Source organism: Inquilinus sp. YAF38 (genome assembly GCF_052113205.1).
Taxonomy (GTDB): Bacteria; Pseudomonadota; Alphaproteobacteria; order DSM-16000; family Inquilinaceae; genus Inquilinus.
The window spans coordinates 53,631-111,301 of record NZ_JBFRCU010000002.1 but is presented as its reverse complement, the minus strand read 5'-3'; the positions used below and the strand labels follow the sequence as shown (position 1 = coordinate 111,301).

The window sequence follows — 57,671 nt, the reverse complement described above, 5'->3', positions numbered from 1 at the left end:
GCGCCGGACGAGATCATTGCCATCGTCGGCACCGCCTGCCTCTATCCCGGTGGTTGCGACGATCCGGACACGTTCTGGGAGTTCCTGCGGCGCGGCGGGTCCGCCGTGCGGGAGGTCCCGGCCACCCGGTGGGCGCCCGATTTCTACGACCCAGACCCGGACCGGCCCGGCAAGACGGCCTCGCGGTGGGGCGGGTTCCTGCCCGATCCCTTCCCCGGCGCCTTCGATGCGGCGTTCTTCGACATCTCGCCCAAAGAGGCTGCGGCCCTGGACCCGCAGCAGCGGCTGCTGCTCGAAGTCGGCTGGCGGGCGCTGGAGGATGCGGGCGTCGCGCTCGACCCCGACCGCGGCAAGCCGTTCGGCGTGTTCATCGGCATCAGCACGACGGACTATCATGGCGCGAGGCTGTGGCAGCCCGGCAACACCGCGATCGACCCCTTCACTGCGACGGGCGCGTCTTTCGCGGCCGCGGCGGGCCGGCTCTCCTATGCGTTCGGCTTCGACGGCCCGAGCCTCGCCGTCGACACCGCCTGCTCGTCCTCGCTCGTCGCCTTGCACCTGGCGTGCCAGGCGATCCGGCAGGGGGAGTGCGAGGCGGCGCTGGTCGCCGGCGTCAACGCGCTGCTGACGCCCAACCTCTTCATCTGCCTGACCAAGATGGGCCTGCTCTCGCCCGATGGCCGCTGCAAGGCGTTCGACGCCGCGGGCAACGGCTACGTCCGGGCGGAAGGCTGCGGCGCCGTCGTCCTGAAGTCCCTCGGCCAGGCGCGCCGCGACGGCGACCGGATCCTGGCGCTTTGCCGCGGTTCCGCGGTCAACCAGGATGGCCGCAGCAATGGCCTCACCGCGCCCAGCCGCAAGGCGCAGGAGCGCGTGATCGGCCAGGCGCTCGCACGGGCCGGCGTGTCCGGCGACAGCATTGCCTATGTCGAGGCGCACGGCACCGGCACGCCGCTCGGCGACATGATCGAGCTGAGTGCGCTCGCCGGCACCTACGCCGCCGGCCGCGACCCGGACTCCCCGCTGCTGGTCGGATCGGTCAAGACCAATATCGGGCATCTCGAAGCCGGTGCCGGCATGGCCGGCCTGATCAAGACGGTGATGTGCCTGCGCCACGGCGAGATCCCCGCCCATCTGCACCTGCAAACGCCGACCCCGCATCACCCCTGGGACGAGGTGGCGCTCACCGTCCCGACGGCACTGACGCCGTGGCCGGGAATGGCCGGGCCGCGTCGGGCCGGGATCAGCTCCTTCGGGTTCAGCGGCACGAACGCCCATGTCATCCTGGAGGAACCGCCGGCACCCGAGGCGCGGGAGATGCGACGGTCGGACGCCGTGCTGCTGCCGCTGTCGGCCCGTAGCCCGGCGGCGCTCGAGGAATTGGCCGCCGACCTGGCCGGCTGGCTCGAAGCCGCTCCCCGCAACCTCGCCGATGTCGGCTTCACCCTCGGCGCCGGCCGCACGGCCTTTGCCCACCGCCTGGCCGTGGTCGGCAGCACCGCGGCGGAACTGGCCGCGGCTCTGCGCGGCACCGCTCCCAGTCCGGCCGACGGAGATTCCTGGCGCCGGCGGCTGGGTGAGCTGGCGGCGCTTTGGACCGCGGGCGAGGAGGTCGACTGGGCGCGGCTCTACCGGTCTTTGGGGGCCGGCAAGATCGCACTGCCCGGCCATCCGTTCCGGCGCCAGCACTATTGGATCGACCCGGTGGTCGGCGCCCCGCCCGCTGCCGGCGCCCCGGCCGCCGCTCCGCCGCAGCCGCCGGCATCCCGGCCGGCGATGTATGACGGGCCGGACGGGATGCGGCGGCGGATCGACGATATCGCCCGCAGGGTCCTGAGCGACCAGCCGCTGGCATCGCTCGATCCCGAGCTCCCGCTGGTCGAGCAGGGTTTCACGTCGCTCATGGGGCTCGAGCTACGGCGGGAGCTGGAGGCGGAGCTGGCCACGCCGGTGCCGGCGACGTTCCTCTACAACTATCCGACCATCATCCGCATGGCGGAGTTCTTCCTGGCGGACCGGTCGTTTCCTGCCACGGTTGCCACCGCCGCTCCGCCGCCGGCGGACGGGGACTACGATTTTCTCGATGAACTTTCCGTTGAAGATCTGGCCACCTTGATCGAACGCGAGGTCGATTTGCCATGAACGATATCCAGACGCCTGCGAACCCCGCGGAAGCCCTCAAGAAGACCTTCATCGCGCTGAAACGAAGCCAGGCCCGGGTGCAGGAACTGGAGGCCCGGCAGGGCCAGCCCGTGGCGATCGTGGGCATGGCCTGCCGGCTGCCGGGCGGTGCCAATGATCCCGAGGCGCTGTGGGCGCTGCTGCGTCGGGGCGAGCACACCTGCACGCCGGTGCCGCCGGAGCGCTGGGCGACCGATCGCTTCTACGATCCGGCGGCGGATGCGCCGGGCCGCACCCATGCCGGCCGCGCCAACTTCATCGACCTGCCGGTCGACGGCTTCGACGCACCGTTCTTCGGCATCTCCGCCAAGGAGGCAACCAGCCTCGACCCGCAGCAGCGGCTGCTGCTGGAGGTGAGCTGGGAGGCCATGGAGGATGCCGGCCTCGACCCGGCGGGGTTGCGCGGCAGCCGGACCGGCGTTTATGCCGGGATCTCCAGCGACGACTATGCGCAGGCGCATCGCCATTCGGGCCGGCTCGACCTGATCGACGGCTACGCGCTGACCGGCACCTGCTTCGCCCCGGCGGCGGGCCGGCTGTCCTACACCTTCGGCTTCGAAGGACCAAGCATGGCGGTCGACACCGCCTGCTCTTCGTCGCTGGTGGCGGTCCATCTCGCCTGCCAGAGCCTGCGCAGCGGCGAAACCGACCTGGCCCTGGCGGCCGGCGTCAACCTCATCCTGTCGCCGGTGTTCCACATCGCCTCCTCGAAGCTCGGCACGATTTCGCCCGACGGGCTGTGCAAGACCTTCGATGCTTCGGCCAACGGCTATGGCCGCGGCGAGGGCTGCGGCGTGGTGGTGCTGAAGCGCCTGGCCGACGCCCAGGCGCAGGGCGACCGGATCCTGGCCGTGATCCGCGCCTCGGCCGTGAACCAGGATGGCAAGAGCAACGGCCTGACCGCGCCCAACGGGCTGGCTCAGGAGAAGGTGATCCGGCAGGCGCTCGCCAGCGCCCAGCTGACCCCGGCCGACATCGGCTATGTCGAGGTGCACGGCACCGGCACAGCGCTCGGCGATCCGATCGAGGTCGAGGCGATCGGCCGTGTCATGCAGAACAATCGCCCGGCCGAGGATCCCGTCATCCTCAGCACGGTAAAGGCGAATATCGGTCATCTCGAAGCGGCGGCCGGCATCGCCGGCCTGATCAAGGCGGTGCAATGCCTGCGGCACGGCGAGATCCCGCCGCATCTGCATCTGAACAACCCCAGCCCGCACATTCCCTGGGGGCAATATCCCTTCAAGGTCGCGACCGAGCTCACCGCCTGGCCCGCTGCTAGCAAGCCGCGCCGGGCCGGCATCAGCTCGTTCGGCTTCAGCGGCACCAACGCCCATGTCATCCTCGAGGAGGCGCCGGCCGGCCCGAACGCCGCCACGGAAGCGGCCGGCAGCCAGTTGCTGCCGCTCTCAGCCCGCACCCCGGAGGCGCTGCGCGAGGCGGCCCAGCGCTGGGCCGACTGGCTCGAGGCGCCGGACCAGCCGCTCGCCGACGCCTGCTTCACCGCCGGCGCCGGGCGTAGCCATTTCGCCCATCGCCTGGCGGTGACCGGGACCGGCGCCGACGACCTCGCCGCCGCGCTCCGCAGCCATCTCGCCGGCACCGCGAGGCGCCAAGTGGCCGTCGCCACCGCGCCCGGCAACAGGCCCAAGGTCGCCTTCCTCTTCACCGGCCAGGGCTCGCAGCGTATCGGCATGGGCCGGGCGCTGCACCAGAGCCAGCCGGTGTTCCGCCGGGTCATCGATGAGTGCGATGCGGCGCTGCGCGACCCGCTCGGCCGCTCGCTGGTCGAGCTCCTCTACGGCGGCGTGGCGACCGAGGAGGAGCTGAAGCAGACCGGCTTGGCTCAGCCGGCGATCTTCGCGGTGGAACTCGCCCTCTGCCGGCTGTGGCAGTCCTGGGGCGTCGAGCCCGACATCGTCTGTGGCCACAGCATCGGCGAATATGCGGCCGCCCATGTCGCCGGCATCCTCAGCCTGGCCGACGCGCTGGCCCTGGTCGCCGAACGTGGCCGGCTGATGCAGCTGCTGCCGCTAGGCGGCGCCATGGCCGCGGTCTTCGCCGACGAAGCCACCGTGGCGGCCGTGCTGAAGACGGCGGGCGGGGACGTCTCGATCGCGGCGATCAACACGCCTCGCGAGGTGGTCATCTCCGGCCCTGCGGCGGCGGTGGCGGAGGCCCTCCGGCGGTTCGAGGCGGCCGGGACGACGGCGCAGCCGCTCCGCGTCTCGCACGCTTTCCACTCGACCCTGATGCGGCCGRTGGTGCCTGCCTTCGCCAGCGCCGCCGCGACGAGATCCTATGAGGCGCCGCGGCTGCAGGTCGTCTCGACGGTGACCGGCCGCAAGATCGAGGCGGGCGATTTCACCACCGACCGCTACTGGGCCGGCCAGATCGAGGCGCCGGTCCGGTTCGCCGCGGCCGCCGAGACGCTGGCGGCCGAGGGCGTCACGGTGTTCCTCGAGGTCGGGCCGACCCCGATCCTCACCGGCCTGGCCCGCCAGACCCTGGCGGCCGAGGGCCATCACTTCCTTGGATCGCTGAAGCCGGGAGACGATGACCGGCGCCAGCTTCTGCAGAGCCTGGCGGTGCTGTATGCCGAGGGCGCGGATATCGATTGGGCGGCCGTCGCCATCGGCAGTGAGGCCCGCAAGGTCGCGGTGCCGGGCTATCCGTTCCAGCGTCGGAGCTACTATCTCCCGCCGATCGTCGATGCCGCTGCGGGCGACGCCGCCGCTCCGGCACGCAACGCCCATCCCTATCTCGGCCAGCGCATCCGCTCGGCGGTGCTGCCGGCCGGTACGGAGCTGCACCAGGCGATCTTCACCGCCGAGCAGCCGAAGTTCCTGAAGGACCATCAGATCTTCGGCGAGATCATCTCGCCGGCGGCCGCGCATCTGTCGATGGCCTTCGCCGCCGCCGGGGCGGGGAGGGCGCTGGAGGACGTCGCCTTCACCGCTCCCCTGGTGATCCAGCCGGGCCAGCCCCGCACGGTCCAGTTCATCGCCGACGGCGGGCCCCAGCCGGCCTACCGGCTGGTAAGCCAGGCGGCGGATGATCCCGCCGATCCCTGGGTCACCCACAGCACCGGCCGGATCGCAGCGTCGGCGGCCGAGCCGCCGGCGCGGGCCGACCTTGCGGCCCTGCGCGATCGCTGCCCCGACAGCATGGCGGCGGCCGAGTTCTATGCGCTGATCGAGACCTTCGGCTACCGCACCGGGCCGACATTCCAATGCGTCCGCGAGATCCGCAAGGGCGAGAACGAATCCGTCTGCCGGGTCGAGGCGCCGTATCCGATCGACGAGGGTGCGATCCATCCCGGCCTGATCGACTCGCTGCTGCAGACCGTGCTCCCCGCCTGCGAGACATCGGCGGCCCGGATGCTGACCGGCGAGAGCGTGCTGATCCCGCTGCACATGGCGACGGTCCGGATTCTCGGTCCGCTGACCCAGCCGCTGCACTGCCACACCCGCGTGACCGTGACGCGTGATCTGGTGAAGAGCGAGATCACGGCCTATGACGGCGACGGTGCGCCCCTGCTGGAGATCACCGGTTTCCTGCTGAAGCAGACGAACCGCGATACGCTCTATCAGGGCCTTCGCGCGGACGACCGCGGCGTGATCCACCTGCAGGACTGGCGGCCGGTGGTGCTCGCCGACCAGCCGGCGCCGCAGGACGGGCTCGGCTGGGTCGTGGTCGGCGGCCCGGACGGCTGGGGCGAGGCCTTGGCGGCGCAGCTGCGCCGGCAAGGGGCGGATTGCCTGGAGCTGATCCCCGGCAAGGCGCCGGAGCGCATCGGCGACGGCCGCCATGCCTTCGATCCCGGCGCTCCGGACGGGCTGCTGGGTGTTCTCCTGCCCTGGCTCGGAGGGCATGGCTCCCGCGGCATCAATCTGCTCTTCGCCCATCGCGGCGTGGGCGAGGGGCCCGGCGCGGAATGTCACGATGCCTGCGGCCTGCTCCTGCCCATCGTTCAGGCGATCGGCGCGGCCGAGGGGGGCGAGCGTCTCCGGCTCTGGCTCCTGACCAGCCAGGCGCAATCGGTGGCGCGCGAGGATCACGGCGCGGCGTCGCCGTCGGATGCGGCGCTCTGGGGCTTCGGCCGGGCGATCTCGCGCGAGATGCCGGAGATCTGGGGCGGCCTGATCGACCTCGAAGCCGGGCCGTCGCCCGCCGGGGTCACGGCCGTGCTGGCCTTGGTCCAGGCCCCGGCCGGCGAGGACCAGCTGGCGCTGCGCCGCGGCAATCAGGCCTTCGCCGCCCGGATCGTCAGTGTGCCGACCGGCGCTGCCGGCGGGGACGGGGCGCGCCGGCTGCCGCAGACCGGTGACGACGAAGCCTATTTCCTCGACAAGGGACCGCGTCAGACGCTCGACGACCTGGTCTTCCGGACCCGGCGGCGGCGACCGCCCGCGGCCGGTGAGGTCGAGGTCGCTATTCTCGCCGCTGGGCTCAATTTCCGCGACGTGCTGAACGCGCTGGGCCAGTACCCGGGAGAGGCCGGGCTGCTGGGCTTCGAGGCCGCGGGCACGGTCGCCGCCCTCGGCGAGGGTATCGACGACCTTGTCGTCGGCGACATCGTGATCGTCATGGCCGCGCCCGGCTGCATCGCCAGCCATGTGACGGTCGCCCGCCACCTGGTGGTGCGCAAGCCCCGGTCCCTCAGCCTGGTCGAGGCGGTGACCCTGCCGGCCACCTTCCTTACCGCGCATTACGCCCTGAATCACCTGGGCGGGATGCGGCGGGGCGACCGCGTGCTGATCCACGCCGCGGCCGGCGGCGTTGGGCTTGCCGCGGTGCAGCTCGCCCTGCTGGCCGGGGCGGAGGTCTTCGCCACGGTCGGCTCGGCCGAGAAGCGCCGGCATCTCGAAGCGATGGGCGTCACCCATGTGATGAATTCCCGCACCACCGATTTCGCGGCCGAGATCCGCGACCTGACCGGCGGCCGCGGGGTCGACATGGTGCTGAACTCGCTGTCCGGCGATTTCATCCCGGCCAGCTTCTCGGTGCTGGCACCCCATGGCCGCTTCCTGGAGATGGGCAAGATCGGCATCTGGGATCAGGCCAAGGTGAAGGCCCAGGATCCCAGCTGGCTCTACCGGCCCTTCGATCTGGCCGCGGTGGTGGTGGAAGATCCGGCGCTGGTCACCGGCATGTTCGACGACCTGCTGCAGGTGTTCGAGGAGGGCCGGCTGCGGCCGCTGCCGAGCACGATCTTCCCGCTGGCCGAGGCCGAGGAGGCATTCCGCTTCATGGCCCAGGCCAGGCATATCGGCAAGATCGTGCTGAGCCGGGAGGAGGAGTACCGTCGCGAGGTGATCGAGGCGCATGGGCTGGTGCGGCCGGACGCCGCCTATCTCGTCACCGGCGGTCTCGGCGCGCTGGGCCTGCGGGTCGCCGGCTGGCTGGTGGCCGAGGGCGCCCGGCATGTCGTCCTGACCGGCCGTCGGGGACCCGACGAGGCAGCGCAGCGGGCGCTGGCGGAGCTCAAGGCCCAGGGCGCGACGGTCACGGTGGTGGCGGCCGACGTGGCGTTGGCGGCGGATGTCGATCGCATCCTGGCCACCATCTCGGCGGATCTCCCGCCGTTGCGCGGCGTCGTCCATGCCGCCGGGGTGCTCGACGACGGCATGATCGCCGATCTCGACCGGGCGAAGTTCGACCGGGTCTTCGCACCCAAGGTCGCGGGAGCCTGGAATCTGCATCAGGCGACCCTCGATCTCGATCTGGACTTCTTCGTGCTGTTCTCCTCGGTGGCCGCGGTCATCGGCAATCTTGGCCAGGCCAACTACGCCGCGGCCAACGCGTTCCTGGATGGCCTGGCCCTGCACCGCCGCCGCAGCGGGCTGGCTGCGACCAGCATCAACTGGGGGCCCTGGGCCGAGGCGGGCATGGCGGCGGAGCTCGACACCGACCGGTTCGCGGCGCAGGGCATCCGGGCCCTGGCCCCGGCGCAGGGCCTGCGGGTGCTGAAGCATGTGCTGAAGGAAAACCTGGTGCAGCCGATCGTGGCCGACATCGATTGGGCGGCGTACGGCGCGCATCACGGCCTCGACGGCAAGGCCGGGCTGTTCGCCGCCCTGGTCGCCCAGGCCGATCGGCCGGCGGCGGGCGCGGCGCCCGCGGTCGCGGTCCGCGCCATCGTCGACGAACTGGGCGCGGCGCTGCCGATCGAGCGCGAGGGGCTGCTGCTCGCCTATCTCAAGGATCTGGCCCGCCAGACCCTGGGCTATGGCGATGCGGAGCCGATCGGGCCGGACCAGCCCCTGGTCGAGCAGGGGTTCGACAGCCTGATGTCCGTCGACATGCGCAACCGCCTGAACAAGAGCCTCGGCTGTGCGCTGCCGGCCTCGCTGCTGTTCGACTATCCGACTCTGGAGAAGATCTCCCGCTACCTGCTCAAGGATGTGGTGAAGCTCGAGGCCGAGGCAGCGCCCGTCCCGGCTTCGGCGACCTCGGCGGCCGCGCTGATGGATGAGCTCGACCGACTGATCGGGTAGCTGGAAAGGGGCGGCCCTCAGGCGAGGGCCGCCTCCAGGATCTGGTCGAACGCCCAGTGCAGGCCGGAGGCCCGGAAGCTCAGCCGGTTGCCGGCCCCGGTGTTGGTCAGCAGGGCCGCGCTGACCCCGCTGTCGCGGTGGTGCTGCATCAGCGAGACGTAGCCGGGGATGCTGCCCTGGTGGCCCAGGGTCTGCCGGCCGGCATAGGCCGACAGGAACAGCCCGGCCCCAGATTCCCGCATCCGGGTGCCGGGGAACCCGGCCGGCCAGCGGTCATCCGCCATCTGCGCCAGCCATTCGGCCTCGAACAGGCGGCCGCCGAACAGACCGTCCAGGAACAGCGCCATGTCCCGCGGCGTCGACACCATGTCGCCGGCGGCATAGGCGCCGGAGAACGGGAAGACGTCGGTGGAATCCTGCAGCTCGTCCGAATAGGGCAGGATTCCGTCCATGGCCCACATCTCGCCGCCCTGCTCCAGCGACAGGGCAGCGCCCGCAGCCGGCGGCGGGCGATGGTAATAGCCTCGCGCCAGCCGCTCCTCCGGATACGCCTCGCCGGCGGCGCAGAAGCTGTCGGACAGGCCCAGCGGCTGCAGCACCTGGCGGCGGATCTGGCTGGCCAGGCTGTCGCCGGTCGCGGCCTCGATCACCATGCCGGCCAGGACATAGCCGGTGTTGCTGTAGCTCGCGACCCGGTGCGGCTCGTCCTGCGGCCGTGCCCGGAACGCCAGGTCGATGATCGCCTGCGGCGTCCATTGGAGACCGGGGGTCATCGGCATGTCGAACTCGAACTCGGGCAGGCCGCTGCGGTGGTTGATCAGGTCGCGCACGCGGATCCGGTCGCCCTTCGGCAGGTCCGGAAACCAGCGCGCCGCCGGATCGTCCAGCCGCACCGTGCCCGCCCGGGCCAGCCGCATCAGCGTGGCGGCGACGAAGGTCTTGGTGCAGCTGCCGTTCTTGAACAGATGCGAAGGGCTGACCGGGATACTGCGCTCGCGATCGGCCAGGCCGGCCACGGCCGTCACCGGCGCGCCGCCGCCCGCCACCACCGCGGCTGACACCCCGGCGATGCCCTGCGCCACGAAGGCGTCGAGGATGCCCTGCATCCGCGCCTGCAGATCTCCCGCCATCGCGCTACTCCGCCAGATCGACCTTCGCGAAATTCTGGCGCCCGAACGGGTCCAGCACGTAGTTCAGCACGCCCTTGCGAATCGGCATCGAGACGATCGAGCTGGCGATCGGCACCAGCGGCACCTGCTCCTCCACGATCGTCTGGGCCTTGACGTACAGCGCCGCTCGCTTCGCCTGGTCGGTCAGCGCGCGGGCCTGGTTCAGCAGGTCGTCGAAGGGCTTGTCGCACCACTTCATGCGGTTCTGCTCGCCGCAGGCCAGGACGAAGGTCAGGGTGTTGTCCGGATCGCCATTGTCGCTGGTGCCGCCCAGCAGCAGCGCATCATGCTCGCCCGCCTGGGTGCGGTTGAGATAGGCGCCCCATTCCATGCTGACGATCTCGGCCTTCACCCCGATCGCGGCCCAGTCCGCCTGGATCATCTCGGCCATGCGGCGGGCGTCGGGGTTGTAGGGCCGCGACACCGGCATCGCCCACAGCGACAGCGGGAAGCCGTCGGGATATCCCGCCTCGGCCAGCAGCGCCTTGGCGGCTGCGGGATCATAGGGATAGCCCTTGAGATCCTTGGCCGCCCCCCATTCGACCGGCGAGAGCGCGGAGTTCACCAGCGTGCCGGCCCCCTGGTAGACGGCCTCGACGATCGCCGGGCGATTCAGCGCCATGGCCAGGGCGCGCCGCACCCGGACGTCGCCCAGCGGCTTCTTCTCGATGTTGAAGCCGAGATAGCCGAGATTGTCGCCCGGCCGCTGCAGCACCTCGATGGCCGGGTCTTTCTTCAAATCCGGCACTGCCGTGGCCAAAGGCTGGGTGGTGACCTGGCATTCCCCCGCCTGCAGCTTGGACACACGGACGGTGGCGTCCGGCACGATGTCGAACACCAGCGTGTCGATCGGCGGCTTGCCGTCCCAGTAATGCGGGTTCGCCTTGAAGCGGATGCGGGAATCCGGGTCATAGGCCTGCAGCACGAAGGGCCCGGTGCCGACCGGCGTGTTGTCCAGCACCTCCGGTGTGCCCTTCGCCACCATCGCCTCGGCCATCTCCAGCGACTGGATCGACGCGAAATCCAGGGCGACGGTGGCCAGGAAGGTGGCGTTCGGCGCCTTGAGGGTGAAGCGCACGGTCAGGTCGTCGACCTTCTCGACCGATTGCAGCATGGCCCCCAGGCCAAGCGCCTCGAAATACTCGTAGCCGGAGCCGCCCAGGGCGTGGAACGGGTTGTCGGCCCGCCATTGCCGGGCGAAGGAATAGACGACGTCGTCCGCGTTCAGCGGCCGGGTCGGGGTGAAGGCGGCGTTCGGCTCGAACGCCACGCCCGAGCGCAGGTGGAAGGTGTAGATGCGCCCGTCATCCGACACCTCCCACTTCTCGGCCAGCGACGGCGTGACCTCGGTGGTGCCGGGCTTGAACCGCACCAGGCGGTCATAGATCGTCCGCGCCACCGCATCCATGGTGGAATCGGCGCTGGCGAACATCGGGTTGAAGCTCTCGGGGCTGGCCTCGGAACAATAGACCAGCGTCTTCGCCGCGGCCGGCGCGGCCCCTGCCGCCAGCACCACCGCGACCGCGGCAACCAGCCGACGCTTCAGCATCGCCATCATCTTCTCCCTGCCCATTGCATCGCGCTGCCGGGCCGGAGCCGGCAACGATTTTTCCTAAACGCTAATTTTTTCGACTATGGGAGAAGCCGTTTCAGCCTGTCAAGCGACCTCAGGGGACTTGGTTCAGGCGGCCAGCAGGGTTTTCAGCCGGACCGCCGGCGAGGCGAGCGCGTCGGGATCGGGGGCGGCGCGCCGGGCGATCAGCATCTCGGCCAGCCGGATCTCGCGGGCGATCTTGCCCAGGGGCCCGACGGCGCTGGCGGCGACCAGCCTTCCATCCGCCGCCAAGTGGAACAGCAGCTGCGCCCCGTCGCCGAGGTCCCGCGCGACGATCGTCCGCCCTTCGTCGGCCAGGCCGGCGATCTGCAGCGTCAGCTCGTACTGGTCCGACCAGAACCAGGGCACCGCCGCGATCGCCTCGCCGCGGCCCAGCATGTTGCGCGCGGCCAGCGCCCCCTGGTCCTGGGCGTTGCGCCAGGCCTCGAGCCGGATGCGGCGGCCGGCATACAGCGGATGGGCGCAGGCGGCGCAGTCCCCGGCCGCGAAGATGTCCGGATCGGCGGTCGCCAGCGTCGCGTCGACGGCGATGCCGTTGTCGACCGCGAGGCCGGCGGCCTCGGCCAGCGCGGTCTCCGGCACCGCGCCGATGCCGGCGATCACCGCATCGGCCGCGATCCGGCTGCCATCGGCCAGAACCACGGCGTCCGGCTCGATCCGGGCGATGCCGATGCCGGTGCGCAGGTCGATTCCGGCAGCGCGGTGCCGATCGGCGATCACCGCGGCGATCCCGGCCGGGACGCCGCGCATCAGGATGCGGGGCAAGGCTTCGACCAGGGTCACGGCACAACCGCGTGCGGCCGCGGCCGCCGCCAGCTCCAGCCCGATGAAGCCGCCGCCGATGATGGCCAGCCGCACTCCGGGGCGCAGCAGCGGCCGTAGCGCCAGCGCATCGTCGAAGCGGCGGAGATACAGGGCCTGTTCATGGCCCGGCAGGGTCAGCCGCCGCGGCCGCGCCCCCGTCGCCAGCAGCAGCCGGGAATAGGGCAGGGGGCGCCCGCCGGCCAGGACCACGGCGCGCGCCGCGCGGTCGATCGCCGTGACTTCGGTGCCCAGGACAAGGTCGATGCCGAGCGCGGCGGCGCGGTCGCGGTCCAACACGGTGGTCGCGACCGGCTCCGCCTCGTCCAGAAGGGTGGCCTTGGATAAAGGCGGCCGCTCATAAGGGGGGTGGATCTCGCCGCCGATCAGGGTGACCGGGCCGTCCCAGCCCTCCTCGCGCAGCGCTGCCGCCGCCCGGGCCCCGGCCTCGCCGGCGCCGACGATCACCACTCCGGGGTTGGCCATTGGCCCGTCAGCCCAGCCGCAGGAAGACCTGCCCGCCCTCGACCTTCACCGGATAGGTGGCGAGCGCGACGCAGACCGGTGCGCCCTTGGCGGCGCCGGTGGTGAAGTCGAAGCGGCCATTGTGCTTCGGGCATTCGATGATCGTGCCCATCACCAGCCCGTCGGCGAGATGCACCTGCTCATGCGTGCACAGCCCGTCGGTGGCGAAGTAGCGGTCGTCCTCGGTGCGGTAGATGGCGAAGGTGCGGCCGCCATGGTCGAAGCGGATCACGTCCTCCTCGTCGATCTCGTCCGCCGCGCAGGCCGCGATCCAGCCGTCCATGCTCTCCATCTCCCTGGTCATTCGGCCGGCACGGCCTGTGCTGTCCCGATCGCCGGGCCGGGCGACGCGCCATTCGGCAGCCGCCGCACGGCATGGTGGCGCGGGTCGCGCAGCTGCCGCAGCAGGGTCGGGATGATCTCGCGATAGGCGGCCCAGCAGCTCGGATAGGGCGGCGGGCAGTCATGCTTCATCGCCGCATGCAGCTTCGGCAAAGCGTGGTAGGGCACCATCGGGAACATGTGGTGCTCCACATGATAGTTCATGTTCCAGTACAGGAACCGGAACACCGGGTTCATGTAGACGGTGCGGCTGTTCAGCCGGTGGTCCAGCACGTCCTCGGCCAGGCCGGCATGCTGGGTCAGGCCGAAGAACAGGACCATCCCGCCGCCATAGAGGGTCGGCAGCCCGACAATCATGGCGGGCAGGATGCTGCCCAGCGCCAGGCAGGCGGCGATCACCGCGGCGAAGATGCCGAGGTAGATCCGGGCGACCAGGAACACCTTCCAACGCTCCATCTCCGGGATGAAGGTCTCCTCCTCCGCGGTCAGCCGGCCGCCCGCATGCACGAACAGCTTGCGGATCGCGACCTGGCTGCTCTTCAGCATGAAGAGGTTGAGGGCGATTTTCAGCAGGCTGGGCGGCCGCGGCGCGGCGATCTCGGGGTCGCGGCCGACGATGATGGTGTCGGTGTGGTGCCGGGTGTGGCTCCAGCGCCAGACCGTCGGCTCGCGCAGGATCATGAAGCAGGCGATGTGATAGACGGCGTCGTTCATCCAGCGCGTCTTGAAGGCGGTGCCGTGGCCGCATTCGTGCCAGCGGCTGTCCGAGGCCGAGCCGTACAGCACGCCATAGGCCGCGAAGAACGGCACGGCCCACCAGCTGCCCCAGAAGAACCCGCCGAGCCCGCCGGTGATCGCGAGGGCCGCGAACCAGATCAGCGTGTCGCGGATCGCCGGCCCGTCGGTCCGGCGCATCAGCTCCTTCATCTCCTTGCGCGGGATCGGGCTGGTGTACCAGGCGGCGCCGGCCAGCCCGGCCTCGACCGCGCGCCGGCCCTCCGCCCCGACTAGGCTGTAGTCCCTCCGGCCGATCTCTCCCGGCATGGCGTCCTCCTGCACCGCTTCCGCTTGGCGGCGGATCTGGAGAGAGCGTAACCCGCGGCCCCGCCGGCCTCAATGCGATGATGATAGAATCTATCATTTTCCATCATCCCGTGGCAGGCTGCCGTGATCGGATCTGACAGCGGAAGCAGGATGAGCAGGCGCCCGACCATTTCCGACCTGGCCGCGGCGGCCGGCGTCAGCGTCGCCACCGTCGACCGGGTGCTGAACCAGCGCCACCCGGTGCGCGAGGGCACGGCCGAGCGGGTGCTACGGGCCGCCGAGGCGATCGGCTACCACGCCACCACGCTGCTGCAGCAGCGGCTGCGGGGCGAGCTGCCGGTCCGCACCTTCGGCTTCCTGCTGCAGAAACGGCAGGTTCCGTTCTACCAGCAGCTCGCCGCCGACCTTCAGGCCGCCACCGCCGCCTGTACCGCGGTGCGCGGCCGAGCCGTGGTCGAGTTCATGGAGGAGCTGTCGCCGGCGACCATCGTCGAGGCGCTGCGCCGGGTCGGGGCCCGGGTGGACGCGCTGGCCGTGGTCTCGGTCGACCATCCGCATGTGTCGGAGGCGATCGCCGATCTGCGGCGCGACGGCGTTCCGGTCTTCGCCATCGTGACCGACCTGATGGCCGAGGACCGGGCCGGCTATATCGGCCGCGACAACCGGAAGGAGGGCCGCACCGCCGCCTGGATGGTGGCGAAGACGGCGCGGGCGCCCGGCAAGGTCGGCATCATCGTCGGCAGCCACCGCTATTTGTGCCAGGAGACGGCGGAGATCTCGTTCCGCTCCTATTTCCGCGAACATGCGCCGGAGTTCCGGCTGCTGGAGCCGCTGATCAACCTCGAAGATGCGCGGATCGCGCGCGAGGCGACGCACGACCTGATGGCCGGGAACCCCGACCTGGTCGGTCTCTACATCTGCGGCGGCGGCACCGAGGGCGTGATCGACGCGGCGCGGCAGGAGACGGCCCATGCGCCGGTGGCGATCGTGTGCAACGAGCTGACGGCCAAGACCCGCGCCGCCCTGATCGACGGCGTGCTGACCGCGGTGATCTCGACCCCGACCCCACTCCTCGCCGCGCGGGCGGTGGACGCGATGGTGCGCGCGATGGAGGCACCCGCCCCCGAGCCGCCGGGCCAGATCCTGGTGCCGTTCGAGCTGTATGTGTCGGAGAATATCTAGGCCAAGAGCCACCCAAAGGAATCGTCATCCCGTGCGCGACGCGGCACGAAGTGCTGCGGCGCAGACATGGGATCTCGTCCCAGTTCCGCAGAGATCCCCGCTTTCGCGCTAGGGGATGTACATATCGCGGAGAGCCCAGCCAGCGGCCATGGTTTTGAGGATGTCGAGGCCATGCTTGAAGGTGATGGGACCGGGCGGTTTGGCGGTTTTGGTGCGAGAGCCGTCCCAGCCACCGAGGCGGGCGATGACCCAAGCGGCCCATGGCAGACTGCGGCTTCGATATGGGTTGGGACGGGTCGGGCTTGATCTTGCGTAAGATCAATTGACGGCTTCGAGAGTGTCGAGTTCGGCGGGTGAGAAGACGAGGGCGCTGTCCAAGCAGTCCTGACCGTCGCGGGCCTGGGTGAGTTGCAGGGTGACGAGGGCGGCGCGGGTGGCGATGGCGGCCAGCTTGAGGAGCCGGTCGGCGGTTTCGAGTTGGCTGTCCTCGACGCGGAGGCCCTTGCTGCTTGAGGATGCGGAAGAACTGCTCGATGGTCCAGCGGGCGCGGTACCAGTCGACGATCTGCCAGGCGGCATCGGCATCGGGGGCGGCATGGCTGGTCAGCAGGCGCCAGAGCAGGGGCTCGGCGCCGGCGGGCGCCGCCGGCTCGCTCACTTCGAGCAAGGTCAGGGTCACCTGCTTGGGGAGCGTGGACGTGCGGGGTTCCTGTGGGCGGGGGATGGTGATCGTGCCTGCCCGCACTTCGAGTTCGGCCACACGGGCGGGCCGATCGGGCCGCTCGCGAATGGCGATGGTGCGCCGTCCCAGGACCGGCCAGGGGGCCGAGACGGTATAAAGCGAGCCCCCGCCCGGCAGTTTGCGGTCATGGAAGATCCGGCCGAGCACATGGATGTGGGCCTCGGGGATCGACGCCCAGAGCGGGTAGAGGTCGGCCTCGCGATCGGCGATCATGGTCACGGTCGTGGCCGAGGACAGCACCGTCTTGGCCGCTTGAGCGGTCTCGACCCAGTGCCGCGACTCCTTCTCTGCCAACGGCCGGCGGGCATTGTTCTTCTTCGGAGCCGAAGCACCCGGCTGTGGCGGCTCGCGGCTCCACAGGCTGCCGCCGACCAGGCCGAGACACGCGCCGGTCCCGGCATCGAGCGCGATCATCGGGTGCAGCAGCAGGCCCCGGCCGACCCCTTTGCCGATCGCGCCCAGCCCGCGGTCGCGGCCTTTGCTGGTCCGGAAGTTCAGCTCGCTCGTGTCCTGGATCGCCAGGACATGCCGACCCGCAACCGCCGCTGCCGTGCCCTCGCTCCAACCGGCAACAAGGCGCTCCACCGTTACCTTCGGATGACGCAGCAGCCGGCCGAAGCGGATCTCGACCGTCTTGTTGCCCTGGGACAGACGACGCAGGCAACTCGTGCCCAATTGCACCATGCGTTCGAGGAGCAGCGCCCCCCTTTATCGAGGCGATGATCCCCAAACCGACCCAAGACCGTTTCCATGCCGCACTCCCGTCGTCGAGCGTGCGAATATAGGAATCATGAGCGCCAGTCCCGGCGCCACCCCGTCCGTGCGCCTGAGTCAACGCGACGCACCGCAAACAGACATGGCACTTATGTACATCCCCTAGCGCGAAAGCGGGGATGACGAAAGGAGGGGAGTGGCAGCCCGCCCGCGCCTACCGGTTGTACTTGGTCACGATCAGCGGCCGGGCCGGCGCCTCTTCCGGCAGCGGAACGCCGGCGAGCCGGCCGCGGATGATCGCGACCGCCTGGCGCAGCTCGGCCGCCACGTCGTGGCTCAGCACGGCATCCATGCCGCCCTCCTCCAGCAGCCGGGCGGAGTTCTCGTTCAGCTCATGGCCGATGAAGGCCGTGCTGCCGGTCATCCCGGCCTCGGCGATCGCCCGGGCGATGCCGACATTGCCGCCGGCGGTGTTGTAGACGCCGAGCGGCGCCGGCCCCGCCGCCAGGATCTCGCGCATGGTGGCGTAGGCGAAATCGGGATCGTCGCTGGAATTGATGCTTTCCTCGACCGACAGGGTCGGGAATTCGGTACGCAGCACGCGGCGGAAGCCGATCTCGCGCTCCTCCTGGCAGCGATAGGGCGCGCTGGCGACCAGCACGATCCGCCCCGGGCGCCCGCCGGTCAGCCGGCCCATCAGCCAGGCGGCGGTCGACCCCGCCCGCTCCTGGTCCATGCCGACATAGGCGATGCGGCCGGATCCGGGCAGGTCCGTGGTCAGGCAGACCACTGGCTTGCCGTCCGCGGCCTGGACCGCCCGGTTGATGGCGAAATGCTCGCGCGCCACCAGCAGCAGCCCGTCGCAGCGCGACAGCATCGCCGAGAGGTGCTCGGCGAAGTCCGGCGGGTCGACCTCGGCCGTCGGCTGGGTGAAAATCTCCAGGCCCAGCCCCGGATCCTCCGCCGCGACCCGCTCCAGCGCCTGGACCAGGGTGGCGGTGAAGGTCTGGCCCGAATCGCAGGCGAAGCCCAGCCGGATCGACGGCGCCGCGGCCGCGACGGACGGGCCCTGCCGCCGCTCCAGCGCGGCCAGCACCGCCTGCGCCTTGTCCGCGGCCACGCCGCCGCGGCCGTTGACCACGCGGTCGACCGTCGCGGTCGACACGCCGGCCTCTGCCGCGATCTCGGCGATGGTGGGGCCCTGCCAGCTGCCGCGCCGCATCCAATCCCCTCTCGTTTGATGGCTTAAGCATCAATACGGATTTGCGCCTGCAAGGTCAAACTGAACCGGGGAGGCCCTGTTCGGCTGGCATGTGCAATTGCCGTTGACAGATTTTCAATCATATGGCTTCCATCATCAGCATCGAAACGAAGCAATCTGATTGTTAAACAATCAAAGTGGTGACGGGATGGAAACGGATGTCGTCGTGGCGCTGAACCACATGGTGGCGCCGGCCCTGGATGTGCCGCGGTTCTTCGACCTCGCCGCCGGCCTCGGCTGCCGCGGCGTCGAGATCCGCAACGATCTCGGCGACGGCATGGTCGCCGGCGGCCTGGCGGCGGAGGCGGTGGCGCGGCTGGCGGCGCAATGCGACCTGACCATCCTGTCGATCAACGCGCTGCAGCGCTTCAACGACTGGACCGAGGCGCGGGCCGAGGAGGCGCGGGCGCTCGCCGACTATGCCGGACGCTGCGGCGCCCGGGCGCTGGTGCTGGTGCCGGTCAACGATGCCGGCTGGCAGACGCCGCCGGAGGAGCGCCGCGCCGGGCTGCGCCGGGCCCTGTCGGGCCTGGCGCCGATCCTGGCCGGGGCCGGCATCCTCGGCCTGGTCGAGCCGCTCGGCTTCGAGATCTGTTCGCTCCGCTCCAAGCGCGAGGCCGTGGCGGCAATCGACGAACTCGGCCTCGGCGACCGGTTCCGGCTGGTGCACGACACCTTTCACCATCACCTGGCGGGAGAGCCGGACCTGTTTCCCGAACGCACCGGGCTGGTCCACATCTCGGGGGTGGAGGACCGCGCGGTGCCGCTGGCGGCGTTGCGCGACGCGCATCGCGTGCTGGTCGGCCCGGCCGACCTGATCGGCAATCTGGGCCAGATCCGGGCACTGCGTGCCGGCGGCTATCGCGGCCCCGTCTCCTTCGAGCCCTTCGCCGCCGGCGTCCATGCCGATCCCGACATCGCCGGCGCGCTGCGGGCCAGCATCGACCATCTGGCCGCGGCGCTGGCGTGAAAGCCTCCGAATGATAGAGATCTCTCAGTGAAATCCGCGAGTCTGTGAGGGAATTTGATAGATTCTATCATGGGCTGATTGAGCTGTCCGGCGGCGCGGTCTAGCGTCACCGGACACAGAACCCGGCACGAACCGGACGAACCATGGGAGGACGCCTGATGAAGAGAACCCTGATCGCCTTCGCCGCCGCCGCTCTGCTGTCGCTGCCCGCTGAGGCCGCGACCAAGATCGGCGTGTCGATGGCCCATTTCGACGACAACTTCCTGACCATCCTGCGCAACGCGATGACCGAGGAGGCCAAGGCGAAGGGCGCCGAGATCCAGTTCGAGGACGCCAAGGGCGACATCGGCAACCAGACCAGCCAGATCCAGAACTTCATCGCCTCCGGCGTCGACGCCATCATCGTCAACCCGGTCGACACCTCGGCGACGCCGCAGATGTCGCAGCTGACGGTGGAGGCCAAGATCCCGCTGGTCTTCGTCAACCGCAAGCCGGCCGGCGACACCCTGCCCGCCGGGGTGGTCTTCGTCGGCTCGGACGAGCTTCAGTCCGGCACGCTGGAGATGGAGGAGCTGGCGCGGCTGGCCGGGCACAAGGGCAATGTCGTGGTCATGGTCGGCGAGCTGGCGACCAATGCGGCGCAGCTGCGCACCAAGGATGTCGAGGACGTCGTCGCCAAATATCCCGACATGAAGATCATCGAGAAGCAGACCGCGAACTTCCAGCGCAACGAGGCCATCGACCTGATGACCAACTGGCTGACCGCGGGCACCGACTTCACCATCGTCGCCGCCAACAATGACGAGATGGCGGTCGGCGCCATCCTGGCCATGCAGCAGGCCGGCAAGGATCCGAAGCCCTATCTGATCGGCGGTGTCGACGCGACGCCGGACGCGCTGGCCGAGATGGAGAAGGGCAATCTCGACGTCACCGTGTTCCAGAACGCCCGCGGCCAGGGCCGTGGCGCGGTCGAGGCGGCGCTGAAGCTGGCGGCGGGCGAGAAGATGGATTCCTGGCAGTGGATCCCGTTCGAGCTGGTGACGCCGGACACCATGAAGAAGTTCTCGCAGTAAATCCGCGATCCTCGACCGAGGTCCGGGGGCGCCCGCGCCCCCGGGGGAAAGGCGTCCGCCATGACTGCCGCCGTCACCGCCCTGCGCCGGCCCGACCCTTCGCCCGCCGACTGCCTGCTGGAGGTGGCGAATGTGCGCAAGGCGTTCCCGGGCGTCGTCGCCCTCGACGACGTGTCGTTCCGGCTGCGCCCCGGCACCGTGCACGCGCTGATGGGCGAGAACGGCGCCGGCAAGTCGACGCTGATGAAGATCATCGCCGGCATCTACGCGCCGGATGCCGGCGAGATCCGGCTCAAGGGCCGGCCGGTCGTGCTGCCGACGCCGCTGGCGGCGCTGGAGGCCGGCATCGCCATGATCCATCAGGAGCTGAACCTGATGCCGTTCATGACGGTGGCGGAGAACATCTGGATCCGGCGCGAGCCGAAGAACCGCTTCGGCCTGATCGACCACGGCGCGATGCGGCGGCGCACGGCGGCGCTGTTCGCCCAGCTCGCCATCGACATCGACCCGGAGGCGGAGGTGCGCAGCCTGACCATCGCCAGCCGGCAGATGGTCGAGATCGCCAAGGCCGTGTCCTACAACTCCGACGTCCTGATCATGGACGAGCCGACCTCGGCCCTGACCGAGCGCGAGGTCGACCACCTGTTCGCCATCATCCGCACGCTGAAGGCGGCCGGCAAAGGCATCGTCTACATCACCCACAAGATGAGCGAGCTGGCGGCGGTCGCCGACGAGGTCTCGGTGTTCCGCGACGGCCGCTTCATCGGCTCCGGCCCCGCCGCCGAGCTCGACCGCGAAGCCATCATCCGGATGATGGTGGGGCGCGAGCTCGGCCAGATGTATCCGAAGCTGCAGGCCGAGATCGGCGCCCCCGTGCTCTCAGTCGAAGGCCTCGGCCTCGACGGCGTCTTCGCCGATATCGGCTTCGAGCTGCGGGCCGGCGAGATCCTCGGCGTCGCCGGCCTGGTCGGCTCCGGCCGCACCAATGTGGCCGAGGCGCTGTTCGGCGTCACCCCGGCCAACGCCGGCACCATCCGGATCCGGGGCGAGGCGGTGCGGATCGGGTCGCCGGCCCAGGCGATGGCCGCGGGCATGGCCTTCCTGACCGAGGACCGCAAGGAGAGCGGGCTGTTCCTGGCCCTGCCGGTGCTCGAGAACATGCAGATGGCGGTGCTGCGCGACCGCTACGTCAAGGCCGGCTTCGTCGCCCAAGGCGCGATCGCCCAGGCCTGCCAGGCCTGGCGCACCACGCTCCGGATCAAGACGCCGGATCTGCAGGAGCCGGCGCTGAACCTGTCCGGCGGCAACCAGCAGAAGGTGCTGATCGCCCGCTGGCTCCTGACCAAGCCGCGCATCCTGATCCTGGACGAGCCGACGCGCGGCATCGATGTCGGCGCCAAGGCGGAGATCTACCGGCTGATCTCGGCCCTGGCGCAGGAGGGCGTCGCAGTGCTGATGATCTCGTCCGAGCTGCCGGAGATCCTCGGCATGAGCGACCGGATCATGGTCATGCACCAGGGCCGGGTTACCGGCATTCTCGACCGCAGCGAGGCCGACCAGGTGAGCATCATGCGGCTGGCCTCGCACTGAGGCCGCCGCCCGCGAGACAAACGAGAGCCGGCCGGGCGCCGGCCGGGGAGGACAGGATGAGCGCGACCCAGGTCTCCACACCCCAGATCGAGCCCAGCCGCCGCCGGTTCCGCATGCCGGTTGAGGCCAGCATCTTCCTGGTCCTGGTGGGCATCTGCGTGCTGTTCGAGGCGCTCGGCTGGTACGTCCGCGGCCAGTCCTTCCTGGTCAACCCGCAGCGCCTGCTGATCATCGTGCTGCAGGTCTCGATCGTCGGGCTGCTGGCGGTCGGCGCGACCCAGGTGATCATCACCTCCGGCGTCGACCTGTCGCCCGGCTCGGTGCTGGCGCTGGCCGCCATGGTGTCGGCGACCTTCGCCCAGGGTTCGAGCTTCAGCCGCGTCATCTTCCCGGCCCTGACCGACATGCCGGTGGTGGTGCCGTTGGCGGTGGGCCTGCTGGTCGGCGGCGCGGCCGGGCTGGTCAACGGCGCGCTGATCGCCAAGACCGGCATCCCGCCCTTCATCGCCACGCTCGGCATGATGGTGGCGGCCCGCGGCGCCGCCCGTGCCTATACCGACGGCGCCCCGGTCTCCGGCCTGCTGCCGGCCTTCACCTGGATCGGCCAGGGCAGCCGGCCGGTGATCCTGTTCCTGGTCGTGGCGCTGATCTTCCACGTGGCGCTGCGCTACACCCGCTACGGCAAGTTCACCTACGCCATCGGCGCCAACCCGCAGGCGGCTCGGGTCTCCGGCATCGATGTCGGCCGGCATCTGATGCTCGTCTACACCATCGCCGGCCTGCTGGCCGGTCTGGGCGGCATTGTCATGGCGGCGCGCAACGGCAGCGGCCAGGCCAATATGGGCACCGGCTACGAGCTCGACGCCATCGCCGCGGCGGTGATCGGCGGCACCAGCCTGGCCGGCGGCGTCGGTCGCATCACCGGCACCGTGATCGGCACGGTGATCCTGGGGGTGATGACCAGCGGCTTCACCTTTCTCGGCATCGACGCCTACTACCAGGACATCGTGAAGGGCGGCATCATCATCGCCGCCGTGGCCGCGGACCAGTATCGCCAGCGCCGCCGTCGCAGGGCCTGAAAGCAAGGGGAGGGGGCAGGGGAATGCAGCGGCTATTGGTGCTTCAGTCGCTCTGGGCGATGGAGCGGCGCCACACCGACGGGTTCGAGCGCACGGTCGAGGCCAATGTCGAGATGATCGCCGGGGCCGGCTTCGACGGCATCAGCACGCCCTGGACCGACCGGGATCTGGTCCGCCGCATGGCGGGCGGCCTGCACTCCGGCATGGTCGCCGAAGGCGTGTGCTTCCCGAAGACYGTCGACGAGCTGAAGCCGGTGCTGGAGATCGCGGCGCAGTTCCCGGTGCACCACATCAACCTGCAGCCGGATGTCCGGCCGCGGCGGCTGGAGGAGTGCGTGAAGCTGATCGAAGGCTGGCGCCGCCTGGCTGAGCAGGTGGAGTTTCCGGTGCTGATCGAGACCCATCGCGACCGGATGACGACGGATCTGTACTTCACCCTCGACCTGCTCGACCGGTTCCCGGGGCTGCCGCTGCTGGCCGACCTGTCGCACTTCCTGGTCGGGCGGGAATTCGCCTGGCCGGTGTCGGACGAGAACCACGCCCTGATCCACCGGATCCTGGAGAATTCCTGGGCCTTCCACGGCCGCGTCGCCTCACGCGAGCAGGTGCAGATCGAGATTTCCTTCCCGCACCACAAGCCCTGGGTGGACCTGTTCCTCGACTGGTGGGGCCATGGCTTCCGCAGCTGGCGCCGCCGCGCCGCGGCGGACGCGACGCTGTCCTTCACCTGCGAGCTGGGGCCGCAGCCCTATGCCATCACCGGCCGTGACGGCAACGACACCACCGACCGTTGGGCCGAATCCCTGACCCTGGCCGGGCTGGCCCGCGACCTCTGGGCCGAGACCGCCCGGGGGTAGCAGGCCGCACCGAGCGGAGGGGCCGATACGGTGTCAGACCGGCGAACCCCATAAAAGGTCGTCATTGCGAGCGCAGCGAAGCAATCCAGGGCCAGTGCGAACCGGTCCCTGGATTGCTTCGTCGGCTTTGCCTCCTCGCAATGACGGTTCGTTGGGCGGAGAGGGACGGGCCGATCACGAACTCGTCGGTGTCAGCCGGTCGCGGCCATGGCGTTCTTCTGCCAGGAGGACAGCGATGTCAGGGTCGCACCGGCCTGCGCGGCCAGAAGCTTGTCGAGTTCCGCCGCGATCCGGGCCAAGCCGGGCACGTCGGCGGACCAGGATTTGATCCAGCCGATCATCGCCCCGGCCAGGTCGGGGCGCTGCTCGCGCAGCAGCGAGGCGACGGCGCATTCGATCTGAAGCGCCTGCTCGACGACCGTCATCGCGCGCGGCGGCAGGTCCCGCATGCTGCCCAGCGACGTCTCGACGGGCTGGCGCAGCGGCAGGTGGATTCGGGTGCCGCCCGTTGCAGGGGGGGCGTCGAAGAAGAAGGCCGCCGGCTGCGGCCCGTCGGGCGCGGTCATGGCGATTGCCTGGAACCGGCCGTCCACCTCATCGGTGAACACGGTCAGGCTGGCCGTCGTGCTGTCGCGGTAGTCCAGATTGAAGGTGGCATAGCCGTCGGACTGGATCCGGCGGGCCGCGATCACCAGCTCGGTCCGGCGCAGGGTCCAATCGAGCCGGTCCGGGATGCGCAGCACGTCGGCGCAGACGGTGACCAGAGGGGGGTCGAGATCGGCGGCCCGAAGCGCCGCACAGATCTCGCCGAGATCCAGATGCATGGCGCGGAACGCCGCTTCGTTAGGACCGATCGCCCGGCTTGAGACACCGGCGATGCCGCTGCGGGTCTCGATGGAGTTGAACAGCGCGGCCAGCCCGTCTGACGCGGCTTCCCTCTTAGGGGCGATACTGTTGTGCATGAAGGCCTCCAATTTTTTCGGCCGCCGCCCGCGCACTCCAGTCATACGACAATATTCCGCCGATATCGCCGGGGAACTTGGCGCAATATTGCACGGCTCAGCTTATGTTTCTGTATAGCCGCCGCAATGTTCAGCACTGTGACTGGGGTATGAACCACCATTCGCACTGGACGAGATAGCGAATGACTGGCGGCCATCGGAAGCGACAGCCGGTTTCGACCGCATCGATCGAAGGCCGCCTCGGTCGAGGCCGAAGCGGGGCCTGGCGCCGCCCCGCGGGCTCAGACGGCGACCTGCCCCCGGGCGCAGCGGCGGCGCAGCAGCACCGCCGAGGTCTGCTGCTGCAGGCCGATGGTCAGCAGCACCAGGTTGTCCCGGGCGATCTCGGAATAGAGCGCCGCCAGCGTCACCGGCACCGAGGCCGAGGTCATGTTGGCGTATTCGGTCAACGTCGACAGGTACTGGCCCGGCCGGATCGCCTCGGCCCAGGCGCCGCTCAGCACCGACGAGGCCTGGTGCGCGATCAGCGTGATCTCGTCGGCCGCCAGCCCGTTGCGGCGCAGCAGCCGGTCGACGATCCGCGGCGGGATCTTGGCGCCGTACTCCTCGTACGACGCGGCCCCCTCGTCGCCGATATACATCAGCGGGGTGGTGAAGCTCTTGGCCAGATAGGGCGGCGGCGGGTCGATCGTGCCGGCCGGCCGGGCGCTCATATGCATGGCGCCGAAATAGCCGGTGTCGGTGTCGGTCACCACGTCGACCAGGGCGAAGCGCTGCGCGTCGTCGCTCACCGCCATCACCGCCGCGCCGGCGCCGTCGGCGGCGCCGATGCAGGTCGCCTCGTGATAGCTGACATGCCGGCTCCAGTTGCAGCCGCAGACGACCAGCGCGTTGCGCAGGCCGCGGCCGGTGCGGATCAGCGCCTCGGCCAGGACCAGCCCGTCGTTGAAGATGGTGAACTCAGTCCCCAGCGGCAGCACCTGGCAGCGCGGCGGCAGGTTCAGCGTCTGGTGCAGCGCCACCAGGTCGTTCGGGCTGATGTAGTCGGCCACCGAGGCGGCGCCGACCAGCAGGTCGATGTCGCCGGCGCCCAGCCCGGCATCGACCAGGGCGGCGGCGGCGGCCTCGGCCATCAGCCCGATCAGGCTCTGGCCCGGCGCCAGGATCCGGCGCTGGTCGAAGCCCTGGAACAGGTCGGTGTGCGGCGGCGGGTTGGCCTTGATCCAGTCGAAGACCGGCGCATCGTTGGTGCGGACCTGCTCCGGCACCGCGAAGCCGACGCCCTTGATGCGGGCGGTGTTGTCAACCATTCACCAATCCTTCCGCGAAGCCTGGAGTGCGACGGGCATGTTCAGGCCTGCGGCGGGGTGCGGTAGTAGGGCGGCACCTCGGACCGGTCGATCTCCAGCACGATCACCTGCGGCCGGCGGTACAGGTCGGCCTGGCCGATCGCCTTGGTCAGGGCGGCGTGCAACTGCCCGGGGTCGCGCACCGTGTAGGTGGTGGCGCCCAGCCCCGTGGCGAAGGCCGCCAGGTCCGGCGCGCCCAGCTCGTAGTAGTCGGTCCAGGACGGCTCGGGCGGCTGGGGGAAGAAATGCGCGTTGCCCTGGCTGACCATGGCCAGGTCGTTGTTGTCCATGACGATCCAGACGGCGCCGATGCCGTAGCGCGCGGCGGTCGACACCTCGCTGCCATGCATCAGGAAGGCGCCGTCGCCGGTGATCGCGATGCAGGTCCGGTCCGGCGCGCCGAGCTTGCCGCCGACCACGGCGCAGGTGCCGAAGCCGAGCGGCCCGGTGTCGAGCGACAGATGCAGCTGKGTCGGCGGGTCGATCGCCAGGTCGTTCAGCGTCCAGCCGACGCAGTTGGCGCAGTCGATGAAGATGTGGCTGCCGGCCGGCACCACCTCGTTGATCACCCGCATCGCCGATTGCGGCAGGATCGGGCTGGCCTGGGATTCGCGCTTCTCCGGGTCGTACCACGGCGCGTGGTTGTCCCGGATCCAGCTGACATATTTCTTGCGCTCCGCCACCGCCGCCTCGTCCGGCTGGCGCCGCGCCGCCAGCTCGCACAAATCGTCGATGAACTGGCCGAGCTCGCTGACGATGCCAAGCTCGATCGGGAAGACGCGGCCGATCACCGCCTGGTCGGCATCGACCTGGATCAGCGGCCCCTGCGGCAGCAGGGCGGTGTTCCAGTTGCCGGTGGCGAGGTTGCCCAGCACCGACCCCATCACCATCAATGCGTCATAGGCCGGGCCGCCGCCGGCCGCGGCGAGATACAGGCCGGGCCAGATGCAGCCGGCCAGGCCGGTGTTGCGCAGCGACAGCGGGTGGGTCTCCGGGAACAGCGCCTTGCCGTCGGGCGAGGTCATCACCGGGATGCCGAAGCGCTCGACGAAGGCGATGAACCTGTCGCGCCGCTCACCCTGCATCGCGAACCGGTTGCCGTTGCCGAGCATGATCAGCGGCCGCTTCGCCCGCAGCAGCAGGTCCAGCGCCTGATCGGTGCGGGCGCGGTCGCTGGCCTGCGGCACGGTGCGGTAGTTCCGCCAGCTCGCCGGGAACGCCACCGGCTTGGTGGGCGTCTCGTTCGAGACGTCGACCGGCAGGCTGATATGGGAGGCGCGGAACGGGATCGATAGCGCGTCGCGCAGCGCCTGGGTGAACAGGGTGGCGAAATCGTCCGGGCTGGCGATCATGGCGCTGTACTGCACCGAGGCCTGGTACACGGCGTCGACATTCAGCGTGCCGTCGACGCCCTGCTGCAGATAGCCCTTGCCGAAATAGCTCTCGGCCACCTCGCCGGTGATGGCCAGGACGGCGGAGTGGTCGGCCTGGGCGTTCATCACCCCGGTCAGGGCGTTGACCGCGCCCGGGCCGGTGGTGGCCAGGACCACGCCCAGCCCCCCGGTGACGCGGTGCAGCCCGTCCGCCATGTAGGCGGCGCCGGTCTCGTGCCGGCAGACGATGTAGGTGAACTCGTCCTCGCGCAGCCGCAGATCGTTCAGCAGATACATGATGCCGCCGCCGGGGATGCCGAACAGGTAGCGGACATCCTCGAGCTTCAGATAGTCGAGCAGCAGCTGCGACACCGTCCGGTCGGTCACTGTGCGGTAGTAGGTCGTGCTCTGCTGCAGCATCGCGGGAACTTTCGGGACAAGGGACGGGAGATCAGGCGGCGGAGGCGGGGCTGAAGTCCGGGGCGGTCAGGCCGAAATGCCTGGTCAGCATCATCTCGGCGGTCTGCAGCGCGCCTTCGACCCAGCCCTGATAGGTCGAGTAGGATTCGCCGCAGATATAGACCTCCTCGTCGAGCACCGGCTTGACGATCAGCGGCATCACCGCCGCGGTGTCGACGCCGATGTTCCAGGAATGCCAGCCGCCGCCATAGGGGTCGTCGCCCCAGTCGCGGAAGGCGGCGGCATAAGGCTCCGGCGCCTCCGCCACGCCATGCACTTCCTTCAGCTGGCGATGCGCCTCGGCCACCATCAGCGCGCTGATCCGGTAGACGTCGCCCAGCTTCGGCTCGGCGCCGGTGACGAAAGGATTGTGGCGGCCCTCGAAGGGCGGCCCGCTGTCGCGCACGCCCTCCCAATAATCGACCGAGATACCATCGGTATAGGCCGCGACCAGCAGCGAGTTGTGGTTCCGCGGGTCGCCGCCGGGCATGTCGCCTTCGGTCTCGAAATAATAGATCTGGCGCAGCGGCAGGTCGGTGACGGAATCGCCCGAGGTCAGGCCCAGCTGGTGCCACCAGGGCTGCGGATAGGCCAGGGCGAATTTGTACAGCGCCTGGCCGGTGACGGTGGCCAGCAGCTCGGCCACGCCGGGCTTGGCGAAGAACTCGCTCGGGCCGGCCCGGTCCAGCGGATGCTCGGCGATGCGGTCCAGCGACCGGCGCGGCATCGCCAGGATCAGGCGGCGCGCCAACACGACATGGTCACGGCCGATGCCGTGGTCATGGATGGTCAGGGCGTACAGCCCGTCCTCGCGCCGGCTGAAGGCGATCAGCTCCCGCCGCAGATGGACATGGCCGCCGGCCGCCGCGAACTGGTCGCGCAGGCGCCAGGGCAGGGCCTCGTACCCCTCCGGCAGGTGGACATACGGGGTCTGGTCCGGCGGGATCGACCAATCCTCCATGTACCAGGGGATGGCCTCGGCGGCGTTCCAGTTGGTCAGCACCGTGTTGAAGCCGCCGCCGGCGAGGGCGAGGTTGTAGGCCTCGACGCTCAGCAGGTTCAGCAGCACCTGCCAGAAGCCGTGCTGGCGCAGCGGGAAGCCGTTCAGGGTGGCAGCGGCGCAGGCGGCGCGCAGCTCCGCACTGCTCATCTTGGTGGCGCCGGGGATGATCGTCTCGATCGCCTGCACCACCAACTGCGACGGCGACTTGCCGCGCTCCTGCTCGGTCAGCCAGTACGGCACCGTCGCGGCGTCGGTATACTGATGGACCTGGAAGCGGTGGCTGCGCAAATAGGCCAGGTTCTGGGCCCCGCCCATCGGGAAGGGCTCGGTCTGGAAGCCCAGATGCTTGACCAGCCCCATGACCAGCAGCTGCGTGGTCATGATCCGCATCCCGCCCAGCTCGGCCGGCACATGCGGCATGCCGGGCAGGCGGACGGTGTCGAGCCGCCCGCCGATCCGGTCGCTCATCTCGAACAGGTGGATGCCGGCCGCCGGGATCTTCGAGTCCGGCGCGGTGGCCAGCCGCCAGGCGCTGTACACGCCGCCCATGCCGCCGCCGATGATCGCACAGTCGATCACGCTGCCGATGTCTGCGCCCATGATCATCACTCCGTCTGCAAGGATGGTTGCGCGGCCGCCACGTCAGATGCTCACGATCTGGTCGACCGCCTCGAGCGAGGCGATCAGCGAGCCCTGGATCCAGGCCTGGTCGAGCGAGCAGTGCTCGCCGGCGAAGAACACCCGGCCTTCCGGCTTCCTGCCGTCGAGCCAGATCGAGCCGAGCTGCCCCGGCAGCAGGAAGGCGAAGGCGCCGGCCGACCATTTGTGCGACTGCCAGCAGATCGACGCGGAATCGACCACCAGATTGTCGTCCAGGATCTCCGGGTGGTATCGGGCGATGCCGCGGCGCACCGCCTCGACCTGCGCCGCCGGCTCCATCAACCCGAGGCGCAGCGCGTCCGAGCCCCAGCAATAGGCGCCCAGCAGCGCCCCCGGCATCGAAGCATCGGCGTTCGGCGCGGGCCCGGTGCGCTCGTCATGCGCCGGGCCGGTGTGCGGGTTCGACCAGGGCCGCGGCGGCAGCGGGCCGCGTTCGACCTGCAGGTGGTCCATCGGATAGTAGGTCTGGCGCTGCAGCCCGTCCGAGATCGAGGCGCCGCCATAGATGCCGTAGCGCGACTGCCAGAACCGCTCGCGGCAGTCGAGGATGACCTTGGTCGAGGCGGCATAGGCCATCTGGCTGATCGACAGGCGCTTGCCGTAGCTGAAACCCTCCAGCTGCATCCGGCGCATGACGCCGAAGGGCAGGGTGCACAGCACATAGTCCGCGGCCAGGATCTGCGGCCCTTCCGGCCCGACATAGCCGATCTCGACGCTGGTCTCGGAGGTCAGGCTGATGCGGGTGACCTCGTGCTGCTTCAACACGGTGCCGGGGCGCAGCATCGCCGCCAGCGTTTCGGGCAGCTGGCTCATGCCGTCCTGCAGCGTGGTCAGGTTGTTGCCGGTGCCGACGATGGTGTCGCGGATGAACATCGTCACCGCCTTGTCGAACCAGACGGCGAGGCTGGTATAGGCGCCGACCAGCTGCTTCACCGACTGCGGCAGCACGGTGTCGAGGAAGGCGCCGAGCGACAGGCTGTCGAGAGTGCGCAGCCGGTCGGTGGTCATCTCGCCCTTGAACAGGCTGTCCTGCTCGAAGGGGGTCAGGGGCGCGATGGCGTTGGCCAGCACCCAGCCGAAGATGGCGCCGCCGGGGTCCTGCGGATAGGCGCCGTCGGGAGAGGGCGGGGTCTCCGGCAGGCCGTAGCGCGGATAGATCCGGCTGCGGTCCTCGCCCAGCCGGCAGACCACGTCATGGATATCGAGGAAGTTCTGGTCGACGCTGTTGACGAACGGGATCAGCCGGCCGGTCAGGCCCGCCCGGTCGATGTAATAATGGGTGTAGTCGTGCGAGCCCGGGACACGCATCGCCCCCAGCTCGTTGTAGCTGCCGTCCTTGAAATGGTGGGTCAGGATGCGGCCGCCGACGCGCTCGCTGCCCTCGAGGATCGTGGCGATGTGGCCGAGCTGCTGCAGCTCATAGGCCGCCACCAGGCCGGCGATGCCGGCGCCCAGGATCACCACATGCTTGGTGCCGTGGCCGGCATTGTCCTTCCGGATCCGCTGCAGCATCTCGGCGATCGGGACATGCGGATAGGGGCTCTGCTGCTCGGACATGTTCGCCTCCGCCGATTCGACCGGGGGACCGACAGATCCACCCCGGTCGCAATAAATTTTAGGAAAAATCTTCCGAATCCTGCTCCGGCCGACGACTGTTTCCTGCCGCCGCGACACGTTCGGGTGCCGAATCCTACTGACTCTGGTAGCATGCCGGGCGGCGCGGGATGTAAATCAGATATGAACGGCTGTTCGCATTCATCCGCTACGCGCCTCGACAAGGAACGGCCGCGGGGCAGGGCAGGATTTTTGATGAGCAATAGGATGGCGGACATGACGGGCGGCGCCGCACGGCGCGATCGCCTGATCGTGGTGGAGGACGACCCGGTCACGCGCACCATGATCGCGCGCTACTTCGCGGAAGAAGGCTTCGAGGTGGAGGAAGCGGCCACCGGCGCGGAATGCCGCCGCGCCATGAAGCGCACACCCGCCGACTTGCTGTTCATCGACATCCAGCTGCCGGACGGCGACGGCTTCGACCTCGCCCGCGAGATCCGGTCGACCAGCGCGGTCGGCATCATCTTCGTCACCCAGAAGGACAGCGAGGTCGACCGCGTCGTCGGGCTCGAGCTGGCCGGCGACGACTATGTGACCAAGCCGGTGAAGCTGCGCGAGCTGCTGGCCCGGTCGCGGGCGCTGCTGCGCCGCCGTGGGCTGGAACGCGACGCCGTGCGGCACCACAATTCCGTGGTCACCTTCGACTCCTGGGTGCTGGATCAGACTCGGCGCGAGCTGACCACCCGGGACGGCACGCCGGTGCGGGTGACGCGCGGCGAGTTCGACCTGCTGGCGGCGCTGGTGCAGGCCAATGGCCGGCCGCTCAGCCGCGACTACCTGGTCGAGGTGATCAGCAACCGCGACACCGATGTCGGCGACCGCACCGTCGATGCGCTGGTCGCCCGGCTGCGGCGCAAGCTGCAGACACCGGCCGGCGGCCCGCCGGTGATCGTCACCGTGACCGGGGTCGGCTACAAGCTAGGTGTCCGCACCGACGCGCGGGGCTGAGACCGTCTGCAAACGCACCTGGCGCGGCCGTTTGACGGCGGGCTCGAGCGCTTCCGGTGCTCACGGACCCAAACGTCCGCTGCGCGCCGGTTCTCGAAACCACCGCCAGCCGACTCACGCCAGCGCATTTCCAAACGGTCTCTGAGAGCGCGATCGCCGCATCTCCGCCATCAGGGCGTCGATCGACAGGCGGCGGAGCGGCCCCAGCGCCGCTGCCATGTCCATCAGCCCGTCGATCGGCGCGTCGTTGCCGGCGCAAACCTCGATCGCGGAGGCGTGGCGGGCCAGGCGGATCAGGCCCAGCGCGCCGGCCGAGCTGCTCAGGCGATGGGCCAGGCGGGCGAGGTCGCGGCGGTCGCCGGCCTCGGCCGCGGCGCCGATCGCCCGGATCAGCGGCCGCGAGACCCGATGAAACATCAGGGCCAGCCGCGCCAGCTCGCGGATGCCCAGGATCTCATGGCGCTCGTCGTAGAACTCCTGGTCGACCAGGGCGGTCGGATCGGCCGACACCAGCGGCGGCTCGACCGGCGGGCGGGAGTCGCAGACGGTGGCCAGCATGCGCTGCAGCGCGGCGAGCTGCAGCGGCTTGCCCAGGATGCGCTCGATCCCCGCCAGGGCGCAGCGCTGCCGGCTGCCGTCGGTCAGGTCGGCGGTCAGCGCCAGGATGTGCGGCGGCTCGCGGTCGCCCGGCAGGGCGCGGATCCGCCGCGTCGCCTCCAGCCCGTCCATGCCGGGCATGTGCAGGTCCATCATCACCACGTCGAAGACGGAGGCCGCCGCCGCCTCGATCGCGGCCGGACCGCCATCGGCGAGGGTGACCCGGTGGCCCAGCCGGCCGAGCAGCCCGGCGGCCACAGCCCGGTTGATCGGGTCGTCGTCGACCACCAGGACCGACAGCGCCGGGCCGGCCACGACCGGCGCGGGCGCCTCCGGCGTGGCCGTGCCCGGCGTCACCGGCACCGCCAGCCGGAAGGTGCTGCCGGCGCCCGGCGCGCTGTTGACCGTCAGCGTGCCGCCCAGCAGGTCGGCGATCCGGCGGCAGATCGCCAGGCCAAGCCCGGTGCCGCCGTAGCGCCGGGCGATCGACGAATCGGCCTGGATGAAGTCGCCGAAGATACGGTCGTGCATGTCAGGGGCGATGCCGATGCCGGTGTCCGTCACCGCGACACGCAGCATCGACCGCCCCCCTGGCATCGGGTCCAGCCCGACCGTCACGTCGATGCCGCCCTCCGAGGTGAATTTGACGGCGTTGCTCAGCAGGTTGATCAGCACGCGGCCGAGGCGGCGGGGATCGCTGCGCAGGATCGCCTCCGGCGGCGCGTCGATCGAGAGGGTCAGCCCCAGCCCCCTGGCCGCAATCTGGGGGCGGATCAACTCGACCGCGTCGGCCACCAGCCGGTGCAGGTCGAAATCCTGCAGGTCCAGCGCCTCCTGGCTGTTCTCCAGCCGGGCGTAGTCCAGGATTCCGTCGATCAGGTCGAGCAGGGACTTGCCTGATTCCTCGGCGATCTCCAGGTAGCGGCGCTGCTCCTCGCCCAGGCGGTCGCGGTCGAGGATCTGCAGCATCCCCAGCACGCCGTTCATCGGCGTCCGGATCTCGTGGCTGACCACCGCCAGAAAGCGGGATTTCGCCTGGTTGGCGAGCTCGGCGGCGCGCCGGGCCCGGCGCGCCTCGCGCTCCTTGGTCACCGCGCGGTTGCGGGCGGCGGCGAGTTCCGCGGTGCGCTCGCCGACCTTCTGCTCGAGTCCTTCATTCGCCTGCAGCAGATCGGTGCGCGCACCGTCGAGGGCGGTGAACAGCCGGGCATTCGCCAGGGCGATCGCCGCCTGTCCCGCCAGGACCTGCACCACCTCGAGCCGGCGCGGGCTGAAGATCCCGGCGGCGAGATTGTTCTCGAGATAGATCAGCCCATCGACCTGGCCCCGCTCGTCCAGCGGGGCGCACAGGATCGAGGCGACGCGGTTGGTCTGGATGTAAGGGTCCCGCAAGAACTCGGACGAATGCTGGGCGTTGTCCAGCACCAGGGCTTCGCGGGTGCGCAGCACATAGGACAGGACCGACCGGGGGACGGCAGTGCTCTCCTCCAGCCGTCCGGATCCTTCGCCGGCGAGGATCTCCCGGTCGCGGCCGACGGCCTCGACATACAGGCCATCGTCGCGCCGCAGCACCAGGACGCCGTAGGACGCGCCGGCGCTCTCCTGGATCGCGCCCAGCACCCGCTGCACCAGCTGGCGCAGGTCGATCTCGCGTGAGATTGAATGCGCGGCCCGCAGCACGGCCCGGAAATCGATGTCGTCCTCCGGGCTGCCGGTCTCGCGCAGCGATGCGCGCGCTCCGCGCGACCGCACCGCCAGGCGGGGGAACTCCTGCTCCAGCGCGGCCACCTTGGCGGCGGCTCCCCAATAGCCGTACAGCGACGCGGCCTCGCGCAGATGGGCCGTGCCGGCGACATCGTTGCCCAGGCCCAGGCAGAAGCGCCCGGCATACTCGTTCGCCAGCGCGGCCTGATGGGTCAGCTTGGCGGCGTCGGCCCGATGGATGGCGTCGCCGTAGAGGCGGAGCGCGTCGGCGGTCCGCCCCTCGGCGCGCGCCAGCTCCGCCTCGACCAAGCCGTGCATGGCGCCGAAATTATGCGGGTTCAGCTCGCTCCAGCCGCGCAGCCGGTCGCGTTGTGCCGCGAAACCGTCGCCGCGATCGCCGTCCTCTGCCAGCGCCGCCAGCAGCAGGAAGGCGACGCCCTCGGCTTCGACCGCGAGGCCGGCGGCGCCGGGCAGGCTCGCCGTCGTCGGGCCGATCAGGCGCCGGGCCGCGCCGAGATCCCGGAACAGCAGGGCCAGCTGCAGCCGGCGGATCAGGTAGTTGGCGCGGGCGACCAGATCCAGCGCCTGCAGATGGGCGTCCTCCTCCGCCTCGCTCCGGACCCGGTCGCGAGCCATGCTGTTGGGCGCCGGCGTCCGGCCCATCAGGGCGGCGGCGAAGTCGACCTGCATCCGGCAATGCTCGGCCGCCGTTCGGTTGCGGTCGCCGATCAGCCGCAGATGCTCCTCGCCGATGCGAGCCACCTCGGCCAGCGGCCCGCCGCTGCCCAGCAGGTGGATGACATAGGCCGATGCGTGATAGGAGCCGAACTGGATGTCGCCCATCTCGAAGCCGGCCCGGATGCCGTCGAGGTTGAGCTGCAGCGCGCCCGCCAGCGGGTGCAGCCAGTGCCGCAGGAAATAGGCATAGACGAAGGTCACGCTGGCCGTCAGCGGATGGCCGAGCTTGGCGTCGAGGGCGATCGCGGTCCGGGCGAAGGCGTCGGCCGTCACGCTGTCGCCGGTCATCCCGCGCAGCGTCAGGGCCAGGGTGACGATGATGCCGGGCGCCAGCGTGTCGCCGCCATGCTGCAGCATCAGATTGGCATTGCGCAGCGCCATCAGCGCGAACAGCGCCGGCTGCAGCGTGTTGTGCGCGTCGGGGGCCAGACGGAACAGGATCTGCATCGCCGCCGCCAGGCGCCGGTCGCGCAGCGGCGGCAGGTCCAGCAGCACCTCGGCCGGGCGCCCGGCCATCAGCCGCTGGAACTCCGCGAACTCGGCGCCGACGGCCTCGCCCTGCCGCTCCGCCGTCTCCGGCAGCTCGATGCCGACCAGGCGCAGCGCCCGGCGGCCGACCTCGATCGCCTCCTGCTCCATCAGCCGCGCGTCGAGCGACACGAGCTGCAGCATGGCCAGCTGCAGCCGGTGCTCATCGTCCCGGAGCCGGGCGGCCAGCGCCTCGACCTCACGGTCGAAGGCGGCGTGGTCCTGGGTCAGCATCCGGCATTCGGCCAGCAGCAGCGCCGCCTCGGCGACATCGTCGTAGCGGGTGTCCCAGAGGCCCGGGTCGGTCAGGCGCAGCGCGATCTCGGCATAGTCGCGGGCCGGGGCGAAGGCGGCCGCCGCCCGGGCCTGCCGGGCCGCGATCAGGTTGATCTCGGCGCAGCGCGCCCGCAACGCGGGGTCGTCATCCAGCCCGCCCGCGGCATTCAGGTGCCGGGCGATGGCGAAGGCGGAGCCAGGCAACTGGGCCTCGCCGGTCCGCTCCAGCAGCAGCAGGGCGATGCGGCGATGCAGGACCTCGGGATCGTCGGCCAGCCGATCCGCGGCCTCGCGGATCCGGTCATGGGCGAAGCCGACGCCGCCGTCGCGGGACACCATCAGCCCTTCCGCCACGGCGTCGTCGAGGATCCGCTGCAGCGGCGTGTCGTCGAGGCCGAGCACGGCGCCGAGCAGCTCGGCGTCGACCAGCATGCCCAGGCAGGCGCTGGTGGTCACCACGCGCCGCAGCTCTGCCGGCAGATGGCCGATGCGGTCGGCCAGGAAGCCGACCACGTTGTCGGTCGCCTGCACCGCCGCGATGCGATCCAGATCCCAGGTTCCGGACGGGCCGATCGCGCCGGTGTCGCGCAGATGGCCCAGCAGCTGGCGGGCGAACAGTGGGTTGCCCAGGGTCTTGGCATGCACCAGGGCGGCGGCCGCCGCCTGGTCCGGATGGCCGCGATAGGCGGCGACCAGCATGGCCTCGATATCCCCCGGCGCCAGCGGCTGCAGGGCGATGCGGCGCAGCCCGGGCAACGCGTCGAGCGCGTCCTGCAGCGCCGGCTCCGGATCCCCGTCGCGGCAGGTGCCGATCAGCAGCAGCCCGCCGGCGGGTGCGGCGGCGCAGATCGGGCCCAGCAGCTCCAGGCTGGCGCCGTCCGCCCATTGCAGGTCGTCCAGCAGCAGCACCAGCGGATGGTCCGGCGCAGCGAAGACGGCGACCAGATCCTGCACCGCCTGCGCCAGCCGGCGCCCTGCCTCGGCCGGGGCCAGGACGGCGGTCGGCGGCTGCGGTCCGATCAGCCGGTCCAGCCCCGGCACCAGCTCGGCCAGCACGCTGGCGCTGCGGCCCAGCCGGTCCAGCAGCGTGGCGCGCCGGGCCGCGACCGTGGCGTCGGGTTCGGTCAGCACGCCGCGGACCAGCCCGGCGAAGGCCTGGACCAGGCCGAGATAGGGCTCGTCGCGCTGCTGCTCGAACTTGCCGGCGGCGAAGCGGCCGCCGGCCTCGGCCACGCGGTCGCGCAGCCCGGCCGCCAGCGTGCTCTTGCCGATGCCGGGGGCGCCGGTGACCAGCACGGCGCCGCTGCGGCCGGATCGGGCCGCGTCGAATGCCGCCTGCAGCGCGGCCAGGGGGGCAGCCCGGCCGTACAGGATCGTGCCGTCGCCGAAGCTGTCGCCGTCATCGCCGGCGGCGAGGGGGAAGGCGGTAATGCGTCCGCCCACGGCACCCTCGGGCGCGAAGCCGGCGCGGCAGCGTGCCAGATCGGCCGCCAGGTCGGCGGCACTGCGGTAGCGGGATGCGGCGTCCTTCAGCAGCAGCGTCGCCACGATCTCCGCCAACATCGGCGGAAATCCCGGCAGCAGCGCGTCCAGCGGCACCGGGCGCCGGGTGAGATGGGCGTGCAGCAGCTCCAGCCGCTCCTCGCCGGCGAAGGGCGGCCGGCCGGCGAACAGCTGGTACAGCACGGCGCCGAGCGAATAGAGATCGGCGCGGTGATCGATCGGCCGGTTCATCCGGCCGGTCCGCTCGGGGGCGACGGCGGTCATATCCTCCACCGCCGGCAAGGCCTCGGCCAGGACGGAGTCGCCGCGGTCCAGCAGCACGGCGCCGCCGAAATCGATGTAGTTGACGCGCTGATCCGCCGGGTTGAGCACGATGTTGTGGGCCGACAGGTCGCCGTGCAGCACGCCGCGCTCATGCACATGGGCAAGGCCGGCGGCCAGGGCCTCGGCGACCGCGATCCGGCCGGCGAGGTCCGGCGGCGCCGCGGCGATCCAGTCGGACAGCGTGATCCCGCCGATATCCTCCAGCACCAGGGCCGGGCCCTCCGGGCTGTCCGGCTGCAGCCCGATCGGACGGACCACGAGATCGGAGTCGAAGCGGGCCAGAAGCTCGTGCTCGCGCCGCAGCCGGTCGACCAGGCCGACCACCGGCTCGCCCAGGGCCTCCTTCAGCACGACCGGGCGGCCATCGTCGAGCACAGCCCGGATCACCGTGGTGGTGGAGGTGCGGTGGATGACCTCGCGGCGGCGAAGGCGATGTGCGGCGTCCGGCACGGCTGTCATCTCCCCCCGGGCAAGGCTGGCGCTGCCCTCGATCAACCTAGAGTAGCACTTCCGTCAACGCCCCGGGATCGGTTGCTGCCGGCGCGGGCCGGCGGCTTTTCGCTGGAGGAACGCCGGCGGCGGTGTCATGCTGGACGGTATAGTCCACCTGCATTTGATGACGCCATGATTCCGCCCCGGGCTCAGGCCAACGACAATTACAACCCCGCAGATGCTTTCGAGCTGCAGATGGACGAGGTGAAGCGCCGCTTCGTCGCCAAGCTCGCCTGCGCCGCTCGAGGAGGCCATCCCTCGGGCTCCCCGCTCGCCGCCATGCCGCATCGGTCTGCCCCCGAACCGTCCAAGAATCCCTGACCGTACCGGCCGTCGTCGCCACCGGGTGATGAAATCTGATCAACGGCGCCCGTTGAGCGCCGTTGCTCCGGCCATACGCTCGCTCCATCCGCGCAGCGAGGCCCCAAAGTGGCGGCCCGGCCCCGCGGTTGGGAGGAGACCATGACAAGAATTCTGGCAGGGGTATTCGCCGTCTGCGGATTGCTGTTCGGGGCTACGGCGGCCGGCGCGGCCGAGCGCATCGTCTTCGTCGGGCACTGGTCCGAATCCGACTCGTTCTACAACGTCATCCGCAACTCGGCGCAGCTCGCCGCCGACCAGCTCGGCGTCACCATCGAGTTCCGCAACCCGTCCGGCGGCGACCTGTCCGAGATGGGGCGCCTGATCGACCAGGCGATCGCGTCGAAGCCCGCCGGGATCATCTCGACCGTGCCGGACGAGGCGATCGTTGGCGAGCCGCTGAGCAACGCCGTGGCCACCGGCATCCCGGTGGTGATCGCGAATTCGGGGTCGGCCGAGATCGCGGCGAAGATCGGCGCCCTGCGCTATATCGGCCAGGCCGAATACGAGGCCGGCAAAGCGGCGGGCGGCAAGGCCAAGGCGGCCGGGGTGAACAGCTTCGTCTGCGTCAACCACTTCTACCAGCACCCGGTCTCGCACCAGCGCTGCCAGGGCTTCGCCGACGGTCTCGGCGTGCCGCTCGGCGGGCAGGAGATCGATTCCGGCACCGATCCGAACGACGTGGTCACCCGCGCCGCCGCGTATCTGAAGGCCCATGCCGACACCCAGGCGATCCTCACCCTCGGGCCGACCGGCGCCGACCCGATGATCAAATGGGTCAAGGACCAGGGCGCCGCGGACCAGTACTTCTTCGCCACCTTCGACCTCAGCCAGGACATCGTCAGCGCGATGAAGGACGGGCTGATCAAGGTCGCCGTCGACCAGCAGCCCTTCATCCAGGGCTATGGCGCCGTGGCGATCCTGACCAACTACGTCCGCTACGGCGTGCTGCAGGCGAACGACGTCTTCTCCGGCCCCGGCCTGATCACCAAGGACAATCTCGAACAGGTGCTGGCCTTGGCCGGCAAATACCGCTGAGAGACCATTTGTAAATGCTACCGGCGCGGCCGTCTGACGGCGGTTTCTGCGCTTCCGGTGCTCACGGACCTATGTCCGCTGCGCGCCGGCTCTCGAAACCACCGCCAGCCGGCTCACGCCAGCGCATTTCCAAACGGTCTCTGAGGATGCGAGGCGGGACGGGGGCCACGGCGCATGTGGCCGTCACAGGTTCTCGGCGCTGATGGTGAAGAAGCGCACCGGGTCGGCGCTGACCTCGACCTCGAGGAAGCCGATCCGGTGCAGCACGGTGTCCAGCGCGCGCCGCGCCTGCACCTCGGGGGCCTGGTCCAGCACGATGTCCATCAGCCCGGATTGCAGCCAGCGGCGCGAATTCTCGGTCAGCTCATGGCCGATCCACATGATCGACCGGCCGCGCTTCTGCCGCTCCAGCACCGAGGCGATCCCCGCATTGGCCCCGCCGGCATTGTACAGGCCGATGATGTCGGGATGCGCCCGCAGCGCCTCCTCGAACACGGCGGACGAGTGCAGCCGGTCGTCCAGGCCGAACATCACCAGCGCGAAGGCCTGCGCCGGGTCGGGGTGCTCGGCCAGGTAGTCGGAGAAGCCGCGGACCCGCTCCTTGTGCACCTGGTAGACGCCGCTGTGGCACAGCGCCACCAGCGTGCCGGAGCGCGGCTTCAGCATGCTCGCCAGGTAGAAGGCGGCGGTCCGCCCGGCGGCGTAGTTGTCGATGCCGATGAACGGGTCGTCGCCGATGCGCGAGACGATCGGCAGCACCGCCACCCCGGCCGCCTTGGCCTCGCCCAGCCTCGCCCGTACCTCGGGGTGGTCGGGGGCGCAGATGATCAGGCCCGACCGGCGGAAGCCCGGGTTGGCGATGTGCCGGGCCACCGCGAGGGGATCGGCCTCGTCGAGGAAGGTGCGGTGCAGCAGGATGCTGGTGTCGAGCGTCGCGGCGATCCGCGCGAAAGCCTGGTTCAGCCGGGCGAAGAACGGCGTGTCCGGGCGCACCATGATCACCTCGATGCGGATGGTGCCGCGATAGCGCTCCGGCAGCCTTCGGTCGTAGCCGAGCTTGCGGGCGGCCAGCAGCACCTTCTCGACCGTCTCGGGCCGGACATTGCCGCGCGCATTCAGCACCCGCTCGACCGTCGCGGTCCCCAGCTGCGCCTCGCGCGCGATATCGGCCAGTCTCGCTGACTTCATTGGTCCCGCCTCCCTGATCAAATTTGATCAGACCGGAGATGGTTTGTGAAGGGGGCCGGTCGCTATCGTCCTCCGACAAAGGACGCGCTGGCCGGTGTGCCGCGCGCCGCGAGAGGAAACGCGAATGGACCAGTGGCTCGAGGCGTGCGCCGCCGAAGACGTCGACCCGGAAGACGTGATCCGCTTCGATCATGGCGGCCGGACCTATGCCATCTACCGCAGCCCCGAGGACGAGTATTTCGCCACCGACGGGCTGTGCACGCATGAGAAGGTCCATCTCGCCGACGGGCTGGTGATGGACGACATCATCGAATGCCCGAAGCACAACGGCCGCTTCAGCTACAGGACCGGCGAGGCGCGGGGCGCGCCGGTCTGCGTCAACCTGCGGACCTATCCGGTCAGGGTCGAGGCCGGCCGCATCCTGATCCAGGTGGCCTGACTGTGGCCGCCTTCGTCCTGTGCGAGACGGGCGGCCCGGTCACCCATTCAAGCTGAAAGCACTGCTGCGGTGTGACCGGCAGAGAAGGACAGGGAGGAGACATGACCGTGACCAAGAGCGCCGTCCCGCTCGCCGATGACGACCGCGTGCGCAAGATCTCGGCGCTGCGCCAGACCATGATCCGGCCGGAGCTGGGGTCGATCTGCGGCACCGTCGCGGTCTTCCTGCTGTTCCTGTTCGTCGCCCCGGATTCCGGCATGTTCTCGCTGGAAGGCGTGATGAACTGGGGCACGGTGGCGGCGCAGTTCGCGATCATCGCCGTCGGCGCCTGCCTGTTGATGATCGCGGGCGAGTTCGACCTGTCGCTCGGCTCGATGATCGGCTTCGCCGGGATCGTCATCGCGCTGTTGTCGACCCAGTTCGGCTGCCCGCTGTGGCTGGCGATCGTCGCGGCCTTCGCCGCGGCGCTGGCGATCGGCGCGCTCAACGGTTACCTGGTGATCCGCACCGGGCTGCCGTCCTTCATCGTCACCCTGGCGTCGCTGTTCATCCTGCGCGGCCTGACCATCTACGCGCCGATCACGATCAACGGGTCGACCATCATCGGCGGGGTCAAGTCCGCCGCCCAGGGCGACTGGCTGGCGCCGGTGTTCGGCGGCAAGGTGCTGGGCGGGCTGTTCGCCTGGCTGGCCGAGCGCGGCATGGTCGGCACCTTCAAGGCCGGGGCCAAGGCCGGCTTGCCGGTGGTCGACGGCATCCCGATGCTGATGGTCTGGGCGGTGCTGCTGGTGGTCCTGGCCCATCTGCTGCTGACCCGCACCGCCTTCGGCAACTGGATCTTCGCCGCCGGCGGCGATGCCGGCGCCGCGCGCAATGTCGGCGTCCCGGTCAACCGGGTGAAGATCCTGATGTTCATGCTGTCGGCCTTCTGCGCCACGGTGCTGGCCGCCTGCCAGGTGCTCGAATTCGGCTCGGCCGCCGCCGACCGCGGCCTGTTCAAGGAGTTCGAGGCGGTGATCGCCGTGGTCATCGGTGGCACGCTGCTGACCGGCGGCTACGGCACGGTGGTCGGCGCCGCGCTCGGCGCCGTCATCTTCGGCGTGGTGCAGCAGGGGCTGTTCTTCGCCGGGGTCGAGAGCTCGCTGTTCCGGGTGTTCCTGGGCGTGATCCTGCTCGTCGCCGTGGTCCTCAACACCTACATCCGCCGCCTGATCACCGGGGAGCGCTGAGATGCCGAACACCATCCTGGAGCTGCAGGACATCGAGAAGCATTTCGGCATGCTGATCGCGCTGGCCGGCGTCAGCATCGCGGTCAATGAGGGCGAGGTGCATTGCCTGCTCGGCGACAACGGCGCCGGCAAGTCGACCCTGATCAAGACGATGTCCGGCGTGCACAAGCCGACGCGGGGGCAGATCCTGCTCGATGGCCGCGAGGTCGCCTTCGCCGCTGCGCGGGACGCGATCGACGCCGGCATCGCCACCGTGTTCCAGGACCTGGCGATGATCCCGCTGATGTCGGTGACCCGGAACTTCTTCCTCGGCCGCGAGCCGAAGACCCGGTTCGGCCCGTTCAAGCTCTTCGATTTCGAGACCGCCAACCGCATCGCCATGGCAGAGATGGCGCGCATGGGCATCCGCCTGCGGGCGCCGGACCAGGCGGTCGGCACCCTGTCGGGCGGCGAGCGGCAGTCGGTGGCGATCGCCCGCGCGGTCTATTTCGGCGCCCGGGTGCTAATCCTCGACGAGCCGACCTCGGCCCTCGGCGTGCGCCAGACGGCGAATGTGCTGGCGACCATCGACCAGGCCCGCAAGAAGGGCGTCGGCGTGGTCTTCATCACCCATAATGTGCGCCATGCCCTGGCCATCGGCGACCGCTTCACCGTGCTGAACCGCGGCCGCACCCTCGGCACCGCCCTGCGCGGCGAGATCGGCCAGGAGGAGCTGCAGGACCTGATGGCCGGCGGCGAGGAGCTGGTCCGGCTGGAGGGCGAGCTCGGCCGGATGGTGTGAGGGCCATGGCACGGGCCGAGCCGATCATCCTGTCCGGGGCCGAGCGCGCCGCCCTCGACCGGATCGCCGGCCACAGCCTCGGGCGGCAGGCGATGGCGCTGCGCGCCGGCATCGTGCTGCTGGCGGCAGAGGGGCTGAGCAACCGCGCGATCTCCGGCCGGCTGCAACTCGAGGAGCATTGCGTCGGCCGCTGGCGCCGGCGCTTTGCCCGCGAACGGATCTGGGGGCTGTTCGACCGCCCCCGTCCGGGCGCGCCGGCCCGCAAAAAGGCCGGGGGTGCCGCGCTTCCGGCCGTTATCGACACCAACCCTTAACCGCTCTTGGCCTCGCGCCGGGCCTGCTTCTCGGCCTGTTTCCGCGCCCGTTCCAGAAAGCGCCGGTCCATCGCCGCCTGGGCCTCCTTCGAGCCGTCATGGAAGGTGCCGAACCATTTGTCGAGCGGGACCACGCCGTCGGCGTAGTTGCATTCGAAATACTTGTGGTGGAGGTAGTGATCGTAGGAATGGGTGTCGATCGCCCGGTCGCGGCCGACCACCAGCTTGTCGAAGCCGACATGGCCGGGGGCGGGCGCCAGCCCGGCATGCACCAGGTTGAAGATCGCGTGCAGCGGGTGTGACGGCACGATCCAGTGGATCAGCACGCAGGAGAAGTACAGCAGGTGCTCGACCGGGTGCATCGCCAGCCCCGACCACGGGCCCGGATTGACGTTGTTGTGATGCAGCTTGTGCACGGCGTGGTACAGCGGCGGCCAGTGCAGCAGCCGGTGCACGAGGTAGAAGTGCAGGTCCCGCCACACCGGCACCAGCAGCATCAGGGCGACGAAATAGACGGGATGTTCTTCGAAGCTGATGAAGGGCACGTAGCCGTTGGCGAAGGCCCAGAGCGTCAGCACCTCATAGGCGGTCCAGAACGGCACGGCGCTGGCGAGGGTCCAGACCATGTTGTCGACGGTCTGGGTGCGGAACAGGAAGGCCGGGTTGTCGGTGGCCGGCCATTTGCCGTTGAACTTGAACGCGGTGCCCTGCCGCTTCCGCACATACAGCCGCAGATGGAAGGCGCCGAAGAACAGCAGCGTGATCACGGCGTTGCGGGCCAGGAGAGTGAGGATCCAGCCGGCTGAGAATTCCCGCATCGTCTCCAGCGGCGGTGTCAGCGCGAACCACAGAACAGCGGCTGCGGCGGCGTAGAGCAGATTCCAGGGCAGGATGAAGCCGGGATAGCCGAACAGCCATCTCAGGACCTTCAGCGGCCGGGCCGGCCAGACGAAGACCGGCGGATACTCGATCCGCTCGAGCGGCTTCCAATCCCCGCGCTTGTCGCGGGTGCCGTAGGGCGCGTCGTCCATCGTGCTTGCCTGGGCGGTGGTCTTTCCGAGGCACCAGGGTAGCGAGGCGCCGGAAAAGACCCCTAGGCGAGCCTTGATCTGATTTCATCACGCGCGGTGGCCGGGCGGCTCGGCCGTGGTCGCCCGGATGATCAGCTCCGTCGCCAGCCGCTGCGCCGTGCCGGAGGATGAGCCGGACTCGATCTGCGCCAGCAGCATCTCGATCGCCGCCCGGCCGGCGTCGTTCGAGCGGGAGGAGATGGTGGTCAGCGGCGGGTAGGTGCGGGCGCCGAGCACGTCGTCGCAGCCGATCACGCTGAAGGCGGCCGGCACCTCGATCCCCAGCCCGGCGAGGCCGGCCAGCAGGCCCTGCGCCACCAGGTCGTCGAAGGCGATCGCCGCGGTGGTCCGGGCGGACAACACGGCCGAGGCCGCCGCCATCCCGCCCTCATAGGACGGCCGCTCGGCGGCGACCTCGACGGCCTCGACGCCCAGCTCCTCCGCCGTTCGCAGCACCGCCATCCGCCGCTGCTGGTTGGACCAGGAGGAGGGCGGGCCGCCGATATAGGCGATGCGCCGGTGCCCCAGCGCCTGCAGGTGGCGGACCGCCGCCGCGGTGCCGGGGGCGCTGTCGATCAGCACCCGGTCCAGCCCGTCGATGTCGCGGTTGACCAGCACCACCGGCCGGCGGCCGCGCAGCGCCCGGACGGCATCCTCCGCCAGCCGCGACGAGGCCAGGACGAAGCCGTCGACCTGCGCCGCCATCTTGCCGGTCAGCCGCTCCTCCCGCGCCGGGTCCTCGTCCGAATCGCCGAGGAAGACGCACAGGCCGGCGGCGTCCGCCCGCGCCTCGGCGGCGCGGATCAACGGCGGGAAGAAGGGGTTGGCGACATCCGGCACGATCAGCGCGATGTTGCCGTAGCGGCCGGTCGACAGCGCCCGGGCCACCTGGTTCGGGGCATAGCCCAGCCGCACGGCCACGGCCATGACATGGGCCACGGTCGCCGGGCTCAACATCCCCGGCCGGCTGAAGGCGCGCGACACGGTCGACCGCGCCACGCCCGCGGCGCGGGCCACCTGCTCGATCGTCGGGATGGATTTCGGCGGCTGGTCCATCGGGTCCACTGGTTCGTTGCCACAGTCTTAGCGCGGCGCAGCGGCAGAACAAAATGGTACATCGCTTCCAAAATCGGGCGTGCAACCGGTTGCGACTTGACATGCAACCGGTTGCACAACACCCTTTGCCCCGGATGGCCCGCAACGATCGGGCCGGCAGCAAGGGGGACTTCATGGGGACGTTCGACTGGGTGGTGCTGTGGGCGTACTTCCTGCTGATGATCGGCATCGGCGTCTGGGCCCGCAGCCAGATCAAGACGGCGGCCGACTTCTTCACCGCCGGCGGCCGGATGCCCTGGTGGCTGTCCGGCGTGTCGCACCACATGTCCGGCTACAGCGCCGCGGTCTTCGTCGGCTATGCCGCGATCGCCTATACGGCGGGCTTCACCCTCTATGTCTGGTGGGCGATCGGCATCGCCTTCGCCATGGTGGTCGGGTCGGTGCTGTTCGCGCCGCGCTGGTCGCGGCTGCGGCAGCGACTGGCCATCATCTCGCCGCTGGAATACCTGTCGACCCGCTACAACGTCCCGACCCAGCAGGTGCTGGCCTGGAGCGGCGGCGCGCTGAAGATCTTCGACGTCGGCGCGAAATGGACCGCCACGGCCCTGCTGCTGAAGGTCTTCGCCGATGTGCCGCTGGTCTGGGGCGTGCTGCTGACCGGCGGCGTCACCCTGATCTACTCCACCATCGGCGGGCTGTGGGCCGATGCGCTGACCGATTTCAGCCAGTTCATCATCCAGCTGCTGGCCGGGGCGGTGATGTTCGTCGCGGTGCTGGCCAAGCTGGGCGGCGTCTCGGCCCTGTGGACCATCTGGGACCAGCTGCCGCCCGGCCATTCCCAGCCCTTCAACGGCCAGTACACCATCGTCTTCGTGCTGGTGTACCTACTGATCAACACCCTGTCCTACAATGGCGGCACCTGGAACCTGGCGCAGCGCTTCATCGCCGCGCCGACGGGCGGTGACGCGCGCAAGGCGGCGCTCTTGTCCGCCGCGCTGTACCTGGTGTGGCCGCTGATCCTGTTCTTCCCGATGTGGGCGGCGCCGATCCTGCTGCCGAACCTGGACCAGCCGCAGCAATCCTATGCGCTGCTGACCCAGAGCCTGCTGCCGACCGGCCTGGTCGGGCTGGTGCTGGCGGGGATGTTCGCGCACACCATGGCCATGACCTCCTCCGACGCCAACGCCGTCTCGTCCGTCGTCACCCGCGACATCCTGCCGGTGGTCTGGAAGGGGGCGCGGCAGATGTCCGGCCGGACCGAGTTGTTCGTCGGCCGGCTCAGCACCTGTCTGTTCATCGCCCTGTCGATGGGCATCGCGCTGACGGCCGACAGCTTCGGCGGCGTGCTGGGGCTGATCATCCTGTGGTTCGGCGCGCTGGTCGGGCCGATCGCGATCCCGATGCTGCTGGGCATGCTGCCGGCCTTCCGGCGCTGCGGCCCGACCGCGGCGCTGGTGTCCTGGGCCACCGGCCTCGTCGTCTTCGTCCTGGTGAAATACGTCTTCGTCGACCAGATCAAAGCGCTGAACCCGGACTGGACCACCTCGATCACCGTGGCCGGGCCGGTGCTGTGCTCGCTGGCCGTGTTCATCGGGATCGGCCTGGTGGCGCCGTGGCGGAACGCCGAGGCCGACGCGCTGATCGACGCGCTGGAGAGCGACGAGACGGCGGTGGCCGGCATCCCGGTCCGCGGCACGAGCGCCAGCCGTGCCTGAGGCGGTCTCGATCACCGACCCGGCGGCGCTGCGCCGTGCCACCGCCCGCCACCTGGTCGACGACGTCCTGGCCTGGTGGCTGGCCAACGCCCCGGACGACCGCCATGGCGGGGTGTTCACCTGCTGGTCGAACGATGGCGGCCGGATGCTGTCGCGCGACAAATACACCTGGTCGCAGGGGCGGTGGGTCTGGCTGATGGCCCGGCTGGCCCGCGCCGGGCGGCTCGGCCTGGTCGACATCGATCGGACGGCCTGCCTCGACCGGGCCCGCCGCACTGCGGTCCTGCTGCGCGACCACGCGCTGCTGCCGGACGGCAGCACCGCCTATCTCCTGGCGCGGGACGGCACGCCGAGACCGCCGGCGCCGGGGCAGGATCTGCACACCAGCGTCTTCGCCGACCTGTTCACCGCCCTCGGCTTCGCCGCGCTGGCGGCGGAGAGCGGGGAGGGGGAATGGGCCGGGCTGGCGGAGCGGCTGCTGGCCAACGCCGCCGGCCGCATCGCTGCCGGCACCGCGCGGACCGAGCCCTATCCGATCCGGGCCGGCTTCCGCGGCTTCTCGCTGCCGATGATCCTGGTCGGCGTCGGGGCCGAGGTGGTGGACGCGACCGGCTCGGCAGCCGCGGCCGAGACGGTGCTGGCCGCGGTGCGCGAGATCGAGACGGACTTCGTGTCCGGCAACGACATCGCCGAGATGGCGCCAGCCGCGGCGGACGACGCCGACACGCTGCTGGCCCGCCACCGCACCCCGGGCCATGTGCTGGAGGCTTGCTGGTTCCTGCTGCAGGCCGGGCAGTCCCTGCAGCGCCTAGGCATCGCGGCGGACTCCCCTCTGCTCGACGCCGGGGCCCTCGCCGACATCGCCATCCGCGCCGCGGCGCTGGGCTGGGACGAGAACCAGGGCGGGCTGTTCCGCTATGCCGACCGCGATGGCGGCGCGCCGCGTGGGCGGCGGACAGGCGACCGCTACGAGGACCTCGTCGTCGACACCTGGGACACCAAGCTGTGGTGGCCGCATGCCGAGGCGCTGTACACGCTGGCGCGGCTGCATCTCGAGACCGGGCGGCAGGATCTCGCCGCCTGGCACGACCGGCTGGCGGCTTACACTTACCGAATCTTCCCCGCCGGCCCGGGCGGCGAATGGGTGCAGATCCGCGACCGCGCCGGGGCGCCGCTTGCCAAGACGGTGGCGCTGCCGGTCAAGGACCCGTTCCATATCGCCCGGGCCCTGCTGCTGAYGATCGAAAGGCTGGCGGAGGTGTCTCCGCCGGCCCAACGGAGTTCTGAATGACCCTGCCCGCATCCGCCCCCATCGGCGGGATCGATGTCCAGGTCCATCCCAGCCGTGCCGCGATGGGCCGGGCCGCCGCTTCCGTCGTGGCGGCGAAGCTGCGGCGCCGCCTGGGCGACGGCGGCTCCGCCCGCATGATCTTCGCCGCGGCGCCGAGCCAGGCCGAGATGCTCGATGCTTTGGTGGCGGAGCCCGGCATCGACTGGGGCCGCGTCACCGCCTTCCACATGGACGAGTATATCGGCCTGGCGCCGGACGCGCCGGCGCGCTTCGCCCTGTGGCTGTGGCGCCATCTGTTCGACCGGCTGCCCTTCGGCGCCGTCCATCTGATCGACCCGGGCAAGGACCCGGCCGCGGCCGCCGCGGACTACGCCCGCGCCCTGGCGCGGGCCCCGATCGACATCGTCTGCCTCGGCATCGGGGTCAACGGCCATCTCGCCTTCAACGACCCGCCGGTGGCCGACCTGACCGACCCGCTGGATGTGAAGGTGGTGGAGCTCGACGCGGTCTGCCGCCAGCAGCAGGTCGATGATGGCTGCTTCCCCACGCTCGATTCGGTGCCGACCCACGCCATCACCCTGACGCTGCCGCGGCTGCTGCGCGCCGATCGCCTCGTCTGCGTGGTGCCCGGCGCCGCCAAGCGTGAGGCAGTGCGCCGCGCCCTGCACGACCGGATCGGCGCCGCCTGCCCGGCGACCGCGCTGCGCCGGCACCCTGCCGTCACCCTGTTCCTGGACCCGGAGTCGAACCCCCATGGCTGACATCGACGCCGACGCTCTCTGCGCCGCCTATCTCGACCGCACCCATGACCTGATGCGCGCGATCCTGGAGACCGAGCGCGACAGCCTGGACCGCGCCGCCGCCCGCCTGGCCGACCAGATCGAAGCCGACCGGCTGATCCATGTCTTCGGCCCCGGCGGCCATTCCAACCTGGCGGCGCAGGAGATCTTCTTCCGCGCCGGCGGGCTGATGCATGTCTCGGCCATTCTCGACGAGGGCACGCTGCTGTCGAACGGCGCGCTGCGGTCGATGGCGATCGAGCGGACGCCGGGCTACGGCCGGGTGGTGATCGCCGATCGCGGACTGGGACCGGACGACCTGCTGATCCTGGTCAACGCCTACGGCATCAACGCCGCGCTGATCGACGCGGCGATCGAGGCGAAGCGGCGCGGGACGTTCGTCATCGGCGTCAGCTCGCGCGGCCATGCCGACCAGACGGCAGCAGACCATCCCGCCCGCCACCCGACCAGGCAGAACCTGCACGACCTGGCCGACATCGCCATCGACACCAAGGTGCCGGTCGGCGACGCGGTGGTGCGGATCCCGGGGGTCGGCGAGCCGGTGGCGGCCGTGTCGACCTTCGCCAACGCCTTCGCGCTGAACTGCCTGGTCATCCGCACCATCGCCAAGCTGGCCGAGCGTGGCATCGAGCCGCCGGTCTGGCGCAGCGGCAACGCCCCGGGCGGCGACGAGGCCAATGGCCGCTTCATCGGCCGGTTCCGCGGCCGGGTCCGGTCGCTGTGATCACCGGCCGCGACCCGGCCACCGGCCGCAGCCTCGCGGTCACGGTCGTGGACGGCCGGGTGGCCGCGATCGAGGACGTGCCGGCGGGCGAGACGGCCTGGCTGTCGGCCGGGCTGGTCGACCTACAGCTCAACGGTTTCGCCGGGCTCGACCTGAACGGTGGCGGCTTGGTGCCGGAGACGGTGGCGCGGCTGGCGGCGGTGCTGCGGGACGGCGGCGTCACCAGCTTCCTGCCGACGCTGATCACCGCCCCCGAGGCCTCGATCACCACGGCCCTGGCTGCGATCGCCGCCGCGCGGGCCGCCGACCCGCTAGTGGCCCATGCCATCCCGGCGGTGCATGTCGAAGGGCCGCACATCTCGCCGGAGGACGGGCCGCGCGGGGCGCATCCGCGCGACCAGGTGCGGCCGCCGGACCTCGCCGAATTCGACCGCTGGCAGGGGGCCTGCGGCGGCCTCGTCGGGCTGGTCACGCTGTCGCCGCACCATGCCGGCGCGCCGGACTACATCCGTGGCCTGGCAGCGCGCGGCGTCCATGTCGCCATTGGCCACACCGACGCCTCGCCGGACCGGATCGCGGCGGCGGTCGAGGCCGGCGCAAGGCTGTCGACCCATCTCGGCAACGGCATCGCGGCGATGCTGCCGCGCCATCCGAACCCGATCTGGTCGCAGCTGGCCGAGGACCGGCTGACCGCCAGCTTCATCGCCGACGGCCACCACCTGCCGGCCGAGGTGCTCAAGGCGATGCTGCGGTCCAAGGGGCTGGACCGTGCCGTTCTGGTCTCCGACGCGGCGGCGCTGGGCGGCCTGCCGCCCGGCCTCTACGACCAGCCGGTCGGCGGCAGGGTCGAGCTGACGGCCGACGGTCGGCTCGGCCTCGCCGGCACGTCCTTGCTGGCCGGCGCCGCTCGGCCGCTGAAGCAGGATGTGGCGCTGGCGATCGAAATGGTGGGCATCCCGCTGGCTGACGCGCTGCGCCTCGCCACCCTCAATCCCGGCCGCTTCGTCGGTGGGCGCGGCGTGCTGGCCGTCGGCGCGCCGGCCGATTTGATCCGCTTCCGCTGGGCCCCGGGCGACCGGGATCTGGCCATCGACACCGTCCTGGTCCTGGGCGAGGAGCGGCCGTGAGCGACCTGGTGCCAGCCGGCGCGGCCGTGATCGACGTGACGCCCCCGGCCGGCCTCGCGATGTCAGGTTTCGCCGCCCGCGCAAGCCCCGCCACCGGTGTGCACGACCCGCTGACCGTCCGGGCCGTGGCGGTCGGCGAGACGGCACTGGTGGTCGCCGACGCGATCGGCCTCCACGAGGACAGCTGTCGCCGGATCCGCGACCGCGCCGGCCTGGCCGACGGCCATCTCATCGTCGCCGCCACCCACACCCATGGCGGGCCCGTCGCCATGCCTGGCCGCCTTGGCCCGGGGCTGGACCCGGCCTGGCTGCAGCGGCTGGAGGATGCCTGCGTCCAGGCGGTCGCCGAGGCCCGCGCCGCGCGGCGGCCAGCCCGGCTCGGCTTCGGTCTGGGCGCGGACCCCGGCATCGCCCGCAACCGCCGCCACGCCGGCGGCCCGGTCGATCCGGCGCTGCCGGTGCTGCGGATCCGGGAGGAGGGCGGGGCGGAGATCGCGGTGCTGGCCTCCTATGCCCTGCACCCGGTGGTGCTGGGCGCCGACAACACCCTGTTCACCGCCGATTATCCGGGCGCGGTCCGCCGACATCTCGAGGCCGCCCATCCCCGCGCGGTCGCGATCTTCCTCACCGGTTGCACCGGCGACATCAACACCGGCCATCCGGCCCATGCCTCGATCTCGACCGCGCCGCGGCCGGACCGGACCTTCGCCGAGGCCGAGCGCATCGGTGCCCGGATCGCGCAAGCGGCGCTGCAGACGCCGGAGCAGCCGCTCGGCGGCACCATTCACGCCGCATCGACCGAGCTGATGCTACCCCTGGCGCGGACCGAGACCGAGGCGCCGAGCGTCCTGGCGGATGCCTGGCGCCGCGAAGCCGCGGCAGCGAACCCCGCCCGGGCCGCCCTGCTGCGACGCTGGATCGACTGGGCCGAGCAAATAGCGCCCCGCCCGCTCGCCCCATGGTCGGCCCGGGTCACCCTGTTCGACTGGGGCGGCGCGCGGCTGGTCGGCCTGCCAGGCGAGATCTTCGCCCAGACCGGGCTCGACCTGCGCCGGGCGCTGGACGGCGACCCGCTGGCCGGCCGCACCATGACCTTCGGTTTCGCCGATGGCTGTCCCGGCTACATCCCGCCCGCCGGCGAATACCGGCATGGCGGCTATGAGGTGGAGGAGGCGCATCGCTACTACGGCCTGCCGGCCGCCTTTGCGCCCGGTGCGGCCGAGAGGCTGGTCGACGCCGCGCTCGGCCTGACGCGCCGCTGAGCGGCGCGTCCGAGGTTGCAAGGCCAGCGGCCTTTGAGTTCGGCTCTTCGATCTTTACCCGTCATGGCGAGGAGGCGAAGCCGACGTGGCCATCCAGTGGTTCGTGCCGCTGGTACCCCTTCGGGGCTCGCCATGACGGGTGAGTATTTCCGGCTGCTGAATTGAGGCCTCAGGCGAGGTACTTCTTGAACCAGGCGATCGTCCGGTCCCAGGCCAGCTTGGCCGCCGCCTCGTCGTAGCGCGGCGTCGAGTCGTTGTGGAAGCCGTGATTGACGCCGGGATAGATATAGGCCTCGTAGGTCTTGCCGGCTGCTTTCAGCGCCGCCTCATAGGCGGGCCACCCCTGGTTGATGTTGGTGTCCAGCTCGGCATAGTGCAGCAGCAGCGGCGCCTTGATGCGCGGCACGTCCTCCGCCTTCGGCTGCCGGCCATAGAACGGCACGGCGGCGGCCAGCTCGGGATAGGCGACGGCCGCGGCGTTGGCAACGCCGCCGCCGTAGCAGAAGCCGGTGATGCCGACCTTGCCGGTGGTCAGCTCGCTCTGCATCAGGAATTCGACCGCGGCGAAGAAGTCGTTCATCAGCTTCGCCGGGTCGACCTTCTGCTGCAGGTCGCGCCCCTTGTCGTCATTGCCGGGATAGCCGCCGACCGAGCTCAGCCCGTCGGGCGCGAGCGCGACGAAGCCGGCCTTGGCCACGCGCCGCGCCACATCCTCGATATAGGGATTGAGGCCCCGGTTCTCATGCACCACCACCACGCCGGCGACCTTGCCGGTGGCCTTGGCGGGGCGGACCAGATAGCCGCGGACCTCGCCATTGCCCTTTGGCGACGGGTAGGTGATGTACTCCGCCACGATGTCCGGGTCGGTGAACTCGACCTGCTGCGCCATCGCGTAGTTCGGGCTCAGCGAGGTGAGAATCCCTGCCGCACTGAGCCCGGCGATGGCGAAGGCGCCGGCGCGGTCGAGGAACTCGCGCTTTGTGATCCTGCCATGGACGTAGAAGTCGTAGAGCTCGAGCAGCTCGGGCTGGAAGTCCTGTGCGGTGAGACGGGTCATGCAGCTCTCCCCTTTCCGTTCGGACCGCCTCGCGACTCCTGAAGCGGCTCCACGTCCTCACGTTCGTCGCGGCCGGACCCGTCGGTTACAAAATCATTTCGCCAGCTCGGCCCGGATCTTGTCGACCTCGGCGGCGCTCATCTCGCCGACCGTGGTGACCTTGCCGTCCTGGATCCGCCACAGCCGGAACGGGCCGGTGATGTCACCGTATTTGTCGAAGCTGACTGGGCCGATCACGCCTTCGTATTTGATCGGCTTGCCGTCCTTGATCAACTGCAGCGCCTTGGCGAACTCCGCCTTGCCGGCATGGATCGGCGTGCCGCCCTCGGCCACCACCTGCGGGATCGCGGCCTTGATCGCCGCGGCATCGGCCTTGCCGGCCTTGGCGATGGCCAGCCCGACGATGGCGCCGGCGTCGTAGGAGCGGTCGGCCGCCGGCGCGTCCGGCTTGATGCCGCCGGAGAAGGCCTCGTAGGCGCCATAGAAATAGTCGGTCGAGGCCGTCTTGCTGGTGCCCGAGGAGGTGCCGTAGGTGTCGTTCAGATACTGCGCGCCGACGGCTTCGATGAAGTCGCTGGAGTTCATGCCGTCGTTCAGCAGCAGCTTCTGCGGGCCGCCGCCCGAGATCCAGGCGCGGGCGATGGTGGCGCCGTCGACCGGGGTGCTGACCAGGTACAGCGCTTCCGGCTCTCCCGCCATCGCCGCGCTGGCCTCGGCGGAATAGCTCGACTGCTGCTCGTTATAGGGGGTGGTCGAGGTGATGGTGCCGCCGAGCTTGGCGTAGGCGGCCGAGAACTCGCGGACGATGTTCACGCCGAAATCGTTGTTGACGTGGATGACGGCGATCTTCTTCAGGCCCTGATCGAGCGCGTATTTCGCCGCCGCCGTGCCCTGCAGCGCATCCGAGGTGATGGTGCGGAAGAACACGCCGTTGGTCTTGCCGTCCCGGCCCAGCGCGGTCAGCGTCGGCGAGGAGGAGGCGGGCGACACCTGCACCACCCCGGCCGGCGCCGTCACCGAGGTCAGGATCGGGATCGACACCGAAGAGATGATGCCGCCGATGATCACCGGCACCTTCTTGATGTTGACCAGCTGCGTCGCCTGGTCGACCGCGACGGTGCCCTGGCTCTGGCTGTCGCGGGTGTCGGTCACCAGGGTGCAGCCGGCGGCGCCGCCGGCGTCGTTGATGTCGCGGAACGCCATCTCCACCGATTTGGCGCCCGCCTGGCCGTAGGCGCCGGCCGGGCCGGTCAGCTCCATCACCAGCCCGACGGTGATGTCGCAGGCGGCGGCCGGCAGCGCCGGCGCGCCGATAACCGCCACCAGGGCGGTGGTCAGAAGGATCTTTTTCATCGCTGTACTCCCTGTTTGATTGGGCCGGCGACCTGCCGGCCGTTGTTTGGTGAATGTCAGGCGGCACCCTTGTTCAGATTGTACTTCATCACCGCGCCGTGCCGGCCGTGGCGGTCGCGTTCCAGGGTGAAGACGTCGCCCTCGATCTCCCGCGCCCCCGCCAGCGCCTCGGCGATCAGGGCATGGTCCTCCTCGGTCAAGGCGAGGCCGGAGATGGCCAGGTTGGCCGCGAGGTGGTCGCGGTTGCGGGCGCCGACGATCACCGCCGCTACGCCCGGCCGACCGAGCATGGCGCTGCTGGCCACCGTGGCGATGTCGGTGCCGTGCCGATCGGCGACCTGGCGCAGCGCCTGCAGCAGAGCCTGGAACAGGTCCCAGCCGCCGAAATCGTCGATGATCAGCTTGTATTTGACCAGCGACCGGTTCTCCAGCGCCTCCACCGCCGGCTCCGCCGCGCCGAGCCAGCGGTCGCCCAGGAAGCCGCCGGCGACGGTGCCGTAGCACAGGAAGGAGACGTTGTGCTCGGCCGCAGCCCGGGTCATCCGCCGCTCCGGCCGACGGTCGAGCAGCGAATACTGCACCTGCATGGTGGCGAGCGGCACCCCGGCCTGCACGATCTCCAGCATGTGGTCGGTGTCGAAATTGGTGCCGCCGATCTTGTGGATCTTGCCGGCGCGGTGCGACTCCTCCAGCCACAGCGCGGCCTCCCGCCAGCGCGGCGCGTCGTAATCCCACCAGTGGAACTGCACCAGGTCCAGCCGCTCCACCCCCAGCCGCCGCAGCGACTGGTCGATCACGGCCTCGACATCGGCCTTGGCGATCCGCGGCAGCACCTCGAGGTCCGGCACGTATTTGGTGTGGATCTTGATCCGGCCCAGCGCCTCCGCCCCGCGCAGGTCGCGATACTGCCGCCGGAACCGGCCGATCATCTCCTCGACCCCGGTGTAGATGTCGGCGCAGTCGAAGGTGGTGATGCCGGCATCGGCAAAGGCCACCATGTCGGCCACCGGGTCGTCGCTGCGGACCGCCCCGTGGCCGCTCGACAGCTGCCAGCCGCCGCGGATCACGCGCGAGATCTCGTAGTCCGGGGCCAGCGGGAATCTCTGCATGGTCGCCTCACTCGTCCTGGAGCGGCAGGGGCACCGCCGTGGTCGCGGCATGGCTGAACCGGCGCCGGCCGGTCCGGGTGATGCGGAAGCGCGACGAGCAGTTCGGGTCGGGACAGGTGACCTCGGAATCCGTCGTCATCCAGTCATGGGCATGGGTCGGGCGCTGCTTGGCCGGCAGCAGCGGCAGCAGCGCCGCCAGCGAGTAGATCGAGAAGCCCTGGCCCGGCGGCAAATGCAGCATCTCGCCGCGCAACTCGAAATGGTCGCCGACCTTGGCGCCGCAATAGATCGGCCCGCCCTCGGGCGCCACCACCTCGACCCGCAGGTCGTACAGCTCAAAGCTGTCGTCAGCCATAGGCTCTCTCCTCGGCATCCGCGGCGTCGAGTCGCCCGCGGATCAGGCGGAAGGACCGGGTGATGTCGTCGGTCAGCGCCCGGGTCGACCCGCCGGCATCGCCGCGCTCCAGCGCCGCGATCAGCTCCCAGTGGAAATGGGTGGCCGGGATGTCGCGCTGCTCGTCATGGATCTGCGCCGCGGCACGGACATAGGGGCCGGATTGCAGCCACAGGCTTTCGACGATCGGGATCAGCACGGCCGACCCGGCGGCGCGGTAGATGGCGAAATGGAAGTCGTGGTTCAGCTCCGACGTCCGATGCGCCTTGTCCGCATCCTCGCTGCGGAACGCCGCTTCGCACGCCACCGTCAGCTGCCGCAGCCGGTCGAAATCCGCCGCCGACAGGTGGGGCAGCGCCAGCGCCGTCACCTGGCCCTCGATCAGGCAGCGGGCGCGGGCCAGGTCGTCCAGCCGCTCGCGGGTGATCAGCGGCACCCGCACCGACCGGTTGGGCAGCGCCTCCAGCGCCTGTTCGGAGACCAGCCGGCCCAGCGCCTCGCGCACCGGCATGGTGCTGGTCTGCAGCGTCTCGGAAAGCTCGACGATCCGCAGCACCTCGCCGGCATCGAACATGCCGTGGATCAGCGACCGGCGCAGCTCGGCATAGACCCGGTCGTGCAGCGTCTCGCGCCCGACCGGCGACAGCGTGCGGCGCCGACTCATGCGATCGGATCCCTGCAAGGCGTCCTGTGTCGCTCGTCCCGATCGGGCATCCGCCCTCCAGGCTGTGGTCGGTTGCTGCTGCCCCCAATTTTCTACTTGCCAACCCGCCGCGTGTAAACTTTGATCAAACATCACCGATCAAAATTGGTCCGAGGCGGATGCAACCAGCCGCACATGCCCCGAACGCTTTCGCCGGCGCGCCCGTGATCGAGGGGCGCGACCTGGTCAAGCAGTTCGGCGGCCTGCGCGCGGTGGACGGCATGTCGATCGCGCTCGGGCGCGGCGAGATGCTGGGCCTGATCGGCCCCAACGGCGCCGGCAAGACCACACTGTTCAACCTGCTGGCCGGCAGCTTGGCGCCGAGCGCCGGCACCATCCGGGTCGCCGGCCGCGAGTTGCGCCGGGGGCCGGAGCAGCGCATCGCCCATGGCGTCGCCCGCACCTTCCAAATCCCGCGCCCCTTCGCCGAGATGACGGTGCTGGAGAATGTGTTGACCGGCGGCCAGCGCCAGGCGGGCGAGCGGATCT

The 57,671-nt window shown here is 70.3% G+C and carries 42 protein-coding genes and 1 pseudogene (2 of these 43 cut by a window edge); 22 read left to right on the top strand and 21 right to left on the bottom strand.

What is annotated here, in order from left to right; genetic code table 11:
* Positions 1-2,142: the 3' portion of a beta-ketoacyl synthase N-terminal-like domain-containing protein gene (locus AB4Z01_RS01500; RefSeq protein WP_441689773.1), read on the top strand. Its footprint begins 42 nt before the window's first position; the window shows 2,142 of its 2,184 coding nt (coding positions 43-2,184); its start codon lies off the left edge, out of view; its stop codon occupies positions 2,140-2,142.
* Positions 2,139-8,678, top strand: coding sequence for an SDR family NAD(P)-dependent oxidoreductase (locus tag AB4Z01_RS01495; protein WP_441689771.1), 6,540 nt, complete (start codon positions 2,139-2,141; stop codon positions 8,676-8,678). Before AB4Z01_RS01500 ends, AB4Z01_RS01495 begins: the two co-directional genes overlap by 4 nt.
* A gap of 17 nt (positions 8,679-8,695) precedes the next feature.
* Here AB4Z01_RS01495 and AB4Z01_RS01490 read toward each other — a convergent pair whose 3' ends face one another.
* The 5 genes from AB4Z01_RS01490 to AB4Z01_RS01470 all read right to left on the bottom strand — a co-directional run bounded on the left by AB4Z01_RS01490 (position 8,696) and on the right by AB4Z01_RS01470 (position 14,174).
* A complete protein-coding gene (locus AB4Z01_RS01490; RefSeq protein ID WP_441689769.1) occupies positions 8,696-9,808 on the bottom strand; it encodes a serine hydrolase domain-containing protein in 1,113 nt (370 codons plus the stop codon).
* Positions 9,809-9,812: 4 nt separating this feature from the next.
* A complete protein-coding gene (locus AB4Z01_RS01485) occupies positions 9,813-11,402 on the bottom strand; it encodes an ABC transporter substrate-binding protein (RefSeq protein ID WP_441689767.1) in 1,590 nt (529 codons plus the stop codon).
* Positions 11,403-11,528: 126 nt separating this feature from the next.
* Positions 11,529-12,749 (bottom strand): NAD(P)/FAD-dependent oxidoreductase, encoded by a 1,221-nt coding sequence (locus tag AB4Z01_RS01480; RefSeq protein ID WP_441689765.1) that lies wholly within the window; start codon positions 12,747-12,749, stop codon positions 11,529-11,531.
* Positions 12,750-12,756: 7 nt separating this feature from the next.
* Positions 12,757-13,071, bottom strand: coding sequence for a MocE family 2Fe-2S type ferredoxin (locus AB4Z01_RS01475; RefSeq protein ID WP_441689763.1), 315 nt, complete (start codon positions 13,069-13,071; stop codon positions 12,757-12,759).
* A 17-nt stretch (positions 13,072-13,088) separates the two neighbouring features.
* Positions 13,089-14,174 carry a fatty acid desaturase family protein gene (locus tag AB4Z01_RS01470; RefSeq protein WP_441689762.1) on the bottom strand — a complete coding sequence of 362 codons (1,086 nt, stop codon included), beginning with the start codon at positions 14,172-14,174 and terminating at the stop codon, positions 13,089-13,091.
* Positions 14,175-14,324: 150 nt separating this feature from the next.
* Here AB4Z01_RS01470 and AB4Z01_RS01465 point away from each other — a divergent pair, with 150 nt between their 5' ends.
* Complete coding sequence (locus AB4Z01_RS01465) at positions 14,325-15,356, top strand: LacI family DNA-binding transcriptional regulator (RefSeq protein ID WP_441689759.1); 1,032 nt, start codon at positions 14,325-14,327, stop codon at positions 15,354-15,356.
* A 562-nt stretch (positions 15,357-15,918) separates the two neighbouring features.
* Here the strand turns inward: AB4Z01_RS01465 and AB4Z01_RS01460 are convergent.
* Both AB4Z01_RS01460 and AB4Z01_RS01455 read right to left on the bottom strand, forming a co-directional pair.
* Positions 15,919-16,782 (bottom strand): annotated as a pseudogene (locus AB4Z01_RS01460) (IS4 family transposase); the annotation flags it as partial.
* Between the two features lie 244 nt (positions 16,783-17,026).
* Positions 17,027-18,034, bottom strand: a complete 1,008-nt coding sequence (locus AB4Z01_RS01455) for a LacI family DNA-binding transcriptional regulator (protein WP_441689757.1) — start codon at positions 18,032-18,034, stop codon at positions 17,027-17,029.
* A gap of 187 nt (positions 18,035-18,221) precedes the next feature.
* On the opposite strand from AB4Z01_RS01455, the gene AB4Z01_RS01450 reads away from it, so the two are divergent.
* The 5 genes from AB4Z01_RS01450 (at position 18,222) to AB4Z01_RS01430 (ending at position 23,642) form a co-directional block, all read left to right on the top strand.
* Complete coding sequence (locus AB4Z01_RS01450) at positions 18,222-19,043, top strand: TIM barrel protein (RefSeq protein ID WP_441689755.1); 822 nt, start codon at positions 18,222-18,224, stop codon at positions 19,041-19,043.
* 158 nt (positions 19,044-19,201) lie between these two features.
* Positions 19,202-20,116, top strand: a complete 915-nt coding sequence (locus AB4Z01_RS01445; protein WP_441689753.1) for a sugar ABC transporter substrate-binding protein — start codon at positions 19,202-19,204, stop codon at positions 20,114-20,116.
* Positions 20,117-20,176: 60 nt separating this feature from the next.
* A complete protein-coding gene (locus tag AB4Z01_RS01440; protein WP_441689751.1) occupies positions 20,177-21,706 on the top strand; it encodes a sugar ABC transporter ATP-binding protein in 1,530 nt (509 codons plus the stop codon).
* A 56-nt stretch (positions 21,707-21,762) separates the two neighbouring features.
* Positions 21,763-22,785: an ABC transporter permease gene (locus tag AB4Z01_RS01435; protein ID WP_441689749.1), complete on the top strand. Its 1,023-nt coding sequence runs from the start codon at positions 21,763-21,765 to the stop codon at positions 22,783-22,785.
* A gap of 23 nt (positions 22,786-22,808) precedes the next feature.
* Complete coding sequence (locus tag AB4Z01_RS01430) at positions 22,809-23,642, top strand: sugar phosphate isomerase/epimerase family protein (protein WP_441689747.1); 834 nt, start codon at positions 22,809-22,811, stop codon at positions 23,640-23,642.
* Between the two features lie 191 nt (positions 23,643-23,833).
* Here the strand turns inward: AB4Z01_RS01430 and AB4Z01_RS01425 are convergent, their stop codons facing one another.
* The 5 genes from AB4Z01_RS01425 to AB4Z01_RS01405 form a co-directional block, all read right to left on the bottom strand.
* On the bottom strand, positions 23,834-24,604 hold the full coding sequence (locus AB4Z01_RS01425) for a hypothetical protein (RefSeq protein ID WP_441689745.1): 771 nt from the start codon (positions 24,602-24,604) through the stop codon (positions 23,834-23,836).
* 281 nt (positions 24,605-24,885) lie between these two features.
* Positions 24,886-25,914 (bottom strand): 3-oxoacyl-[acyl-carrier-protein] synthase III C-terminal domain-containing protein, encoded by a 1,029-nt coding sequence (locus AB4Z01_RS01420; protein WP_441689743.1) that lies wholly within the window; start codon positions 25,912-25,914, stop codon positions 24,886-24,888.
* 41 nt (positions 25,915-25,955) lie between these two features.
* Positions 25,956-27,746: a thiamine pyrophosphate-binding protein gene (locus tag AB4Z01_RS01415; RefSeq protein ID WP_441689742.1), complete on the bottom strand. Its 1,791-nt coding sequence runs from the start codon at positions 27,744-27,746 to the stop codon at positions 25,956-25,958.
* A 31-nt stretch (positions 27,747-27,777) separates the two neighbouring features.
* Positions 27,778-29,388, bottom strand: coding sequence for a flavin monoamine oxidase family protein (locus tag AB4Z01_RS01410; protein ID WP_441689740.1), 1,611 nt, complete (start codon positions 29,386-29,388; stop codon positions 27,778-27,780).
* A gap of 42 nt (positions 29,389-29,430) precedes the next feature.
* Entirely contained in the window at positions 29,431-31,005 is a 1,575-nt protein-coding gene (locus AB4Z01_RS01405; protein WP_441689738.1) for a flavin monoamine oxidase family protein, read from the bottom strand.
* Positions 31,006-31,269: 264 nt separating this feature from the next.
* Here AB4Z01_RS01405 and AB4Z01_RS01400 point away from each other — a divergent pair, with 264 nt between their 5' ends.
* Positions 31,270-32,010: a response regulator gene (locus AB4Z01_RS01400; RefSeq protein ID WP_441689736.1), complete on the top strand. Its 741-nt coding sequence runs from the start codon at positions 31,270-31,272 to the stop codon at positions 32,008-32,010.
* Positions 32,011-32,124: 114 nt separating this feature from the next.
* On the opposite strand, the gene AB4Z01_RS01395 is transcribed toward AB4Z01_RS01400, so the two are convergent.
* The gene (locus AB4Z01_RS01395) at positions 32,125-38,130 is read right to left on the bottom strand and encodes an AAA family ATPase (protein ID WP_441689734.1); all 6,006 of its coding nucleotides are present in this window, start codon (positions 38,128-38,130) and stop codon (positions 32,125-32,127) included.
* 174 nt (positions 38,131-38,304) lie between these two features.
* On the opposite strand from AB4Z01_RS01395, the gene AB4Z01_RS01390 reads away from it, so the two are divergent.
* Both AB4Z01_RS01390 and AB4Z01_RS01385 read left to right on the top strand, forming a co-directional pair.
* Entirely contained in the window at positions 38,305-38,493 is a 189-nt protein-coding gene (locus AB4Z01_RS01390; RefSeq protein ID WP_441689732.1) for a hypothetical protein, read from the top strand.
* Between the two features lie 141 nt (positions 38,494-38,634).
* Positions 38,635-39,570: a substrate-binding domain-containing protein gene (locus AB4Z01_RS01385; protein WP_441689730.1), complete on the top strand. Its 936-nt coding sequence runs from the start codon at positions 38,635-38,637 to the stop codon at positions 39,568-39,570.
* A gap of 183 nt (positions 39,571-39,753) precedes the next feature.
* Here the strand turns inward: AB4Z01_RS01385 and AB4Z01_RS01380 are convergent, their stop codons facing one another.
* Positions 39,754-40,758 carry a LacI family DNA-binding transcriptional regulator gene (locus tag AB4Z01_RS01380; protein ID WP_441689728.1) on the bottom strand — a complete coding sequence of 335 codons (1,005 nt, stop codon included), beginning with the start codon at positions 40,756-40,758 and terminating at the stop codon, positions 39,754-39,756.
* A 124-nt stretch (positions 40,759-40,882) separates the two neighbouring features.
* Between AB4Z01_RS01380 and AB4Z01_RS01375 the strand changes: the two genes are divergently transcribed.
* The 4 genes from AB4Z01_RS01375 (at position 40,883) to AB4Z01_RS01360 (ending at position 43,521) form a co-directional block, all read left to right on the top strand.
* Positions 40,883-41,197, top strand: a complete 315-nt coding sequence (locus AB4Z01_RS01375; protein WP_441689726.1) for a MocE family 2Fe-2S type ferredoxin — start codon at positions 40,883-40,885, stop codon at positions 41,195-41,197.
* Positions 41,198-41,298: 101 nt separating this feature from the next.
* Entirely contained in the window at positions 41,299-42,426 is a 1,128-nt protein-coding gene (locus AB4Z01_RS01370) for an ABC transporter permease (RefSeq protein WP_441689724.1), read from the top strand.
* Between the two features lies 1 nt (position 42,427).
* Entirely contained in the window at positions 42,428-43,207 is a 780-nt protein-coding gene (locus AB4Z01_RS01365; RefSeq protein ID WP_441689722.1) for an ATP-binding cassette domain-containing protein, read from the top strand.
* A 5-nt stretch (positions 43,208-43,212) separates the two neighbouring features.
* Positions 43,213-43,521 (top strand): helix-turn-helix domain-containing protein, encoded by a 309-nt coding sequence (locus tag AB4Z01_RS01360; protein ID WP_441689720.1) that lies wholly within the window; start codon positions 43,213-43,215, stop codon positions 43,519-43,521.
* Here AB4Z01_RS01360 and AB4Z01_RS01355 read toward each other — a convergent pair.
* Both AB4Z01_RS01355 and AB4Z01_RS01350 read right to left on the bottom strand, forming a co-directional pair.
* Positions 43,518-44,552 carry a sterol desaturase family protein gene (locus AB4Z01_RS01355; RefSeq protein ID WP_441689718.1) on the bottom strand — a complete coding sequence of 345 codons (1,035 nt, stop codon included), beginning with the start codon at positions 44,550-44,552 and terminating at the stop codon, positions 43,518-43,520. The genes AB4Z01_RS01360 and AB4Z01_RS01355 overlap by 4 nt on opposite strands.
* Before the next feature lie 87 nt (positions 44,553-44,639).
* On the bottom strand, positions 44,640-45,647 hold the full coding sequence (locus AB4Z01_RS01350) for a LacI family DNA-binding transcriptional regulator (protein WP_441689716.1): 1,008 nt from the start codon (positions 45,645-45,647) through the stop codon (positions 44,640-44,642).
* A gap of 173 nt (positions 45,648-45,820) precedes the next feature.
* On the opposite strand from AB4Z01_RS01350, the gene AB4Z01_RS01345 reads away from it, so the two are divergent.
* The 6 genes from AB4Z01_RS01345 to AB4Z01_RS01320 are packed head-to-tail and all read left to right on the top strand — an operon-like array spanning position 45,821 to position 52,566.
* Positions 45,821-47,362: a sodium:solute symporter family protein gene (locus tag AB4Z01_RS01345; protein ID WP_441689714.1), complete on the top strand. Its 1,542-nt coding sequence runs from the start codon at positions 45,821-45,823 to the stop codon at positions 47,360-47,362.
* Positions 47,355-48,653, top strand: a complete 1,299-nt coding sequence (locus AB4Z01_RS01340) for an AGE family epimerase/isomerase (protein ID WP_441689712.1) — start codon at positions 47,355-47,357, stop codon at positions 48,651-48,653. Before AB4Z01_RS01345 ends, AB4Z01_RS01340 begins: the two co-directional genes overlap by 8 nt.
* Positions 48,650-49,414, top strand: a complete 765-nt coding sequence (locus AB4Z01_RS01335) for a 6-phosphogluconolactonase (RefSeq protein WP_441689710.1) — start codon at positions 48,650-48,652, stop codon at positions 49,412-49,414. The genes AB4Z01_RS01340 and AB4Z01_RS01335 overlap by 4 nt, the downstream gene beginning before the upstream one ends.
* The gene (locus AB4Z01_RS01330) at positions 49,407-50,177 is read left to right on the top strand and encodes a sugar isomerase domain-containing protein (RefSeq protein WP_441689708.1); all 771 of its coding nucleotides are present in this window, start codon (positions 49,407-49,409) and stop codon (positions 50,175-50,177) included. The genes AB4Z01_RS01335 and AB4Z01_RS01330 overlap by 8 nt, the downstream gene beginning before the upstream one ends.
* Positions 50,174-51,304, top strand: coding sequence for an N-acetylglucosamine-6-phosphate deacetylase (locus AB4Z01_RS01325; RefSeq protein ID WP_441689706.1), 1,131 nt, complete (start codon positions 50,174-50,176; stop codon positions 51,302-51,304). The genes AB4Z01_RS01330 and AB4Z01_RS01325 overlap by 4 nt, the downstream gene beginning before the upstream one ends.
* A complete protein-coding gene (locus AB4Z01_RS01320; RefSeq protein WP_441689704.1) occupies positions 51,301-52,566 on the top strand; it encodes a neutral/alkaline non-lysosomal ceramidase N-terminal domain-containing protein in 1,266 nt (421 codons plus the stop codon). The genes AB4Z01_RS01325 and AB4Z01_RS01320 overlap by 4 nt, the downstream gene beginning before the upstream one ends.
* A gap of 169 nt (positions 52,567-52,735) precedes the next feature.
* On the opposite strand, the gene yghX is transcribed toward AB4Z01_RS01320, so the two are convergent.
* The 5 genes from yghX to AB4Z01_RS01295 form a co-directional block, all read right to left on the bottom strand.
* Positions 52,736-53,623, bottom strand: coding sequence for a YghX family hydrolase (gene yghX / locus AB4Z01_RS01315; protein ID WP_441689702.1), 888 nt, complete (start codon positions 53,621-53,623; stop codon positions 52,736-52,738).
* Between the two features lie 93 nt (positions 53,624-53,716).
* Entirely contained in the window at positions 53,717-54,976 is a 1,260-nt protein-coding gene (locus AB4Z01_RS01310; protein WP_441689700.1) for an ABC transporter substrate-binding protein, read from the bottom strand.
* A 56-nt stretch (positions 54,977-55,032) separates the two neighbouring features.
* Positions 55,033-56,085, bottom strand: coding sequence for an aldo/keto reductase (locus tag AB4Z01_RS01305; protein WP_441689698.1), 1,053 nt, complete (start codon positions 56,083-56,085; stop codon positions 55,033-55,035).
* A 7-nt stretch (positions 56,086-56,092) separates the two neighbouring features.
* Positions 56,093-56,440 carry a TIGR04076 family protein gene (locus AB4Z01_RS01300; protein ID WP_441689696.1) on the bottom strand — a complete coding sequence of 116 codons (348 nt, stop codon included), beginning with the start codon at positions 56,438-56,440 and terminating at the stop codon, positions 56,093-56,095.
* Positions 56,433-57,143, bottom strand: a complete 711-nt coding sequence (locus tag AB4Z01_RS01295) for a GntR family transcriptional regulator (RefSeq protein WP_441689694.1) — start codon at positions 57,141-57,143, stop codon at positions 56,433-56,435. The genes AB4Z01_RS01300 and AB4Z01_RS01295 overlap by 8 nt, the downstream gene beginning before the upstream one ends.
* A gap of 158 nt (positions 57,144-57,301) precedes the next feature.
* Here AB4Z01_RS01295 and AB4Z01_RS01290 point away from each other — a divergent pair, with 158 nt between their 5' ends.
* Positions 57,302-57,671, top strand: partial view of an ABC transporter ATP-binding protein gene (locus AB4Z01_RS01290; RefSeq protein ID WP_441689692.1) — the 5' portion only. 428 nt of this gene lie beyond the right edge of the window; only the first 370 of its 798 coding nucleotides appear in the window; its start codon is at positions 57,302-57,304; the stop codon falls past the right edge of the window.

Bases quoted from the DNA above. Each gene is read 5' to 3' on its own strand.
- yghX (WP_441689702.1), bottom strand. From the start codon at position 53,623: ATGACCCGTCTCACCGCACAGGACTTCCAGCCCGAGCTGCTCGAGCTC.
- AB4Z01_RS01455 (WP_441689757.1), bottom strand. From the start codon at position 18,034: ATGCGGCGCGGCAGCTGGCAGGGCCCCACCATCGCCGAGATCGCGGCA.
- AB4Z01_RS01380 (WP_441689728.1), bottom strand. From the start codon at position 40,758: ATGAAGTCAGCGAGACTGGCCGATATCGCGCGCGAGGCGCAGCTGGGG.
- AB4Z01_RS01410 (WP_441689740.1), bottom strand. From the start codon at position 29,388: ATGGGCGCAGACATCGGCAGCGTGATCGACTGTGCGATCATCGGCGGC.
- AB4Z01_RS01490 (WP_441689769.1), bottom strand. From the start codon at position 9,808: ATGGCGGGAGATCTGCAGGCGCGGATGCAGGGCATCCTCGACGCCTTC.
- AB4Z01_RS01375 (WP_441689726.1), top strand. From the start codon at position 40,883: ATGGACCAGTGGCTCGAGGCGTGCGCCGCCGAAGACGTCGACCCGGAA.
- AB4Z01_RS01350 (WP_441689716.1), bottom strand. From the start codon at position 45,647: ATGGACCAGCCGCCGAAATCCATCCCGACGATCGAGCAGGTGGCCCGC.
- AB4Z01_RS01360 (WP_441689720.1), top strand. From the start codon at position 43,213: ATGGCACGGGCCGAGCCGATCATCCTGTCCGGGGCCGAGCGCGCCGCC.
- AB4Z01_RS01485 (WP_441689767.1), bottom strand. From the start codon at position 11,402: ATGGCGATGCTGAAGCGTCGGCTGGTTGCCGCGGTCGCGGTGGTGCTG.
- AB4Z01_RS01465 (WP_441689759.1), top strand. From the start codon at position 14,325: ATGAGCAGGCGCCCGACCATTTCCGACCTGGCCGCGGCGGCCGGCGTC.
- AB4Z01_RS01445 (WP_441689753.1), top strand. From the start codon at position 19,202: ATGAAGAGAACCCTGATCGCCTTCGCCGCCGCCGCTCTGCTGTCGCTG.
- AB4Z01_RS01480 (WP_441689765.1), bottom strand. From the start codon at position 12,749: ATGGCCAACCCCGGAGTGGTGATCGTCGGCGCCGGCGAGGCCGGGGCC.
- AB4Z01_RS01425 (WP_441689745.1), bottom strand. From the start codon at position 24,604: ATGCACAACAGTATCGCCCCTAAGAGGGAAGCCGCGTCAGACGGGCTG.
- AB4Z01_RS01450 (WP_441689755.1), top strand. From the start codon at position 18,222: ATGGAAACGGATGTCGTCGTGGCGCTGAACCACATGGTGGCGCCGGCC.
- AB4Z01_RS01295 (WP_441689694.1), bottom strand. From the start codon at position 57,143: ATGAGTCGGCGCCGCACGCTGTCGCCGGTCGGGCGCGAGACGCTGCAC.
- AB4Z01_RS01405 (WP_441689738.1), bottom strand. From the start codon at position 31,005: ATGTCCGAGCAGCAGAGCCCCTATCCGCATGTCCCGATCGCCGAGATG.
- AB4Z01_RS01390 (WP_441689732.1), top strand. From the start codon at position 38,305: ATGATTCCGCCCCGGGCTCAGGCCAACGACAATTACAACCCCGCAGAT.
- AB4Z01_RS01355 (WP_441689718.1), bottom strand. From the start codon at position 44,552: ATGGACGACGCGCCCTACGGCACCCGCGACAAGCGCGGGGATTGGAAG.
- AB4Z01_RS01400 (WP_441689736.1), top strand. From the start codon at position 31,270: ATGGCGGACATGACGGGCGGCGCCGCACGGCGCGATCGCCTGATCGTG.
- AB4Z01_RS01305 (WP_441689698.1), bottom strand. From the start codon at position 56,085: ATGCAGAGATTCCCGCTGGCCCCGGACTACGAGATCTCGCGCGTGATC.
- AB4Z01_RS01420 (WP_441689743.1), bottom strand. From the start codon at position 25,914: ATGGTTGACAACACCGCCCGCATCAAGGGCGTCGGCTTCGCGGTGCCG.
- AB4Z01_RS01310 (WP_441689700.1), bottom strand. From the start codon at position 54,976: ATGAAAAAGATCCTTCTGACCACCGCCCTGGTGGCGGTTATCGGCGCG.
- AB4Z01_RS01345 (WP_441689714.1), top strand. From the start codon at position 45,821: ATGGGGACGTTCGACTGGGTGGTGCTGTGGGCGTACTTCCTGCTGATG.
- AB4Z01_RS01440 (WP_441689751.1), top strand. From the start codon at position 20,177: ATGACTGCCGCCGTCACCGCCCTGCGCCGGCCCGACCCTTCGCCCGCC.
- AB4Z01_RS01370 (WP_441689724.1), top strand. From the start codon at position 41,299: ATGACCGTGACCAAGAGCGCCGTCCCGCTCGCCGATGACGACCGCGTG.
- AB4Z01_RS01335 (WP_441689710.1), top strand. From the start codon at position 48,650: ATGACCCTGCCCGCATCCGCCCCCATCGGCGGGATCGATGTCCAGGTC.
- AB4Z01_RS01435 (WP_441689749.1), top strand. From the start codon at position 21,763: ATGAGCGCGACCCAGGTCTCCACACCCCAGATCGAGCCCAGCCGCCGC.
- AB4Z01_RS01365 (WP_441689722.1), top strand. From the start codon at position 42,428: ATGCCGAACACCATCCTGGAGCTGCAGGACATCGAGAAGCATTTCGGC.
- AB4Z01_RS01470 (WP_441689762.1), bottom strand. From the start codon at position 14,174: ATGCCGGGAGAGATCGGCCGGAGGGACTACAGCCTAGTCGGGGCGGAG.
- AB4Z01_RS01300 (WP_441689696.1), bottom strand. From the start codon at position 56,440: ATGGCTGACGACAGCTTTGAGCTGTACGACCTGCGGGTCGAGGTGGTG.
- AB4Z01_RS01385 (WP_441689730.1), top strand. From the start codon at position 38,635: ATGACAAGAATTCTGGCAGGGGTATTCGCCGTCTGCGGATTGCTGTTC.
- AB4Z01_RS01330 (WP_441689708.1), top strand. From the start codon at position 49,407: ATGGCTGACATCGACGCCGACGCTCTCTGCGCCGCCTATCTCGACCGC.
- AB4Z01_RS01475 (WP_441689763.1), bottom strand. From the start codon at position 13,071: ATGGACGGCTGGATCGCGGCCTGCGCGGCGGACGAGATCGACGAGGAG.